Annotated in this window: 41 protein-coding genes (2 of these 41 running past the window's edge); 20 read left to right on the top strand and 21 right to left on the bottom strand. The window is 47.9% G+C overall.

The window, feature by feature from the left end:
• The 5 genes from WC647_00660 to WC647_00640 form a co-directional block, all read left to right on the top strand.
• A protein-coding gene (locus WC647_00660; GenBank protein ID MFA6220802.1) for an acetamidase/formamidase family protein crosses the window boundary here: on the top strand, window positions 1-747 show its 3' portion. The gene continues 453 nt to the left of window position 1, outside the view; the window shows 747 of its 1,200 coding nt (coding positions 454-1,200); its start codon lies off the left edge, out of view; the stop codon is at window positions 745-747.
• 415 nt (window positions 748-1,162) lie between these two features.
• Window positions 1,163-1,762 (top strand): GNAT family N-acetyltransferase, encoded by a 600-nt coding sequence (locus WC647_00655; protein MFA6220801.1) that lies wholly within the window; start codon window positions 1,163-1,165, stop codon window positions 1,760-1,762.
• Between the two features lie 72 nt (window positions 1,763-1,834).
• Window positions 1,835-2,743 (top strand): nitroreductase family protein, encoded by a 909-nt coding sequence (locus tag WC647_00650; protein MFA6220800.1) that lies wholly within the window; start codon window positions 1,835-1,837, stop codon window positions 2,741-2,743.
• Window positions 2,744-3,005: 262 nt separating this feature from the next.
• Window positions 3,006-4,403: an MFS transporter gene (locus WC647_00645; GenBank protein ID MFA6220799.1), complete on the top strand. Its 1,398-nt coding sequence runs from the start codon at window positions 3,006-3,008 to the stop codon at window positions 4,401-4,403.
• 71 nt (window positions 4,404-4,474) lie between these two features.
• Window positions 4,475-5,074 carry a pyridoxamine 5'-phosphate oxidase family protein gene (locus WC647_00640; protein MFA6220798.1) on the top strand — a complete coding sequence of 200 codons (600 nt, stop codon included), beginning with the start codon at window positions 4,475-4,477 and terminating at the stop codon, window positions 5,072-5,074.
• Window positions 5,075-5,121: 47 nt separating this feature from the next.
• On the opposite strand, the gene WC647_00635 is transcribed toward WC647_00640, so the two are convergent.
• Window positions 5,122-5,700, bottom strand: coding sequence for a molybdopterin-dependent oxidoreductase (locus tag WC647_00635; protein MFA6220797.1), 579 nt, complete (start codon window positions 5,698-5,700; stop codon window positions 5,122-5,124).
• 436 nt (window positions 5,701-6,136) lie between these two features.
• On the opposite strand from WC647_00635, the gene WC647_00630 reads away from it, so the two are divergent.
• From WC647_00630 to WC647_00595, 8 genes are all read left to right on the top strand, one after another.
• Complete coding sequence (locus WC647_00630) at window positions 6,137-7,675, top strand: AMP-binding protein (protein MFA6220796.1); 1,539 nt, start codon at window positions 6,137-6,139, stop codon at window positions 7,673-7,675.
• Window positions 7,676-7,709: 34 nt separating this feature from the next.
• Complete coding sequence (locus WC647_00625) at window positions 7,710-8,855, top strand: CoA transferase (protein ID MFA6220795.1); 1,146 nt, start codon at window positions 7,710-7,712, stop codon at window positions 8,853-8,855.
• Window positions 8,856-8,900: 45 nt separating this feature from the next.
• Complete coding sequence (scpB, locus tag WC647_00620; protein MFA6220794.1) at window positions 8,901-9,710, top strand: methylmalonyl-CoA decarboxylase; 810 nt, start codon at window positions 8,901-8,903, stop codon at window positions 9,708-9,710.
• A gap of 47 nt (window positions 9,711-9,757) precedes the next feature.
• Window positions 9,758-10,255, top strand: a complete 498-nt coding sequence (locus tag WC647_00615) for a hypothetical protein (protein MFA6220793.1) — start codon at window positions 9,758-9,760, stop codon at window positions 10,253-10,255.
• 271 nt (window positions 10,256-10,526) lie between these two features.
• Window positions 10,527-11,927, top strand: coding sequence for a sugar transferase (locus WC647_00610; GenBank protein ID MFA6220792.1), 1,401 nt, complete (start codon window positions 10,527-10,529; stop codon window positions 11,925-11,927).
• Window positions 11,928-12,359: 432 nt separating this feature from the next.
• Window positions 12,360-13,952, top strand: a complete 1,593-nt coding sequence (locus WC647_00605; protein MFA6220791.1) for a sigma 54-interacting transcriptional regulator — start codon at window positions 12,360-12,362, stop codon at window positions 13,950-13,952.
• Between the two features lie 263 nt (window positions 13,953-14,215).
• Window positions 14,216-15,766, top strand: coding sequence for a carboxyl transferase domain-containing protein (locus tag WC647_00600; protein MFA6220790.1), 1,551 nt, complete (start codon window positions 14,216-14,218; stop codon window positions 15,764-15,766).
• 113 nt (window positions 15,767-15,879) lie between these two features.
• Window positions 15,880-17,346, top strand: coding sequence for a 4-hydroxyphenylacetate 3-hydroxylase N-terminal domain-containing protein (locus tag WC647_00595; protein ID MFA6220789.1), 1,467 nt, complete (start codon window positions 15,880-15,882; stop codon window positions 17,344-17,346).
• Between the two features lie 156 nt (window positions 17,347-17,502).
• Here the strand turns inward: WC647_00595 and WC647_00590 are convergent, their stop codons facing one another.
• A complete protein-coding gene (locus WC647_00590) occupies window positions 17,503-19,119 on the bottom strand; it encodes an arylsulfatase (protein MFA6220788.1) in 1,617 nt (538 codons plus the stop codon).
• Between the two features lie 92 nt (window positions 19,120-19,211).
• Window positions 19,212-21,617, bottom strand: a complete 2,406-nt coding sequence (locus WC647_00585) for a tetratricopeptide repeat protein (protein ID MFA6220787.1) — start codon at window positions 21,615-21,617, stop codon at window positions 19,212-19,214.
• A gap of 488 nt (window positions 21,618-22,105) precedes the next feature.
• On the opposite strand from WC647_00585, the gene WC647_00580 reads away from it, so the two are divergent.
• From WC647_00580 to WC647_00565, 4 genes are all read left to right on the top strand, one after another.
• The gene (locus WC647_00580) at window positions 22,106-27,127 is read left to right on the top strand and encodes an AAA family ATPase (GenBank protein MFA6220786.1); all 5,022 of its coding nucleotides are present in this window, start codon (window positions 22,106-22,108) and stop codon (window positions 27,125-27,127) included.
• Between the two features lie 339 nt (window positions 27,128-27,466).
• Window positions 27,467-27,676 carry a TOBE domain-containing protein gene (locus tag WC647_00575; protein MFA6220785.1) on the top strand — a complete coding sequence of 70 codons (210 nt, stop codon included), beginning with the start codon at window positions 27,467-27,469 and terminating at the stop codon, window positions 27,674-27,676.
• A 135-nt stretch (window positions 27,677-27,811) separates the two neighbouring features.
• Window positions 27,812-28,318, top strand: coding sequence for a tRNA (N6-threonylcarbamoyladenosine(37)-N6)-methyltransferase TrmO (gene tsaA, locus WC647_00570; protein ID MFA6220784.1), 507 nt, complete (start codon window positions 27,812-27,814; stop codon window positions 28,316-28,318).
• A gap of 157 nt (window positions 28,319-28,475) precedes the next feature.
• Window positions 28,476-29,318 carry an ATP-binding cassette domain-containing protein gene (locus tag WC647_00565; protein ID MFA6220783.1) on the top strand — a complete coding sequence of 281 codons (843 nt, stop codon included), beginning with the start codon at window positions 28,476-28,478 and terminating at the stop codon, window positions 29,316-29,318.
• A 71-nt stretch (window positions 29,319-29,389) separates the two neighbouring features.
• Here WC647_00565 and modB read toward each other — a convergent pair whose 3' ends face one another.
• From modB to WC647_00545, 4 genes are all read right to left on the bottom strand, one after another.
• Entirely contained in the window at window positions 29,390-30,079 is a 690-nt protein-coding gene (gene modB / locus WC647_00560; protein ID MFA6220782.1) for a molybdate ABC transporter permease subunit, read from the bottom strand.
• Between the two features lie 57 nt (window positions 30,080-30,136).
• Entirely contained in the window at window positions 30,137-30,859 is a 723-nt protein-coding gene (gene modA / locus WC647_00555; GenBank protein MFA6220781.1) for a molybdate ABC transporter substrate-binding protein, read from the bottom strand.
• 90 nt (window positions 30,860-30,949) lie between these two features.
• Complete coding sequence (locus tag WC647_00550) at window positions 30,950-31,672, bottom strand: DUF364 domain-containing protein (GenBank protein ID MFA6220780.1); 723 nt, start codon at window positions 31,670-31,672, stop codon at window positions 30,950-30,952.
• A 113-nt stretch (window positions 31,673-31,785) separates the two neighbouring features.
• The gene (locus WC647_00545) at window positions 31,786-33,687 is read right to left on the bottom strand and encodes a hypothetical protein (protein MFA6220779.1); all 1,902 of its coding nucleotides are present in this window, start codon (window positions 33,685-33,687) and stop codon (window positions 31,786-31,788) included.
• An 824-nt stretch (window positions 33,688-34,511) separates the two neighbouring features.
• Here WC647_00545 and WC647_00540 point away from each other — a divergent pair.
• From WC647_00540 to WC647_00530, 3 genes are all read left to right on the top strand, one after another.
• Window positions 34,512-38,246: a PAS domain S-box protein gene (locus WC647_00540; GenBank protein MFA6220778.1), complete on the top strand. Its 3,735-nt coding sequence runs from the start codon at window positions 34,512-34,514 to the stop codon at window positions 38,244-38,246.
• Window positions 38,247-38,757: 511 nt separating this feature from the next.
• Window positions 38,758-40,269 (top strand): catalase, encoded by a 1,512-nt coding sequence (locus tag WC647_00535; protein MFA6220777.1) that lies wholly within the window; start codon window positions 38,758-38,760, stop codon window positions 40,267-40,269.
• A 179-nt stretch (window positions 40,270-40,448) separates the two neighbouring features.
• A complete protein-coding gene (locus WC647_00530) occupies window positions 40,449-40,913 on the top strand; it encodes a transcriptional repressor (GenBank protein MFA6220776.1) in 465 nt (154 codons plus the stop codon).
• A gap of 52 nt (window positions 40,914-40,965) precedes the next feature.
• On the opposite strand, the gene WC647_00525 is transcribed toward WC647_00530, so the two are convergent.
• The 14 genes from WC647_00525 to WC647_00460 form a co-directional block, all read right to left on the bottom strand.
• Window positions 40,966-41,769: an enoyl-CoA hydratase/isomerase family protein gene (locus tag WC647_00525; protein MFA6220775.1), complete on the bottom strand. Its 804-nt coding sequence runs from the start codon at window positions 41,767-41,769 to the stop codon at window positions 40,966-40,968.
• A 76-nt stretch (window positions 41,770-41,845) separates the two neighbouring features.
• The gene (locus tag WC647_00520) at window positions 41,846-42,781 is read right to left on the bottom strand and encodes a 2-dehydropantoate 2-reductase (GenBank protein ID MFA6220774.1); all 936 of its coding nucleotides are present in this window, start codon (window positions 42,779-42,781) and stop codon (window positions 41,846-41,848) included.
• A gap of 109 nt (window positions 42,782-42,890) precedes the next feature.
• The gene (locus tag WC647_00515; GenBank protein MFA6220773.1) at window positions 42,891-43,370 is read right to left on the bottom strand and encodes a MaoC family dehydratase; all 480 of its coding nucleotides are present in this window, start codon (window positions 43,368-43,370) and stop codon (window positions 42,891-42,893) included.
• A gap of 21 nt (window positions 43,371-43,391) precedes the next feature.
• Window positions 43,392-43,997 (bottom strand): alpha-ribazole phosphatase, encoded by a 606-nt coding sequence (cobC, locus tag WC647_00510; GenBank protein ID MFA6220772.1) that lies wholly within the window; start codon window positions 43,995-43,997, stop codon window positions 43,392-43,394.
• The gene (locus tag WC647_00505) at window positions 43,954-45,138 is read right to left on the bottom strand and encodes a DVU_1551 family NTP transferase (GenBank protein ID MFA6220771.1); all 1,185 of its coding nucleotides are present in this window, start codon (window positions 45,136-45,138) and stop codon (window positions 43,954-43,956) included. Before WC647_00505 ends, cobC begins: the two co-directional genes overlap by 44 nt.
• Window positions 45,139-45,146: 8 nt before the next feature.
• Complete coding sequence (locus tag WC647_00500; GenBank protein ID MFA6220770.1) at window positions 45,147-46,493, bottom strand: DVU_1553 family AMP-dependent CoA ligase; 1,347 nt, start codon at window positions 46,491-46,493, stop codon at window positions 45,147-45,149.
• A gap of 15 nt (window positions 46,494-46,508) precedes the next feature.
• The gene (trsS, locus tag WC647_00495; protein ID MFA6220769.1) at window positions 46,509-47,843 is read right to left on the bottom strand and encodes a radical SAM (seleno)protein TrsS; all 1,335 of its coding nucleotides are present in this window, start codon (window positions 47,841-47,843) and stop codon (window positions 46,509-46,511) included.
• A gap of 23 nt (window positions 47,844-47,866) precedes the next feature.
• Window positions 47,867-48,307 carry a DVU_1555 family C-GCAxxG-C-C protein gene (locus WC647_00490; protein MFA6220768.1) on the bottom strand — a complete coding sequence of 147 codons (441 nt, stop codon included), beginning with the start codon at window positions 48,305-48,307 and terminating at the stop codon, window positions 47,867-47,869.
• 11 nt (window positions 48,308-48,318) lie between these two features.
• Window positions 48,319-49,080: a DVU_1556 family methyltransferase gene (gene trsM / locus WC647_00485; GenBank protein MFA6220767.1), complete on the bottom strand. Its 762-nt coding sequence runs from the start codon at window positions 49,078-49,080 to the stop codon at window positions 48,319-48,321.
• On the bottom strand, window positions 49,077-49,289 hold the full coding sequence (locus WC647_00480) for a DVU_1557 family redox protein (protein ID MFA6220766.1): 213 nt from the start codon (window positions 49,287-49,289) through the stop codon (window positions 49,077-49,079). Before WC647_00480 ends, trsM begins: the two co-directional genes overlap by 4 nt.
• On the bottom strand, window positions 49,286-51,616 hold the full coding sequence (locus WC647_00475; protein MFA6220765.1) for a pyridine nucleotide-disulfide oxidoreductase/dicluster-binding protein: 2,331 nt from the start codon (window positions 51,614-51,616) through the stop codon (window positions 49,286-49,288). The genes WC647_00480 and WC647_00475 overlap by 4 nt, the downstream gene beginning before the upstream one ends.
• Window positions 51,617-51,700: 84 nt before the next feature.
• Window positions 51,701-54,424, bottom strand: a complete 2,724-nt coding sequence (locus WC647_00470) for a molybdopterin-dependent aldehyde oxidoreductase (protein ID MFA6220764.1) — start codon at window positions 54,422-54,424, stop codon at window positions 51,701-51,703.
• 30 nt (window positions 54,425-54,454) lie between these two features.
• Window positions 54,455-56,494 carry a formate dehydrogenase subunit alpha gene (gene fdhF / locus WC647_00465; protein ID MFA6220763.1) on the bottom strand — a complete coding sequence of 680 codons (2,040 nt, stop codon included), beginning with the start codon at window positions 56,492-56,494 and terminating at the stop codon, window positions 54,455-54,457.
• Between the two features lie 307 nt (window positions 56,495-56,801).
• A protein-coding gene (locus WC647_00460) for a CusA/CzcA family heavy metal efflux RND transporter (protein ID MFA6220762.1) crosses the window boundary here: on the bottom strand, window positions 56,802-57,671 show its final stretch. It continues 2,331 nt past the right edge of the window; only the last 870 of its 3,201 coding nucleotides appear in the window; the start codon falls outside the window, past its right edge — the gene reads right to left on this strand; it ends in the stop codon at window positions 56,802-56,804.

The following is a 57,671-nucleotide window of genomic DNA, read 5'->3' as shown; positions in this document are numbered from 1 at the left end:
GGCGCTGAACCGGGCGACATGCTTCAGATTGAGATTCTCGAAATTATCCCCGGAAATTACGGCTTCAATCTGAATCCGGAAACCTCGTTTGTAAAACTGGGGCTTCTTCCTGATGATTTCCCAAAAGGACGGCTCACATGGTACGAGGTGGACCAAAAGAATATGAAATTTGAGTTCCTGCCAGGCATTGAGATACCTGTTCGACCTTTTCCCGGCACAATCGGTGTGGAACTTCCGGAGAAAGGTATGTGGAGCAATGTTCCTCCGGGGAAACATGGTGGAAACATGGACAACAAGGAACTTGTAGCAGGTAGCGTGCTTTATTTGCCTGTCCATGTCCATGGAGCAGGCTTGAAAACCGGTGACGCTCATTATGCTCAAGGAGATGGAGAGGTGAATCTCAACGCCCTCGAAGGCGCATTCAAGAGTATGAAGCTTCGTATGACCGTTCGTAAGGATCTAAAAGGATTGGTCCAAGAGCCTTTTGCGTCTACCCCTACTCACTGGATTGCAATGGGATTCCACACCGACATGCTTGAGTCCACCAAAATGGCCGTGCGTAATGCTATAAAGTTCCTCAACAAACGTTACGGAATGAATGAGCTTGATGGCTACGCCTTCTGTAGTATGGCGGTTGACCTCCGTGTCACGCAGGTCGTTGACCTGGCGAAAGGCATCCATGCAATGATTCCGAAAAATTACTTTGTCGGTGATCAGTACGCAAAAAAGACAACCTTGCTGCTATAGGCTGGGGGGCTTACAGATAGGGAGACCTGTGAAACCGAAGCTTTCCCGATGGCTAAGGCTTAATGGCTCCTTTTCACACATCCATTAGTGGCCATTGAAGTCTCGCTTTGCGCCACGTCCCTCAAGGGCGTGGCGACTCCTTACCTAACTCCATAAAAATTAACCCCAAACCGCTTGATTGAGCAGGATTGAAAGAGTAACCGTCTCCCGGAAAACTGAGGTCAAAATAGGACTTTAGTTCCATGGGAGCTTCCCCACAGAGTTTCACGCTTTGGGTGTGTCGCGAATTTTGTGCAAGCTCCGGGAAACAAAGTTCAGGGATTACCTGACATAATGTAATTGACGTCGAACACATATTGTGTGTTGACTGTAACCAGGGACGAAGTGAATTCCGTTGGCGCCGAGTGACAGACAGATGGCTGATCCACGTATCGAGACTTTAATTGAGTCATTTTATCACGACCCCCTTGTTGAATTCTTTTGGCCTAATGAGGAATCCCGAGCTAGGCAGCTTTCCGCAGGATTGGAATTTCTGCTGGGTTTATCATCGAAAATAATGAGCATAGAGATAGCCAATAACAGGTACGCCGCGGTGATCGGCGTTACTTCACCAGAAGATTATCCACCCTCCTTTTTTAATGCCATGGTTGCGCTGAGCAAACTGATACTGAAATCAATACGTCTTAGTCCGCTCCGTGAAATGAAACGATGGATACGTGTATATCATCAGTTAGAGAAGATACATCCACAGCAGCCTCATTGGTACATCCTGGTTTTGGGGGCGCATCCAGATCACCAGGGCAAAGGACTGGGCGGCGAGCTGCTAAAACCGATTCTTCAGAAAGCGGACGAAGAAAACGTCGCTGTTTACCTGGAGTGTTCCAATCCGAAAAGTCTTGATTTTTATGACAAACATGGATTCCGGGTGATGGAGGAAATCATTCCCATTTACGCTTGTCCACCCATTTGGAGACTAATACGGAAACCAATATCTCAGTCTAGCGAAAGGAACTAAGCTGATCAGAAGCATTTAAGGGAGAGTGCCGAATTAAGCGGCTGAGTAAAGTCATTATCCGCGAGAAAGGAAATGATGGAAAAAGTCACGACAACAATTGATCATGATTTGTGTATTGGCTGTGGACTGTGTGTCCAAGTGTGCCCTGCCAGAACCCTTTCAATGCGCAACGGCAAGGCTCAAGTAACCGGCGATCGATCGTTAAACTGTGGGCACTGTCAGGCTGTTTGCCCGGTGGGGGCCGTTACCGTCAGCGCTATTGACGATACCATGTCGCAATTCGTCAATTTCCAGCCAGATAAGAACTGGCTCCCTCATGGAGATTTCGACACTGCGCAACTTGTTCGACTAATGGCCTCCAGACGCTCTTGTCGCAATTTCCTGTCCAGACCTGTCGACCGGTCTATCCTGGAAGATCTTGTAAAAATAGGATGTACAGCGCCTTCAGGCACGAATTGCCAACTGTGGACTTTTACGATATTGCCGACTCGGGAAGAAATCATGGCGCTCGGAAATGGAGTTCGAAGCTTCTACTTGAAATTAAACTCTATGGCAAAGAACCGTGTGTTACGAAAATTCCTGAAGTTGATTGGGAAGCCAGAGCTAGACTCTTACTACAGGGAATATTACGACAGTGTAAGAGAAGGGCTGGACGAATTTGACCGATCTGGCGTCGACCGCCTGTTTCACGGGGCTTCCGCTGCTATTGTTGTCGGAAGTAGGCCGCAGGCTACTTTGCCGAAAGAAGACGCATTGCTGGCGTCTCAGAACATACTTTTGGCCGCTCACAGCATGGGCCTGGGAAGCTGCCTGATCGGTATGGCCGTCGAGCCCATGAAGAGGGATCCCAGGCTCCAGAAGGTAATTGGCATGCCAACTGACGAGAAGGTGTACACGGTGATAGCCTTGGGCTACCCGGCTGAAACCTACCAACTTATGGCTGGTAGGAAAAAGGCTGTTGTCAGGTATTTGGAACCATAGTCACTGGATCCTGAGTGTTTGCTATTCTTGTTGGGGCGAGGATAGCGGGCAATGTGGTATCGCCGAATACTATTCAGCGTTCAGGGCCAATATATTCCAGGGGGCTGTTATGAATCTACAGACCAATGGCTGGTAAAACGCTGTTCAATCGCATAATGAATCTGGTAACAAAAATATGTTAGACTTACATAGAATTTGTCCCGCAATGGATTTTATGGCTTGAACCCGTTTACCGACCTGGCGGGGTTAGTGAATAGAATACGTGAAAATTCCCACGACTGACCAAACTTCAAAACGAGCCGTTCTTTTTGTCGCTATTTCAAGCTCTCTGCTGACGCCTCTGATGGTGTCATCAGTGAATGTGGCATTTCCAGCCATTCAAAAAGAATTCCATATCGACGCCGTCCTGCTTGCCTGGCTTGCAACGTCATATATCTTGTCGGCAGCGGTTTTTCTGGTTCCCTTTGGGAAGGCAAGCGACATTTTAGGGCGCAGGAAGATTTACATCATTGGTATCCTGGTGTTCACAGTCTCCTCACTTCTCTCCGCCCTGGCCGTAAACGCTCCTATGCTTATTCTGTGCAGAATTTTGCAGGGGATGGGCAGCGCCATGATGTTCGCCACAGGTATTGCCATTGCGACGTCAGTGTTTCCGGCTGCCGAAAGGGGCAAAGCCATTGGGATCATAGTGGCGGCTGTTTATATCGGTTTATCCGTAGGTCCATTTCTCGGGGGAGTCTTAACCCACATGTATGGGTGGAGAAGTGTATTTGCATTAATGGTCCCAATGGGCGTACTAACGACTTATTTGGCTGTGACCAGATTGAAATCAGAATGGGCCGATGCTAAAGGTGAAAAGCTGGACCTGTTAGGTTCTCTTTTGTATGGGGTATCGATCACAGCAATCATGATCGGGCTTTCAGAGACGCCTTCTGTTACGAGCGTGAGCATCTTGTGCTTGGGGTGCATCGTTCTGGCCCTGTTCATTTTGTGGGAACTGAGGACCAAATTCCCTGTTCTCGACATTACGATGTTCACAATGAACAGAGCGTTTGCATTCTCAAGCCTCGCCGCTCTAATAAATTACAGCGCTACATTTGCCATAACGTTTATTTTGAGTCTCTATTTGCAATACATTAAGGGATTTGACCCGAGCATGGCCGGACTCGTGCTCATTGCGCAACCTCTGACAATGGCCGCATGTTCACCAATTGCGGGAAAGCTCTCGGATAGAATCGAGCCTCAAAAAATTGCGTCAGTGGGTATGGGGGTAACTGCTTTTGGTCTGTTGGGGTTAACGTTGTTAGACTTTGAAACCAGTCTTTTTTATATCGTTTCAGATCTATTGATAGTCGGATTTGGCTTTGGCCTTTTCTCATCGCCCAACATGAACGCAATTTTGAGTTCTGTGGAGAGAAAGTCATATGGTATTGCGTCGGGCGTGGTAGGCTCCATGCGTATGCTGGGACAGATGTTTAGCATGGGGATTGCTACCCTGGCTTTTTCGCTGACCATGGGCCGGGTTCCAATAACCCCTAAATTGTATCCGGCCTTCTTGAAGAGCGTTGACGCAGTCTTTACGGTATGCGCAGCGCTGTGTGTTTTAGGGATATTTGCTTCTCTGGCAAGAGGAAAATTAAGGGATGGCGCTGGAGGATGAGGGACAGGCGCTCCAATGAGATGTTATTGATATAGCTCATCATTAAGAAGAAAAATGTGGAGCCAACTCAGATGAGACGTAAACAATGTGAAATAACTGATTGTAAAGAAATAGAACGTATCCTAGGCGCAACCACGATCGGACGTATCGCCACTGAGGGGGCAGACGGATATCCGTACATTACGCCGGTAAATTTTGTATATCACAAGGGAAACATTTATTTTCATTCGGCTCCGAAAGGAGAAAAGCTCGACAACCTCTCTCGAAACCCAAATGTCTGTTTTGAGGTGGACATTCCACTAGCGTACATCGACTCGGGTTTTGATCCTGACCGTAGGATTTGCCAGGTTCACCAATTCTACCATTCAGTGATCATACGGGGGAAAGCAAGCGTTGTCGAGGATGGTCCCCTCAAGGTCGAATCCCTAAACGCTCTTATCGGCAAACACGAACGTCATTCCGGTCATGAGTTTGAAAGCGAAGAAATGAACGGATACGCCGCTTGCATAGTTGTGGAGATCAAACCTACATCCATCTCAGCCAAGAGTGATTTATGGCAATACAAGAGTTCCGAAATTCGAATCAGACTGGCTCAATATCTCAAGAGTAGGAACCAAGCGCATGATTTGGAAACCATAGTCTCAATGGGATTCAATCCGGCAGAACTGTGAGGGCGCCACAAACACTGTGGAGAGTGGCCCCGTAAGTAGAGATCCTGCTAAGTTTCGATAGAATCGACCGTCATCTTGTATACATATTTTACCCAGTCGTAACCGTAATAGCCTTCTGCGACCAGCCGGAGAGGGAACCCGTGTTTTTGAGGGAGTTTCTCGCCGTTTACCTGATAAGCTACAAAGACTTTATCCGTCAGCGCATCATTAATCGGCGCACGAGTTACTTTCTCATAAGGTCCTTCAGGTCCTCGAAAGGTTACATGAGTTACCCCATGTTTAGGTGAGGCCAATTTAAACAGAGTTTTCACAGAGACACCTTTCCAGAGCCCATAGTTGGCGAAAAAGCCCGGACAAATCAATAGAGCAGGCCTCTCTATCGAATCGAGAGACAACAACTCCTCGTAGGTAAGCCTAAGGGCTTTTTCCACATGTCCGTCCACGAGGAATCTCCAATCTTTTATCTCTGGGCGGTAGTCATCCATACCCATCGTTCCGAAATTATTGAGAGGGGTTATTTTCAGATTGTCCGTAGCTACATCTTTGGGGTTCCGGTTTTTCAGGTCAGAAGAATCAACGCTTTCGGGAATCATTTCCTGGTTACTTTGAGCATTGGTTTCTTGCATGAAAACACCTGGTAGATTAGATGCAAGGCTCAACCCACAAAACCATTCACTGACTAATTTTAAAAAATCTCTTCTGTTTCTCAAAATTGCGCTCCTTGAATAGGGACTACCTAACCAAAACTTGTCCAACTTGAACCGAAACATCATACAATCCCCAAAATTATTGAACCTACCCGGATCTAACGTATGGGTGTGTGTGGTCCCCTCTCATAGTCTGGGCATGTCCTACGCTCATCTCTATTTACTTTCCAAGAGCAGTTTATATACTTATATAACCGTTAAGTTTTTCAAGACAATATCTGTAAATAATCCCGGAGCAAGTTATATGGAATCCAGGGTAACAATACCCGGTATCTAATTTGTTCAAAACGCTAAAAAATAAGGTCAATGGCTATCAGCCGATGACTATTTTCGTTAGAGACAGAGGCCCTAGACCATGAATCTCGCTCGGACAATTTCCCAGACCGCCCGCCGGTATGGCGATAAGCCCGCCATAATCTTTGAGGACAAGAGCTATACATACAACGAGCTGGACAGTCAGGTCCGGCGATACTCAGGTTTGCTTGTGCGACTTGGGGTTAGAAGCGGAGATCGTGTCGCAATTCAACTACCCAAACGGATGGAATTTATTTTCCTGGAACTGGCGGTTATGTCCATAGGTGGCGTAGTCCTACCGCTCAATTCCGATTACAAGTCTGAAGAGATCAATTACTTTCTATCAGACTCCGGTAGTCATCTATTTTTCACCGATACAGAACGCTTTACGAGGTCTAGGGAAGTTCTTGATGAGTTGAACCAGGTAGTCACGGTTCTGGTGGAACCTGCCGATGAATCTCTAAGTATGAGGCTCACAACGGAGTTAGACAAGACGGACCCAAACTTCGAGAGAGTCTACCCGACCACCGGAGATGACTTAGCGATGATCCTATACACTTCCGGTACCACCGGCAAGTCAAAGGGAGCCGTGCTGAGCCACAGAAATCTTGTTTCGAATATGAAGGCTCTTCACCAGGTCTGGAACTGGTCCGACAGCGACGTCCTCTTGCATGTCCTGCCGCTATTTCATGTACACGGCCTGTTTGTGGCGCTTCATGGCGGCCTGTACGCCGGCGCAACCATCATTATGCACGAAAGATTTGATCCCATCAAAACGTGGAAAACCATCGAAAAGGAAAAATGCACTATCCTCATGGGTGTGCCCACAATTTATAGCCGTCTCCTTGACCAGTGGCAAATGATGGAGCCAAAGGCTGATTTGAGTTCGATAAGAGTTTTCATTTCAGGCTCGGCCCCATTGATGGAAACTCTCTTCAACCGTTTTGAACAAGCCACGGGCTTCCGCATCCTGGAGCGTTACGGTATGACAGAGGCCCAAATGATTGCGTCCAACCCTATCGAACCCGCAGCTAGAAAAGCAAAGAGCGTGGGCTATCCACTCCCTGGAGTGGAGGTCCGGGTGGTTACCGAGTGTCATGACGACGTTGTCCCAGGGGATGTAGGGGAAGTCTGGATACGGGGAGACAACGTTTTCAGAGGTTACTGGCAGATGCCTGAAAAAACAGCGGAATCTTTTGAGGACATGTGGTTCAGGACTGGAGACCTTGGTATTCAGGATCCAATGGATAGCGGGCGGCTCTATATTGTTGGGAGATCAAAGGAACTCATCATTTCCGGCGGATATAATATCTATCCAAAAGAAATCGAGAACGTTCTGGAAAGCCATAACTCAGTCAAGGAAGCAGCGGTGGTGGGGTTGCCAGATGAGGATTTTGGAGAAAAGGTAGCTGCATTCGTGGTTATGAAAGATGAGACTCAGAACTCCACCGAAGATCTCATCCCGTTCTGCAAAGAGCGGATTGCAGGATATAAGTGCCCCAAAATAGTGTTTCGGATAGACGCCTTACCCAGGAACGCCATGGGTAAGATTCAAAAGAATGCGCTTATAGAGAAATACTCTCAAGATAACCATAAATGAGAGAATTATATTAGATGAATTGAAGGAGGATTTAATGAGCCAGCATCTTAACAGCAAACCCTTGAGTGGCATCCTGGTCATCGATTTTACCCATGTCCTGAGTGGGCCTTTTTGTACGATGATGCTAGCGGACCAAGGCGCACGGGTGATTAAAATTGAAAAAACAGGGACCGGAGATGACAGCAGGGCTTTTGGCCCATTTTACGAGGATAAATCTTCTGTCTATTTTGAATTCGTGAATCGAGGCAAGGAGAGTATAACTCTAAACCTTAAAGACGCTGACGATTTGGATTTCGCAAAAAAGATGATTTCCAAAGCCGACGTAGTTGTGGAAAATTTTAGGCCTGGAACAATGGAACGGCTTGGCATGGCCCCAGATGAACTCGTTAAACAATATCCACACCTAATTGTCTGCTCTATATCTGGATTTGGACAAACAGGGCCCATGAAACTTGAACCTGCATACGACACGGTGGTCCAGGCATTGAGCGGTTTAATGAGCGTTACAGGGTTTCCTGATGGTAAGCCGACGAGGGTAGGAACATCGATTTCCGATCTCACGGCCGGACTCTTTGCGTATTCAGCCATTACCACGGCGCTGGTGGGACGCCAGAAAACGGGAAAAGGCACAACCGTAGATGTGGCTATGCTGGACGGGACTTTTACTCTTCTCGAACATGGACTGATGGATGCATTGGCGGAACATATAGATCCAAAAAGAATCGGGAATGCTCACCCATCTATTTGTCCTTTCGACGCTTATCAATGCGCTGACCGCATGCTGGCGATTTGTTGCGGGAATGACCATCTGTTCGGAAAACTGTGCGACACTTTGAGCCTGAAAGAAGCCAAGACAGACCCAATGTACGCCACCAACGAGAACCGAATGGAAAACCAGGTGTCCTTAAAAGAAGCTATGGAAAAGGTTCTAAAGACTCGACCCGCAGCCGTTTGGTCGGAAAAGTTGCAGGCATCCGGCATTCCAGCAGGACTAGTACAGTCTGTGACGGAAGCGGAACAAATGCGGCAAATCATAGAGCGCGACATGATCGTTACTGTTGGCGCCCGACAGTTTCCAGGTAATCCAATCAAGTTCGGGAGTTTTGATTCTTCTTGCGCTAGCGCTCCTCCGCCCGTATTGGGCGCTAACAATGATGAGATTAGAGATTATTTCAAGTAATAATTTACATTTAATGGGTCAAAAATCAGAAAAGGAGACCTAAATATGGATGACGTCGCAGCGCAAGACTCTGCCTGCATAGTGCAAAGCCAACTCAGGGATAGCAATATTGGAATCGTAACCATGAACAATCCCCATCAGGCGAACTGCCTGAGTTCCGAACTGGTTTCGGGAGTACTCAACGCATTGGATGAGTTCGAGAATAAAGCTGTTCGTGTAGTGATCCTGAGAGCTTACCCGAAAGCCAAAGTATGGTCTGCCGGACACAATATGAAAGAAATCCCTCTTGACGGCCAGGATCCGCTCACCTGGAATATCCCGTTTGAACGACTCCTGCATCGGGTCAGAAGATTCCCAGTTCCAGTAATAAGCATGATCGAGGGTAGCGTATGGGGTGGAGCATGCGATCTTGCAATGACTTGCGACCTGGTAGTTGGAGCGACTTCGACTTCTTTTGCAATCACCCCCGCTAAGATTGGGCTGGCGTATGACGCGGCCGGTCTTACTCACTTTCTCGGCGTGTTGCCTCTCCATGTTGTCAAAGCGATGCTCTTCACTGCCGAACCACTTTCAGCGGAAGACGCTTCTCGTTTCGGGTTGCTCAATCGGTTGGTAGAGCCGGAAGACCTTGAAAACACAACTTTTAAGATTGCTGAAACAATCGCCTCACGAGCGCCGAAGGTTATTCGACTCCTTAAAGTTCAGTTGAGGAAGTTGACTGACGGACCGTCGCTCAGTCCCGACGACTTCGAGGAGATACAGCAATTACGGCGAGAGGCCTATCGGAGCAACGATTTCTCTGAAGGTGTCCATGCATTTTTTGAAAAGCGTATTCCCCAATTTCAGGATCAGTGAAAATAGCCTTTCAGTGGAGGCAGAAAACTTAAGGAAAGGAAGGAACCATGAAAAAGCATTTAATCGTTTTGACAGTCATTTTATGGGTGGCAATCGTTCCTTTGGCGTTAGCGGCGGAACACCAGGAAACCAAGCCCAAGCCTGAAACTTCTGCGGAAGAAACGGTTCATTCCGCAAAACCGGAGATGAGTCACAATATGATGTGTCCCATGATGGCTAATGCGCAAAAAGGTCAAGCCATGATGCTGGGAGATAGTTATTCTCCTCTGGCGCTTTTGGCCAGAGCCAACGAATTAGGACTTACCTACGACCAGGTTCAAAAACTGAAAGAATTGGACAAGGAAATTTCCAAGAAAGCCAGAGGAGTTTTGAAACCGGATCAGATCTCCAAAATAAACGCCGCTCCTTTCGGTCCTGAAGGGAAGATGTCGAGCCCAATGATGAAAATGATGGAAATGAAGATGAAGGGAAAAATGGATGAAAAGGACAAAAACTCTGAAGACATGAAAAGTGGGGGAAAGCCGTCCAGTATGGACAAGATGTGAATTAATAATCGACTTGTTCGCGGTTCCATCACAGGCGCCTCTAGCGCCGGCGCCGCGAACTGAAGATAACATGATTAGCGGCCAGCCTAATTTAATACTACAATCAGATTGACAGAACAAGAATGCGACGCTATCCAAGGTCGTACGCTGAGATTCTGTAGCCAGATGAATTTGGAGAACGGACACTGGATGGAACGTCTTATTCGTGCTATCAATTTGCGAGGTGGTGTGTTTCAGAAATTCTGCAAGAGATTTCGGATATATCAAACATATGTACAAGCTTTATTATAGGTATCAGCTAGCCCTGATCGTTTCGGACTTTTTGGTTACCCTGTTGACTCTTCTAGCTGTGGCAAATTTAAGGCCCTTTTTGCCGGGCCAGGAAATTGCAGCGCCGTCGGTTATTCCTCATCATTTAATCTACTTTGTAACGCCCTTGTCTCTTTTAATAGTGTTTGGCTTTTCTGGCGTATATAATTTCAGGCAACGTCCAAGACCGTCTGTTCAGATGATGTCGTTTGTGCTTTCTTACGCCTTGTGGGGCTGGTTTTTTGTTGGGATACTGTATTTTTCTTTTAGAGAGATATCTCGGCTGTTTGTAATATACTTTAGTGTTTCCAATTTTGTGGCCCTTGCGGTTTGTCGATATATCCTGTGGTCAATCATGGCCGGAACGGAAAACGGGAACAGCGTCGGAAGGGTTCTTATTTTTGGGGATTTGAAAGCTTCATCAGGGTTGAGCCCAGCGATTCTCAGAGAATTCACGACTGGTTATACGATAGTGGGATTTTCGGATTTCGAAACTCCGAAAGACGTCGAGTTGCAGGCTCCATTTCTTGGAACAGCGGAACATTTACCGAAGATAGTGAGAGAAAACCAGATCGACATAGTTATTATGTCACTCGATACGTCCAGCTTATCGGCGCTGCGGCCATTGGTCATGGAATTGATCAGGATCCCTGTCAGACTTTTTCTGGCTCAAAATTATTCTCAACTACCATTCATTGAATTGGACATTGAAAGAATTGGCAATGTTGTAATGGTGGGAATTCTTGAGCCGATCATCAATGGCTGGAACAGGATGTTCAAACGGATTTTTGATCTTGTAATCGCTACCGTTTCGCTGATCCTGATATGGCCTGTGTTTATAATGATAGCTTTAGCCATAAAAATTGAATCATCTGGCCCGGTGGTTTTTCTCGCCAAAAGAGTTGGGAATGGCGGGAAACTCTTTACCATGTACAAATTCAGGACCATGATCGATAATGCTCAAGATCCTGATCTCTCGGGTGTTAAAATTGACGGACAAGGACGAAAAATCTACAAGTTTAAAAATGATCCTCGAATTACCAAAGTAGGAAAATTCTTGCGCCGGTGGTCTTTGGACGAATTACCCCAACTTTTCAATGTGATTAAGGGAGAAATGTCTATGGTTGGTCCTCGTCCTGAGCAGCCCTTTATCACACAGGAATACGAAGCATGGCAATGGCAAAGGATCCTTGTACCTCCTGGAATCACAGGCTGGTGGCAGATTTCAGGAAGAAATGAAGCGCCGATGCACCTTAACACCCACCTTGATCTTTATTATGTCACAAACTACTCCATGTTCATGGATCTAAAGATACTTTTCCTTACTGTTTTTGAAGTTTTTAGAGGGCGGGGCGCCGATTGATATTGATTCGTTTGTAAGGACGACAGAAAATTACCAGCCATTCAGTTGGCCCAAGGATTATTATTTGGTCGGCGCAACTTGAAACCCACAAGTTACGCCTTATTCAAAATGAGAAATGAAGTCATATACTTTTCAGTTCTGAAAAATCTCCACAAATAAGTCATAACATGCTATAATAGCTTATCAAAATGGAAAACATGTTTCATGTGAAGCTCTTTTTCCAGGTTCTCGTCAGGAATTAGGGAAAAATAATTGTGAGTTATGGAAAACTGTGAAAGGACGTGGACAAATGAGAATCCTTCTTGCTCTGTTTTTTGTGTTGCTGTCTTTAGCGAGCGCTCTTGCTTGAGGTTGCCGTTGATTGGCCTATAGTTTATAGGCTGGGACGCTATTTTTAGAGACTACCGTGTAAAAAGAGCGAGTGCCTTAGAATTGCCCAACTGGAACAAAAAGGACGCCGAAGCCGTAACTCTTTTGCGCTTCGAAAGGTTACTCTCCGATCTTTCTGCGACTTTTGTGAATCTTCCTTCCGAAAAGGTAGATGAGGAAATTGAGAGGTGGATGGGGAGAATAGGCGCCTTTCTGGACATGAAGGTAGGGACTTTGGCTCAATTCTCTGAAGACCAGACAAAAGCCCGTTTCACGCATACCTGGGCGGTTGATGGTGTAGAAAAACTCCCTAGCCGGCCTTCAGTCAGAAGCTGGCCTTGGACTTTCGATCAAATCAGGCGTGGAAACATTGTCCAGTTTACCAATGTTGAAGAGCTGCCTGTGGAAGCTGCAGTAGACAAACACCGTTTCAGGGAAGTAGGCTCGGTTTCCAACATTTCTATACCATTGTCCGTAGGTGGAACAATAGTTGGGGCTCTGAGTTTCAGTTCCCGTTTCCCAAGCGCGGCCTGGCCGGAATCATATGTCGAACGTTACAGGCTACTAGGGGACGTTTTCGCCAACGCCCTGATGAGAAAACGGTCAGACAAGGCGCTTAAAAAAGCCTTTAACGAGATAAAGCTCCTGAAAGAACAACTGGAGGCTGAAAACGTCTATTTGAGACGACAAGTCAGGCTCTTTAGAAATTATGAAGACATCATCGGAGAGAGTCAAACTATTCAACAGGTGTTAAGCCTGGTCGAGCAGGTCGCTGAAACTGACTCCACCGTGCTCATTCAAGGAGAAACCGGGACAGGCAAGGAATTGATAGCGGACGCGATACACAGACTGAGCAACCGGAGAGAACGAATAATGGTAAAAGTGAACTGCGCCGCTATTCCCCAAGGCCTCATAGAGAGTGAGATATTCGGGCGGGAGAAAGGCGCCTTTACGGGAGCCTCTTCCAGAGAAATCGGGCGCTTCGAAACGGCTCACAAAGGAACGATACTGCTGGATGAAGTCGGCGAACTGCCTGTCCAGCTTCAGAGCAAACTACTCCGGGTTCTTCAGGATGGAACTTTCGAAAGGCTGGGAAGTTCCAAAACGGTCACGGTTGACGTCCGGGTTATTGCCAGTACCAACAAGGATCTTGAAAAGGCTGTTCACGAAGGAATTTTCCGTCCAGACCTTTACTATCGGTTGAATGTTTTCAAGATTACGGTTCCTCCACTCAGGGAGAGGAAGCAAGACATTCCGGCTCTGATCTGGTGGTTTGTAAACAAATACTCAAAGAAAATGGACAAGAAGATTGAGAGCATACCAAGGCGAGCTATGGAGGCGTATCAGCAGTACGACTGGCCTGGGAATGTTAGAGAGTTGATGAATGCTGTGGAGCGATCGGTGATTCTGACGAGAGGGGACATGCTGAACGCCTATGTCCCCGCTTCTACGAAACCAACGGATAGTGAAGCGCTTTCGATGGAAGGAATGGAAAGAAAACACATTTCCGAGACACTTGGAAGAACCAACTGGCGAGTCCGGGGAAGGGATGGAGCAGCCGAACTTCTTCGGATGAAACCGACTACGCTGGAATCCCGGATGCGCAAGCTCGGGATACGGCGACCAAACCCACCCATTAAATATCGTAGCCAATAAATACTAAATATCGTGTTGTTTTATTGCGCCACCGCCGGAAGCAATTCTTTTACGATCAAATAATATCGTTTTATCAAACTGTTAAGTGATATTAGTATATCCACTTGACACTGGCACGTCATTTGCTGTCCATGTCTTCAGATTACTCGTCAGAATGCAATCCAAGCAAACAGATGGAGGTACTGAGGAATGGAAAAGATCTGGCCTGCCGGCGTTTGAAGGGAACAACTAGTGATCCCTATCAGTCCAGGAGGTTATAGCTAATGGGAGTTAGAGAGGCTTCTGAGGAGTTAATGCGCCGAAAGGCCAAGGCCATGGAGATGGGAGGCGTTGAGAAGGTCGCTCGAAAAAAAGCCGAAGGACATGGGAGCGCCCGGGAGCGAATAGCCAAGTTGCTGGATCCGGAGAGTTTTTTCGAAATCGGATTGCTCAACCATTCAGATATCCCCGGCATGGAAGACAAAACCCCTGCTGATGGAAAAGTATGCGGATTTGGGACAATCAATGGTCGGCCTGTAGCCGTGACAGCGGATGATGCGACAGTGCTGGCCGGAAGTGGAGGGCGAGTAGGTGTTGAGAAGGAACACCGTCTCAATCGTTGGGCGTCCGAGAAGGGTTATCCGGTGATCAATTTGGGTGAGGGAGGCGGAGCCCGTATTCCTGACATCATGGGTTCCGAGGGTTTGGGTTCCATGACCATGAGAAAAGAAACTGCCGGTCGTTGTCGTCAGACTCCCATGGTCGCAACAATTATGGGCGAATGTTTTGGCGCTCCCTCTTGGTTGGCCGCTCTGGCGGATTTTGTGGTTCAGGTAAAAGGTTCTTGTATGGCTGTTTCCGGTCCCCGTGTGCTGGAATTGGCTACAAGCGAGAAGGTCGAAAACGAAGATCTGGGGGGATGGAAACTCCATGCTGAAGTTACCGGCCAGGTGGATCGAGTGGCTGAAGATGAAGACGAGTGTTTCCGGATTGTACGGGAGTTTCTTTCATTTATGCCGTCAAATGCTCGTGAATTGCCTCCTCTAACCCCTGCTGAGAACGATGATCAGGACTCAAGACAGGAAATGCTGATGTCAATCGTTCCTGATGAGTCACGTCGCGGGTACGATATGAATTGGGTTATCAGGACTATAGTGGACGACGAAAGTATCTTTTCACTTAAACCCGACTTTGATCAGAGCGTCATTACTTGTCTTGCCAGAATCGACGGCCACAGCGTAGGAATTATAGCAAACCAGCCGATGTACAACGCAGGCGCTATGGGACCAGACGGTTGCGATAAATGCTGCAGTTTTATATGCTTATGTGATTCATACCATATTCCACTGATTTTTTTGCATGACACCCCCGGTTTTCTGGTAGGCAAAGCTGCTGAACTCAAGCGCATGCCAGGCAAGATCATAAATTTTATCGAGGCGGTCGCTCTTTCGACTGTGCCAAAGATCTCCGTCGTAATTAGGAAATCCTATGGGATGGCTTATTCCAACATGTGTGGAACAGGCATGGGAGCTGATTTTGTACTCGCCTGGCCAAACGCGGAAATCAGTTTTATGGCCCCGGAGATTGCGGCCAATGTTGTTTATCACAGAAAATTTGAGGAATCAGATGACGCCAAGGCCGTTAGAGAGAAAGCTGAACAACGGATCAGGGCGGCGAGCGCTCCATGGAAAGCTGCCGGACTATATTTGTTGGATGATGTGATCAACCCCGCGGATACACGCAAGGTCCTAATCCAGACCCTCAAGTTGTCAAGAGGCGTGGAGGGAGACTACAGAAGCAAGAGATTGCTGGCGAATTGGCCTACTACTTTCTGAAATTAAGATTTTAATAGCTCAGGCTCTCTAGCTACCATTTTTCGTCAGGCCTCAGTCTGCAACATGCCGTTAGGGCGCCAAGCTGAAAATATTCAAAAGATCGGAGAAGAATTGTGCGAACAAAAGAGCAATACATTGATGGACTGAAAAAATTAAATCGAAACATATACTTTAAAGGTGAGAAGATTGACAGGGATCACGAAGACCTGATTCCGTCGATAAATGTGATTGGATCTACATTCGAAGCGGCCCAAGACCCCGAAATCGAAAACCTTTGCACTGCCGTGTCTCACATCACCGGTCAAAAAATCAACCGATTCTGCCATGTGCACCAGAGCAACGAAGACCTCCACAAGAAGCAGGACATGACAAGGGCATTGTGTCGGAGGGTGGGCTACTGTGTGGGACGATGCATGGGCGTGGATGCCCTGAACTCGATCAATGCCGTTTCCTATGAAGCTGACAGGGGTAACAAGGGACAAACTGAGTATTACAAAAATTTTCTAAAGTGGCTGGAGTATTTCCAGACGAACGATTTAGTCGGTTCCTGCGCTCAGACAGATGTCAAAGGTGAACGACTGAAAAGACCTTCGAAGCAAACCGATCCGGACGCTTACCTCCGAGTAGTGGAAAGGCGGAGTGATGGTATAGTGGTTAGGGGCTGCAAGGTCCATATTACCTTTGCGGCTGTCGCGGACGAAATCGTCGTTGTACCCACCCGTTCACTAACCCCTGACGAAGGAGATTATGCTGTGTCATTCGCGATTCCTGCGGACCACGAAGGTGTAAAGCAGGTAATTCACCCTCACAATTTCCGAAAACGTAGCCACATAGAGCGTGGATTCAATTGGGGAGCCGCCGATTCTTATGTGATCTTTGACGATGTATTCGTACCCTGGGACCGAGTCTTCCTCTGTGGGGAATATCAACATGGCGGTATCTGCGCGTTACTATTCGCTCTTTTCCACAGGCACAGTTACTCCGGCTGCAAGCCGGCTGTCGGAGACATTTTGCTGGGGCTGGCGTCTCTAGCGTCCGAGGTGAATGGAATTGAAAAGGCCGACCACGTCCGGGAACACCTCGCCGAACTCATAACGATTTCTGAGTTGGGATACGCTGCTGGTTACACTGCGTCATCCCTCGGGAAACCGGAACTCTTCATCCCAGGGATAGGGGTACGCCCGTATGGACCTGGCGCTTATATCCCCAATTCCATATACGCTAATGTGGGCCGCTGTCTTACCGGCGATTCCGTCTATCATGAGCAGGAGATACTTTGTAAACTGGCCGGCGGAATGCCTGCCACATTTCCTTTTGAACAGGATCTGTTTAACGATGAGCTTAAGGGGTTTTTCGATAAGTATCTGAAACGCAATCCGGAAATTCCCGTCGAAGAGCAAATAAAATTCTGGCTATTTTTCACTGATTTTGCCTGTTCTTCTGCAGGCGCAGCAATTAACTACGCCGGTGTGCATGGAGGGGGATCGCCAATAATGGAACAAATTGCGATCACTTCACAATTTGACATGAAATTGAGAAAAAACATTGTGAAACGGCTGGCTGGAATGAAAATGGACTGAAAGTCTCAGATATTGCCATGCTTACCTGAGACTTCCTTTGTTAGAAGATGATGCCGTATGGCATCGGGCTCGAGTTGTAGCCAGTACTGATAATGTGACCGATATGATGAAGCGGGCGCCACCCCTGAGGAAGCGCCCGTCTTTTCGACAATTAGACTATTGTCCCGTCTGATTTTTGAGCGCCTCGTCGATTTTGGCTTTTATCGCCTCAAGGCTAAAGCTCGCAGGCGCTTGCATCGGAGGATACTCGAGGGCCGTTTTCGCAAGCTTTCCCACGTAATCCTGAACCATTACGAACCGCCAAAACTCACGAGCATAGAAGTCGTTCATGTAACCGCCGCCTAGATCATTCAGACTCTGGCTGCCAGTCGACGGGGTTCGCTCAAACGGATCTTGTCGGATGTTTACTATGGTAGGCATGTCCGTCGTGACTTTGGGCCCAGGCCAGCCCCCTGGCTGCTGGAAAAACTGGAACTTAAAGTCGTCGATGCGGACGGCGCCCAAGTGCGGACCGCCGAAGTAGAAGATCTCGTGACGAGCGGATGGCCCCTTCCCAGTGAGAAGGTCCATCTGGTTGTAACCATCGAGGTGGTTTTTATACGAGCGGTCACCGAGCTTTACTCCCTTCAGGAGTTGGTCCTTTATGTCGGGATTGCCGGCTGCTGCCACCAGTGTCGGAAACCAGTCGAGTCCTGAAAAAATTCCGTTCTCTACCGTGTTTGGTTTGATCTTGCCTGGCCAGCGAATGATTGCAGGCACACGGAATCCGCCTTCGAAGACTGTCCCCTTGGTGGCCTTGAACGGTGTCATGCCGCCATCCGGCCAGGTGAATACCTCAGCGCCGTTGTCGGTTGTGAACACAACGATGGTGTTGTCGGCTTCACCTATGTCCTGAAGGTGCTTCAGGAGGACTCCGATATCGTCATCCATCTGGGCCATGCCCGCCTCTTCCAGGCCGTAGTTGCTTTTTGGATTCATGAGAGCCTGATATTTTGGAGAGAGGTACGTAAAGACGTGCATCCGTGTAGTGTTGTGCCAGATAAAGAAGGGCTTTCCTTCCTTCTTGGCCTTGTCCATGAAGCCCTTGGAACTTTCGACCAGGACCCCATCAAAGGTCTCCATGTCGTACTTGGCCTTGCGACCCTCCTGCCAGTTCTGTCGGCCAGCCATGTTTGGGAATGGAGCCAGTGGTCCCTCATCCACTATTTTTTGCTTTCCTATTTTACCCCAGCGCGGCATCTCGGTGGGGTCATCTACGTCAGTAGCCCAGCAGTGGACCAGATTGCGAGGCCCGAACTTGTTCACCCAATCCTGGGGGTAGTCGAACCAGTACGGGTCCGACATCGCGTCGAGATGGTACAGATAGCCGAAGAACTCGTCGAAGCCGTGCACTGTTGGCAGGTATTTGTTCAAATCGCCTAAATGGTTCTTTCCGAACTGTCCTGTAAGGTAGCCTTGCGTTTTAAGGGCGGTGGCAAGGGTGCAGGCTTGAGCGGGGAGGCCCACATCAGCTCCGGCCTGGCCCACCGTGGTCAAGCCCGTCCGGATCGGCAGTTCCCCTGTAATGAAGTTAGATCGGCCAGCGGTGCAGCTTGCCTCAGCATAGTAGTCGGTAAACATCATGCCCTCGGTCGCAAGCCGGTCCAGGTTGGGTGTCTTGCCGGACATCATGCCGCGGTGGTACGCTCCGATGTTGAACCAACCGACGTCATCACCCATGATAAACAGAATGTTAGGTTTTTTGTCAGCAGCGAACGTAGGGCCGCATAGCATTGCCATCGCCACAAATAGCACGGCAAAGGCACTTACCGCATGTCGTGGTTTAAGCTTCATTCTCCTATCCTTTCATGATGTTGTTAAAAGACTCATTTCTGTAGCGCTCCTGGAGGGTTACCCTTCAGGGCGTTTAGGCGAGCTTTCATACGAACCTTGTACTGGTCCGGCATACCTGTGACAGCCAGTCCCTTATTGTACACTCCCTCTGCTTGCTCCTTCTTGCCCTGTTTTTCATAGATGGCTCCCAAAAGCACGTACGCATCGGCATAGGCCGCATATTTTGTTATAAGGCCATCCAGTACGCTTGCAGCGCCAGCGAGGTCTCCCGTTTGCTGCTGATAAAAAGCCAGGGTAAAGGCATACTTGGGCATGTCCGGTCGGATCTCCGCAGCCTTTCTGCAGAAATCCACGGCCTCATTGACGCGGTCCTTCGAGAGAATTATGCACAGGTTGTACGCCGCTTGAGCCATCTGAGGGTCTGTTTTGAGGGCCACTCGTAGGTGTTTCTCCGCCGTGACGAGATCGTTTTCCTCGGCCTTGATCAGGCCCATATTGAAATTAGCGGCGGCGTTGTCAGGGGCTACTTTGAGCGCCTTAGTCAACGCCTCCTCGGCTTTTTTATTTTCTCCCATGCGGGCGTACGCCATTGCTTCGTTGACCATTGCCAGCACTCCGCGTGGCTCCATCTGGAGCGCCTTCTCATACGAATCAATCGCCTGCTTGAAATCACGGCGATCCAGGTAGTAGTTGCCCATATTGTAATGGGATTCCCACTGATCGGGACGTGACAGGATTGATTCCATGTATTCCTTATTTGCGGCTTCGACTTTTTTCTTGTCCACTTCCGTCAGCGGGAGATTCTGATAAGCGGCCAGAGCGGCGGCGGCTCGAATGCGAACAAGGCGGTAGTAATCTCCCGTAGCCTCCACGAGCGCCAGAACAGCCTCCTGGGTTGGGGCGTTTTGCAGAGCGGTGGCGGCTGAAGAGCGCACGAGAGGCGAAGGGTCTCTGATCGCCTTGAGCAATGCCGGAACCACCTGCGGGTCCCCGGAAGTCTGGACCAGTCGGATAAGCGCCGTGGCAAAGATTTCATCCCGATCTTTGCTAACCACGTAGTCGAGCATCTCGGGCAACCTGGTCCAATCTCGTGTCCTGGCGGAAGCTATCAGCGAGGCTCGGAAAAGCGTTGAAGCCTGATAATCTCTTTGGCGCCACTTGCGGACCCATTCGTCAGCCCACTGAGGGGTCTTGTCCTTGTGGCAAACGTTGCAGGCGTTGGGTGAGTTGAATGCTATCGTGGCTGCGGGCGTTGGCGGCAGCATCGAGTGGTCGCTCCTGCGCATCCGGGCGAATTCCGTAGTGGGCATGTGGCAGGAAATGCATTTATTTCCAGGACTGTCGGCCTTGTGGCGCGTGTGCTCTGGCGCATTGTCGACCTTGTCTTTATGGCAGGGCATGCAAGCCTGATTGGCCTTGTCCTCGGCCTTGAACTTGTACCGACCACTCGATGTGTGGCAATGGAGGCAATCGATTTTGCCAGACTTCACACAGGGGCTCATCAGCCAGGATGTGTAAGTGTAATTCTCTCCTAGGTCACGGCCATCGGGGTAATAGTCAGGATTTTCGAGAGTGACCAAACCATAATGGTCGAAGAACCTGTCACCGGGCTGGAAGGTATCCGTTAGCACAACAGCCTTTGCATGACAACTGGAGCACGTTGCGTTGTTCTGTTCATGGGTAAAATCCCTGCCACCCCGTTTGATTTTCAGATCCTTGGGTACTGTTCCCTTTGGAGCGTTCTCGCAGACTCTTACATGCTCCCCAGCAGGGCCGTGGCAGGTTTCGCAGTTTATGCCCGGCTCTTTCCAGACCGAATGGTACGTGTCAGTTTTGAGATCATAGTTTGTAGAGACCTGGCTCACATGACACCCGTAACAAGCTGTATTGAAGGTGTACTGCCAATCCTTCCAGTGTATCGGTTCATCCGTCTGTCCCGGAAAGTGTCGTACTCCACTGGCTGCCATGTCAAACCATTCTTTTGTGTTAACGTCGTAGGCTACGGGCAGTGTCTGGAGCCGCCCGCGATCCATGGCTGTCAGAAAGTAGTACACATTCTTGCCACCCATCGCGTAATCGATCCGATATTTCTTTTCTCCTTCAGGCGCCTGTTCGATGACCCACCCGTTCTCGCCGGCGATATCCGCACGGTACTTCGAGTCCCCGATAACGATTTCCGTGGTTTGGGGGGAGAGCTTTTTACGGGCCAATTCAGAGGTATACGGCTGCATTGCCAACCCGTGATGAGATGGAGCCCACAGTTGGTAGAATTTCTCGTGACATTTGCGACAACTTACCGAGCCAGTGTAGGAACCAACAGGTGTCGCTTGTGGCGATTTTGTGGGCGGTTCAGCGCAAAGCCCCAGGTCTGGATGCAGAACAGCTATGGCGACCGTTGCCCCTAGCGCAACGAATGCCCGTGCGAATCGTGCTATCATCCTAGCTCCCTCTCGTTTCAGTCCCAGGACAGTAGCGATTCCTGTCTGGGGTCTCGGCATGTGAAATTATGCCATTATAATTATGTCGCCGCGTCAAAAGTGAAGTCACTCAAAAATTGCTCGGGAGCATAAGGATATCCTTCATCGAAAATTTGGTAAAGTTGTTTAGCTTGAGTTTCCCTGCATATGCTTTGAGGCCATTTCGGAAAATCTGCCCTGGCGCTCGTTTTAAAAACTAATAATTAACATGAATAAAATGATCTTTAAGGTAGTAAATATTGCATATTATTGCTTGACCTAATGGGATGCGTTGAACTAGTTTACAAACTGCAAAAAAATGGGCTACGGGGTCGGGGCAGTCAATCCACGGAAGCTGAACCGACCAATTTTATCATGTGATAAGGTCATGAATTCATCAGTTTACAGCCTTGGCGTATTAAATAATTTTGGGGTTTTGGTCATTTTAAGTCTGGGAGATCGATTCTGAGATGCAGAAAGCCGAGATATACCGAATCAGAAGAATGGCGGAGTCGAAAAACGACGCTCTAGCCCAGTTCAATCTAGGTTTTATGTATGAAAATGGATTTGGCGCGCCACAAGACCTTCGAGAAGCTGCGAAGTGGTATCGCTTGGCCGCTGAACAGGGATATTCAGTAGCTCAATTTAGTTTGGGCAAAATGTATGAAAATGGTTTTGGAGCCCCCCAAGACCATGATGAAGCTGTAAAATGGTATCGCCTGGCTGCAGAACAGGGGCTTGCCGACGCTCAAAACAATCTTGGACTGATGTATAAGCGGGGGATCGGAGTACATAAGGATTACAGGGAAGCTGTGAAGTGGTACCGCAAGGCTGCGGAGCAGGGTTATTCAGTAGCTCAGAGCAACCTTGGGTTCATGTACGACAATGGTTTTGGAGCGCCGCACGACCCTAAAGAGGCTGTGAAATGGTATCGCCTGGCTGCTGAACAGGGATACTCGGTAGCGCAGTTCAATCTTGGTGGTATGTATGAGAATGGATTAGGAGCCCCCCAAAATTATAATGAAGCCGTGAAATGGTACCGCAAGGCTGCCGATCAAGGGTTGGCCGACGCTCAAAACAATCTGGGATTAATGTACAAAAACGGGCTGGGCGTTCCCCAGGACTACAAAGAGGCTGTGAAATGGTACCGGCTAGCTGCGGAGCAAGGTTACTCAGTAGCGGAAAGCAACCTCGGATTTATGTACGAAAATGGCCTGGGTGTGTCTCAAGACTATTACGAGGCTTTGAAATGGTATCGCAAGGCAGCGGAACAAGGTTATTGGGTAGCTCAGTTTAATTTGGGCATTATGTATGAAAACGGCTTGGGAACCCCCCAGGACTATGATGAGGCTGTGAGATGGTACCGTAAAGCGGCTGAACAAGGGTTGGCGGAAGCCCAAAGCAATTTGGGATTAATGTACAAGAACGGATTAGGAGCCTCACAGGATTTTGATGAAGCCGTAAAATGGTATCGTTTAGCCGCTGCTCAGGGGTATGCTGTAGCGCAAAACAATCTTGGTTTCATGTGTGAAAACGGTCTGGGGACTCAGGAAGACTTCGATGAAGCCGTAAAATGGTATCGTTTAGCCGCTGATCAAGGATACGCCGTAGCGCAAAACAACCTCGGAGTTATGTATGAAAACGGCTTGGGCACGCCTCAGGACTTTAGAAAGGCTGTCGAGTGGTATCGTCTGGCGTCTGAACAGGGGCTGGCGGAGGCGCAGAATAACCTTGGGTTAATGTACAAAAATGGATTAGGCGTCACTCTGGATCATGATGAAGCCATACAATGGTACCGGAAAGCCGCCAACCAGGGCCTGGCCGAGGCCCAAAACAACCTTGGGCTAATGTACAAGAGCGGTCTAGGGGTTCCTCAGGATTTCAATGAAGCTGTAAAGTGGTATCGTTTTGCTGCTGAAGACGGTTACGCAATAGCTCAAAACAACCTTGGTTTCATGTATGAAAATGGGCTGGGCGTGTCCGAAGATTTTGATGAAGCTATAAAGTGGTATCGTCTGGCCGCAGATCAGGGATATGTGATAGCCCAGAGCAACCTCGGTTTCATGTACGACAACGGTTTAGGGGTCGTACAGGATCATCATGAGGCTGTGAAGTGGTACAGGCTGGCCGCCAATCAGGGGTACTCCGTGGCCCAATTTAATATCGGTGTAATGTGCGAAAATGGCCATGGCGTTCCTCAGGATTACACTGAAGCTATAAAGTGGTATCGACGGGCGGCGGATCAAGGATTGTCAGAGGCCCAGAATAATCTGGGACTTTTATACAAAAACGGCCTTGGGGTAGCCCAGGACTTTGACGAGGCTGTGAAGTGGTATCGCTTGGCAGCGGAACAGGGATACTCCGTAGCCCAGAGCAACGTGGGGGTAATGTGCGAGAAAGGTCTGGGGACGTCTCAAGATCATGCTGAAGCCGTGAAATGGTATAGATTGGCCGCGGCTCAAGGTTATCCGGCGGCGCAGTTCAATCTGGGGGTAATGTATGAGAACGGTCAGGGAGTTACCCAGGACTACACTGAAGCCTTGAAGTGGTATCGTCTGGCGTCTGACCAGGGATTGGCGGAAGCCCAAAACAGCCTCGGGTTGATGTACAAGAATGGCTTTGGAGTCCCGCGAGATTACGATGAAGCTGTGAAATGGTTCCTGCTTGCTGTCGAAGAAGATCTGGCGGAAGCGCAGCTCAATCTCGGAGCAATGTATGAAAATGGTCAGGGTGTTACTCAGGACTACGGCGAGGCGTTGAAGTGGTATCGTTTGGCCGCCAAACACGGATTGGCGGAGGCTCAGGGCGGTCTTGGAATAATGTACAAGAGTGGATTCGGCGTGGCCAGGGACTTTGATGAAGCGGTAAAGTGGTTCCGCTTGGCCGCCGATCAGGGATATCCGGTCGCCCAAAGGAATCTGGGTTATATGTATGAAAACGGTTTGGGAGTAACCCAGGATCACGATGAAGCTATGAAATGGTATCGCTTGGCGTCTGATCAGGGATTGGCCGAAGCTCAGAATAGTTTGGGGCAGATGTACAAGAATGGCTTGGGCGCTGCAAAGGATTTTGAGGAAGCCGTAAAGTGGTATCGACTATCCGCCGAGCAGGGTTACGCCATGGCTCAAAGAAACCTTGGTTATATGTACGAAAACGGATTTGGCGTGACCAAGGACTTTGAGGAAGCCGTGAAGTGGTATCGACTATCTGCCGAGCAGGGTTACGCGATAGCTCAGAGCAACCTAGGTTTCATGTACGATAACGGCTTTGGGACTCCACGCGATCGTAAAGAAGCGGTCAAATGGTACAGATCGGCCGCAGAGCAAGGTTATTCATTAGCCCAGTTCAACCTTGGAGTAATGTGCCAATATGGCCAGGGGACGCCCCAGGATTACAATGAAGCCATGAGGTGGTATCGAAAAGCCGCCGACCAAGGGCTGGCTGACGCCCAAAACAATCTCGGGTTGATGTATAAGCACGGTTATGGAGTCCCGCAGGACTACAATGAGGCCCTAAAATGGTATCGGCTGGCAGCGGAGCAGGGCTATTCGGTAGCTCAAAACAATCTTGGGCTCATGTACGAAAATGGTTTCGGTGTTCCCCAGAACTACAAAGAGGCTCTCAGATGGTACCGTAAGGCAGCGGAGCAAGGTTATTCAGTAGCTCAGTTCAACCTTGGAGTAATGTACGAAAATGGACTTGGATTGCCTCAAGACTATATCGAGGCTCTCAGATGGTATAGAAAAGCCGCTGACCAGGGAATAGCGGACGCTCAGAACAACCTTGGACTCATGTACAAAAATGGCTTTGGAGTCTCCAAAAACTACAATGAGGCTCTGAAATGGTATCGTAAAGCCGCTGAACAAGGATACTCGGTTGCTCAATTCAATTTAGGCGTTATGTATGAGAACGGCTTCGGGGTATCTCAGGACTTCAGGGAGGCCCTTAGATATTATCGAAAGGCTGCTGACCAAGGATTGGCGGATGCCCAGAACAGTCTCGGACTTATGTACAAAAATGGGTTCGGAGTCCCCAGAGACTATGATGAGGCCGTAAAATGGTATCGCTTAGCTGCAAATCAGGGATATCCAGCGGCTCAATGTAATTTGGGGGTCATGTACGAAAATGGATATGGGGGTCCCAAGGACTATAGAGAAGCTGTCAAGTGGTATCGGCTAGCTGCGGACCAGGGTTATTCACCAGCTCAGTATAACCTCGGATTGATGTACGAAAACGGATTTGGGGTAGCTCAGGACTATGTTGAAGCGCTGAAGTGCTATCGGCGGGCGGCAGACAGAGGCCATCCTGAGGCTCAGACCAGGCTTGGTTCCATGTACGCCCATGGGCAGGGAGTAAGCCAGGACTACGGAGAAGCAAAGAGATGGTTTGATAAAGCGGCTGATCACGGGATACCGGAGGGACAGCGCAGTCTCGGGCTTGTGCATTATTACGGTTGGGGGGTTCGCCAGGATTACAAAGAAGCGGGCAAGTGGTTCAAGCTCGCCGCTCAACAGGGCGACACTCAATCTGAAACTTATCTTAGAGAGATTGAAAATCAGCTCAAGCAGAGAAAACGGAAGCCAACTAGCTCTGCGCCAAAAACAGCAAAAACCAAAAAACCGCCTAAAGGCTCAAGTGAATCCTTAGACGATCTGTTCGCTGAATTGAATAAACTCATAGGCCTGCAACGGGTCAAAGATGAAATCGATCAGCTTATCAAATTAGTTCGCGTCCAAAAAATGCGACATTCACAAGGGTTGAAATCCGATTCCTTTTCTTTGCACTGCGTATTTTTCGGTAATCCCGGAACTGGTAAAACAATAGTCGCTCGAATCTACGGCAAGATGCTCAAGGCCTTAGGCTTGTTGAGTAAAGGCCATCTGGTGGAAACCGACAGGTCAGGACTGGTAGCCGGGTATGTTGGGCAGACTGAGCTGAAAACAGACCAAAAAATCGTTGAAGCATTAGGTGGAATCCTGTTCATAGATGAAGCCTACTCTTTGTACAAGGGCAAAGACACTCAGCAGGATTACGGTAACGATGCGATCAGTATCCTGCTCAAACGTATGGAGGACCACCGTGATGATTTCGTGGTCATTGTGGCGGGATATGACAAACCTATGGCGGAATTCCTCCAATCAAACGAGGGCTTAAAAAGCCGTTTTGCCGCCAACATCTATTTCCCGGATTATTCTCCCAAAGAACTTCTAGAAATATTCGGGTTGTTTTGCACTGAAGGCAATTATGACATTCAACCAACTGCTCTGGAACTGGTTGAATATATTCTCAACAATGAATATCGAGATCGTGATGAAAGTTTTGGAAATGGACGCCTGGTTCGTAACCTGTTCGAAAGCATAGTGAAGAATCAGTCGGTCCGTATTGCGGAAACAATTTCAAGCCCCAAACATTCCGACCTGGTTACGATTCTTGCCGATGATGTTCGTCCCCTCCTCGAAAAAAAACAGGAACCCGCTTCTCCAAACTATTAGAGAAATGAAGGTGCGCTCCCCTCTGTAGAGCAAGCTGTATTGGGCGACGATTAGACTTGAGTTCAGTCGTCTGAAAAACCATGCTCATTTGGAACAAATTTTTCTCTTTGCAATGGTTGGGGGGCTTATGTTATAGCTATTCAACAGATGAATAATCATAATTTGAGCAAATCGTGGCCGATGACTGAAAGCGCATGTGAGCTGATAATGTTCTTGATATTTGTGACGAGCGTCACCGCTGTTATTCTCTTGGCGAGATAACCTTGGGTGTTTGCGCTTTGTCGTCTGCTGTCATAATAGATGTAAGTAAGCTTATTAATAAATCTTGGAGGAGACGCTATGAAACTCAGCATTAGAAATGTGTTAAAAGGAAAAGTCACGGCCGTAACGGAAGGCAAGGCTGTGGCGACTGTGAAGGTAGATGTCGGCGGTGGAAACACAATCACTTCCGTGGTTACGATGGATGCCATCAAGAACCTGGGAATCAAGGTCGGGGACGAAATCAGCGTCCTGATCAAAGCCACCAGTGTCATGTTGGCCAAAGAATAGGCGGGTCATCCAGTGGCTCGTAGCTTCACAAATTACCTGAACGTCTCTTGCTCCCACCATGTTATGAGGCCCCCCTTGCGCCAGTGGGAGCCTATTACCGGGTAACCGGTTAGATCGGGACTTCAAACGCCAACTATGGAAGAAATAGCTTTTAAGCCAATAGGAATGATTCGTTCTCCGTTTTCCGATGTGGAAGGAATGCCGGTTCAATCAGTAGCGGCCGTTGGTGTCAAGGGAACGGTCGAGCTTGATCCCGAGTTGGCGCCGGGACTCAAAGATCTTGAGGGTTTTTCACACATCATTCTCATATATTACTTTCATCTCAACAAAGGCTATTCATTACATGTGATCCCCTTTTTGGACCCTACTCTTAAAGGAGTATTCGCCACGAGAGTCCCAAGACGTCCAAACGGAATAGGCTTTTCTGTGGTAAGGCTCACGGGAATTCAAGGGAACAACCTCGAAATTCAAGATGTTGATATTTTAGATCAAACCCCGCTATTGGATATAAAACCATTTGTTCCCGAATTTGATCATCGAGACGTTCAAAGCACGGGCTGGTTCGCCAAAGGGGCTCCAAAAGCTTCAGAGATTCGGGCTGACAGAAGATTTGTTGATCAAACAGGTAATGGCCCTAATTGAATCGAATGGTTCAAAAAGCTACGTTTCTTCGTGATTGTACGGACCCAACTTTCTCAAATCCCCCAACCGAAAATGCGGACGAAAATTTAGTTTGAAGAAGCAACGTCATAAGAAGGCGTTTCCTTGTGAATCCGTTACTAGGGAAGGCGCAACTTAGTTGATCAGCATAGACCTAAAAAAGCTTCTTATCGGATCTGAGGGTCCCTTTGAATTAAATGTAGAATTCGCCATTTCCCGCGGTGAACTCGTCGTTTTATCCGGAGTGTCCGGAGCCGGTAAAACGACATTGTTACGAATGTTGGCGGGGCTCGACCATCCCGAATCTGGACGCATCGAAGTAGATCACGAGATTTGGTTTGATCTGGCAAAAAAGGTTCGCCTGCCACCTCAAAAACGAAGCGTGGGTTTTGTCTTCCAGAACTACGCGTTGTTCCCCTCAATGACCGTGAGAGGCAACTTGGAATATGCGTCAGGTCGCCGAAAAGATCCGTCCGTGGATATGCTTCTTGAAATGGTTGAGTTAGAGGAATTGCAGGACAGATATCCAGAGAACCTATCAGGTGGCCAACAGCAGAGGGTAGCTCTGGCAAGGGCGCTGGTTAGACGACCGAAGATCCTCCTGCTTGACGAGCCTTTGTCTGCTTTGGATCCTGCGATGAGGGAAAAGCTTCAGCACGAAATACTGCGTCTTCACAAGGAGCTAAACCTTACTACGATTCTTGTTTCTCATGACAAATCGGAAATTTCTCGTCTTGCTGATCGAGTCATATTGATTCAGAATGGACTGATCACATCTGACGGTCTTCCCTGTGAGGTGTTGAACGATAAGGCTCAATCTGTCGGATTGTCGAAGGGACAAATTCTCAGTTTATCACTCGAAAACGGATCAGTTCTTATTGTCGCGTCTATTGCCCAAGATTCTACTCAAATCGAAATCCGTCTCGACAAGAGGCAGTTACAAGAATTGGTTAGAAAGGGAATGCTTTCTCATGTCAGTTGAAGACCCTTTTACGGATTTCTTTCAAATTACAAATTTGTCTTTTAGAATAATTGTCCCTTACAAAACCCTGCTCAAGTCGCCGAAAATCTCTTCAACATAAAGAGAATCACTAAAGAAACGCACGCCAAGATTGCGGCGAGAATGCCTGCCCGTGCAAACTCTCCAGTAAAAACGGAATTGTAGATTTCCAGAGAAAGCGTGTTTGTCCTTCCGACGATGTTTCCACCCAGCATCAAGGTTAATCCCACTTCGCCTAGCGATCTTCCGAAGGCAAGGGACAGCCCACTCATAATACTCCTTTTGATACTTGGGATAACCACGTAGATGAACGTTTTCGATTCCGATTTCCCCAACGTGTAGGAAGCTTCAATGAGATCGGTAGCCGCGTTTTGGACCGCGGCCTGAACAGGCTTCACTATGAGGGGAAGACCAGCTACAAACGCGGCGATCACTACCCCCCAAAGATTGAAGATTATCTCCACTCCGAAGACATCCCTGGCAAAATGTCCTATCCAGCCCGTTTTTCCCATTAAGAGAAGCAGGAGAAACCCCAGGGCTATAGGAGGAAAAACCAAGGGTAGTGTCACTACTGTGTCTACCACGCTTCGCACAGGACTGGTTTTTTTGCCTAAGTAATAACCGAGTAAGACACCGAAAACCGCCTGCAAGGCCAAAGATATCGCCGCAACCTTAGCGGTAAACATCAGAGGAAAACTGATGTTTTGGGTAACATCCGATCCAAGCCAGTGTAGTAAGTTCATGAGCGCGGCAGCGACAGAAAATTGACTAAAGAGACAAGCATTACATTGTTGCAGGATCTACATCCCAGCTTTTTTAATTATTTCTTTGACTTTGGGGTCAACGTCAAGAAAGTTTAAAAATCTCTTAACGCTTGATTCATCTCCATATCCCTTGATCACTCCGAGCGTCAGTTTGATCGGACTGTAAGTGGATCGATCAAGAGTGAGATAACCACCTATTTTGTCTTTGATGTATAACGCGTCCGTAAGATTAATGAAACCAGCCTCAACGTCACCGCTTATCAGATACGCTGAAACTTGAGGCACGGTAGACACAACGAGCAGTTTCTTTTCGATCCCTTTCATTAAATCAGTCTTATGAAGGAACTCTTTCGCAGCCTTTCCGTATATCGCGTTTTTTTCATCAGGCACGGCCACCTTAACAATTTCGGCTTTGAGAAGGTCTTTTGGCTCATCAAGTTTCACTTTTTTGCCAAACGCTATTACCAGCGTCCCTTCTCCAAGCTGGTGAAATGACTCAAAATCAATCCCTGAGGTTTTAAGAAAGGCCTCATCGCCAACGATGAAGGCTGTCTTCCCGCCCGCTTTAGCCTGCATCATGATTTGGCCCATATTTCCGTAAATCTGATCTATCTTATCACCACCTGATGACTGATAGGCCTGTATTATTTCACTCATAGGGCGTTTGTACCCAGCGCCGGCAGCCAGTATCAGAGGTTCGGCGAACGCGGATATCTGGCAGACAAATACCAGGATAGGAACCAAGAAGAAACGAAACATTTTTACCTCCATGACAAAACGAATCAGACCTGGTCATCCTAACTTTTAATCAGGAATCGGATCGGTTTGAGTGAAATATAGGCGTAAGTTTCAGGTCCCGTATGGGCAGAACCTTGTCAATTTAAGGAAATGAGCGGGGGCGGCAATCGTGACCCCGTAGACGATCGCCGGTTTCTTCCCGATCACTTCGCACAAAGTATCGTTTGTGAGCATGGACCCTGTCGCAATGACCAGATCGCTCCATTCAATGTTGGCTACCGTGTGCTCCGGACCGCAAATATTGATCCCGAACTTCGTGGTCCCTATATTATCGGGGTCCAGGTCCGTGACCCTCACATCGAACTCACGCGCAAGGGATTCGACCATTCTGGGTTGAAGACCTACCAGGGCAATTTTAGGGTGGCTGAAATTCTTTGCTACATAAAGCGCCAACGCTTTAGCGCATTTCGGGGGGGCGTCATCCTTGCAGTGAATTGTTTTGTCGACGATCCCCAGATGTCGACTGACAGCGTTGAGTGTAGCCAGAAAAACCGCTCTTCGATAATTATTGTCCAGGCTCATGGAACTCACATCCCCGAGTGTGCCGACAAAATTTCCATACATATCGGTGAAAGCTTGGCCTCTGCCCCCAAAAAACTCAGCTTCCATCATCCGTTCTCTTCCTTTGATTATCGGATAGTCGCTATGTTCGGGGTTACCTATCGCTTCTTCGGGCTTGAGCGTTTTGACTCTTACGTCTACAGTGCGGCCTTGCCACTCATGCGTCTCAACCAGGCTCTGAAATTCCCTTCGAAGCGGATCGAAAAAATCCATCCTTTTTCTCCCTTGCGGTGATAAACTTTGGTCCGCAATGTCATTAGATTTTGTCAGCGTAGAAAAGAAACCCGAAAATTGCCCATTGAGCCTGAACATCCAATCATATATCTCTAAAAATTGCCTTCGAGTTTGAATTCCATCCCGAACACCGGATCGATGGTCTTATCTGGTTTGGTCCGGAAAGCGTCACCATTCAATGAGCCACCCCAGATGCCCCAGTTAGGAGACCCTTTGTCTGCGCACGCATAGCTAAACCATTTACCAGGGACCCAGTAACCCATGGTACATCTTGCGGTCAGACCTTCCAGAAGTTTCCAGTCGAACCCGCCGTCAATTTCGTATCCCAGGGCGCCGTCGGGAATTGTAGGAATACGGTTTGCGCCAGTGGGAGAAAAATTGTTTAGCACCACCTGTCCTGAATAAGGTGAAGTGGGACGAGGAATACTAATTGCCCCCCCTAGACCGGGCGCTGTAGTAGTAGCGACGGTAAGAAGCCCAGCATTTTCGTTGTTCGTAGCAGGCCGTAAACAACCCCACATAAATCCGCTCTTGGAAAACCTCTCGGCCCAGGCAAAGCTCCCAAAAATGTTGAGATTCGCGGCTACCGCATAGTCAAGTCGGGTACCATAAAAAGTCGCGTCCTGGACAAAGCCGGCGCCTGTGTCTCGGGCAAAACTCGTACCCAAGCCATACCCATAAACCATCAAGTAGCTATATGGTCTAAAAAGACCAGTATTTGACCACATATCCGCCTGAAGACCACACGAAATTTTGAGCATTCTTAGGGTCCCACTGTTGACACTACCGCCCCTGTAATCGTCCCCGGTAAACCAGGCGCCGATAGCTGTAATCTTCGCAGGCCCGCACAGAGCGCCAAGCTCAACAGCTCCAGAATCATGCGCAACATAAGTAGGAGGAGCTGTGATGTTTGCGGGTGTTGTAGTAGCGCTGTAATTTTTGTTGTCGTCCTGTCTGTCATAAAGGTACTCGGCGTTCAGGAAGAATTTACCGTTGTTGTACTTGAAATATGCGCCACCATAATACTGGCTAAAGTCACTGGAAAATTGATCATTTGCACGGTTAGCTGGAGTTCCAATGAATCCTTCTCGACCTTTATGCCTAAACACCCAGTTCAGAATAAATCCGGCGGCTACCGGACCGGAACGATATGTTACATTTGGGATGGCCATATCGTATACTCTGGTGTTATTCTTGTCAGGTCGTTCATTGAACCACCCTGATGCTGTCCCGTAGTCATCCGATTGATAACCCCTCTTGGACGGGAAGAATGACAACTGAATGTTAAGAGGTCCATAAGGCACACTTAAAGCCAAAGAGTCAGACGCCCTGTTATCTTCGCCATTGTAGGCCAGCCCCATGCCCCAACTCGAAGGGCGTTTGCCGATGGCCAATACGCCCCATGGTGTCTGGGCCGTCAACCACAGAGTTCTCCAGTAACCGGGTGAAAATGATCGCTGCACTCCTGGGGCATCCTGAACCAATGCGCCGGATGATACCATTACCCCTTGAGAAGTACTATAGTTTGGGGAATTCCAGGATCCGACGAAGTAGTTACCCCTGACACGGATGGCCTTGTTCATCCTGATCTGCATATTGGTTGACATCGAAAAAATCTGCCAGGAAGCGTCCGATCCGGACACAATAGACTCTCCGCCGGCAAGAGCGGTTCCCTGGCCACCATAAGCAGCAGCATACGGCAAAGCGACACCAGGGTTCTGGCCAACCGTTGCTCCAGTGCCAGCAACCTTATGGTATCCACCCAGGTAAAAATTGTAGGGAGCAAACCCACCAATGCCGAATCCTGAGTTGCCGTCGTCCTGTGCTTGGTCGAATTGCCCAAAGAATCCAGCTTTTCCCATCTGGGTCCTATACTCATAGAGCCAACTGAAAGTTCCGTCCATCTCGAACTCCCACGCGCATGCAGGACCAGTCAACAGCACAAGAGAGAGCCCTAAAATCAGACCTGGAATTAATGATTTCCGATAATTCACGATCTTCCTCCTTATCAAATCCAGAATGGGACGGAGACGTATCCGTCCAAAGTTGAAACTAAACAAGTCTTGGATGCCTCCAAATCGCAGCCATCGGCCAATGGCAGCACGTTGAGGCATCCACAGACACCTTTTCCTGGTAATCATGCTGTGACTGTTCATGACATGACTATGAAGACATCGAAACACTCCAAGCCTACCGCCGAGCGAAAGCATGGTTGACATTCAGGGCAAGGTACGCGATACATCATAACGTGAATATTCACATAGTGACTAGCTGGCGCTAAGAAAACAACATGTCTTAAAGTCATATTGAGTTTAAGCTAGGTCACGTATTTGACGCTGCCCAAATAAAGGGGCGGAGCCCTTAAACAAGCGTCGTTAGACATCATCCTTTGAGAAGGACGCTTCCTGAATGTCTAGCTTGCCTACATAATGGTATTATGTTATGTCTAATTAGACATAACATAACGGGTTCGGTCGAACCCTGTCAAGGGAATTTTTTCATCATGTTAAAATTATTCTAATGAGCTGCAATTTTTGATTTCGCGCCCGAATAAAATTTGGCAGATGTTTTTACGCATCTGTTGAGTTGTTTTCAAAACGCCAGCGCAATTACCGCTCCTGCCAACAATTTTCTCCAACCGGAACTCAAATAAGCGCTTGTATCGCACGCATAAAGGATGTGACACTATAGATCGCTTGTCAGTTGTCCAAAAGCGTGTCAATGAGCGACAAATTTACTTTTGAACTCTGTTGCGACCTATGGACACCGTACACCATTTCTCTCATTCATAACTTTTCGTCAGGAGGAATCTTGAGTTATGCAAGACCATGAAAAGCCCCAGGACCAGCTTATTGATGAGTTGAACAAGTTACGCAGGAGAGTGGCGGAATTAGAAACTGCTGAACCTAGAGCCCTGGGAATCGAAAAGAACTCTAAGCAGAGTGAGGAAAACACCCATTTGAATGTCTCTCACGTTATTTCTTCGGATCATCCGATAGAAACTGTAGAATTGGCCAATGTTCTCAACATCCCTCAAATCCAGTCTCTCATGGATGATTTTCATAAACTGACCAATATTGGGATTGCCATTCTCGACTTGACGTTTAACATCCTCGTCGCCACTGGATGGCAAGATATCTGCGCCAAATTCCATCATTTCCATCCCGACACGCTAAGAAATTGTATCGAAAGCGCTCTCTACCTAACTGAGAATGTAAAAGAAGGGGAATACCTCATCTACAAATGCAAGAACAACATGTGGGATATGATAACTCCTATTGTTATAGGAGGGAGGCGTGTGGGCAATCTCTACCTGGGTCAGTTCTTTTTCGAGGATGAGGTTCTCGATCTTGAGCTATTTGCAGCGCAGGCGCAGCGGTACGGCTTTGACAAGAACGAATACCTCGCTGCATTAAATATGGCGCCGCGGTGGAGTAAGGAAAAAGTTCACACAGCAATGACCTTTTATTCGAAGTTCGCATCGATATTAGGCGAACAGGGCTACAACAACCTGAAACTGACGAATACGATGATCGAGTCCAAGATGCTAGCGGAAACCCTGCATGAGAGCGATGAAAGATTTCACATTCTCTTCGAGACCGCCAATGACACCATATTTCTGATGGATAGCGAAAAATTCATTGAATGCAATGCAAAGGCGCTTCAAATGTTTGGCTGTCTGGAAGAACAGGATATAGTCGGCCATACTTTTGTGGAATTCTCACCTGACAAACAGCCGGATGGTCGTGATTCGGTGGACAAGGCGCTCGAATATATTAACGCCGCCTTAAGTTTCGGCCCGCAAACATTCTTTTGGAAGCATTGTCGCAAAGACGGCTCGCCATTCGATGCAGAGGTCTCCCTTAATGCCCTTACCCTGAATGGCAAGGTACATGTTCAAGCGATCGTAAGAGACATCACCAAACGCAAACAGGCCGAAGAAGCGCTAAGAGAGAGCGAACAGAAATTCAGGGCTGTTTTTCAAAACGGTCACGTGGTGATGCTCATTATCGACCCTAATACAGGGGCGATTGTGGATGCGAGCCCAGCGGCCAGTTCCTTCTATGGGTATTCTCTCGAGGATCTCAAAAAGAAGCGGATTTTTGATCTCAATGTGGCTGAGCGCGACGTTATTGTTAAAAAGATGCAGGAAACGAAATCCGGGCCGTTAGTATATCACGATTTCCGGCATCGCCTAGCCAGTGGAGAACTAAGAGACGTTCAAGTATGTAGTGGGCCTATAGTTGTTAATGGAAAACCGCTTCTCTTCTCCGTAATTCACGACGTCTCGGAACGCAAGCGGGCAGAGAGGGCGCTGGCGGAAAGCGAGAAACGCTTTCGCATGGTTTTTGAACAAGGTCCGATTGGGATCGCCATGCTCGGTCTCGATTATCGGTGGATTGCCATCAATGCGACTTTTTCCGAAATCGTAGGATATTCCAAAGATGAACTTACTAAACACACAGACATTGACATCACCCACCCGGGCGACATTGATGGGGATGTCGGATATGCCGAGAAATTAAAGATAGGCGCCATCCCGTCTTGCAAGCTCAAGAAACGTTACGTAAAAAGGAATGGCGAAGTAGTCTGGGTTAATCTGACAGCAACCTTAATTCGTGATGACCACGATAAGGAACTCTACTATTTGTATATGATCGAGGACATAACCGAATCTAAGCGGCTGGAGGAAGAACTTCGCGACAACGAGTCTCGTTTGAGACGAGCGGAACTTGTAGCTGGAGTTGGTAATTGGGAGCTCGATCTCTCAACGAAAAAAATCACCGCATCTATTGGAGCAAGGAAAATTTATGGCTTGGGTCAGCAGGTGGAATGGGCCGGTGACTATATCGAGAAAATTCCGTTACCAGAATACAGATCCTCGCTCCATGAAGCGTTATTCGCGCTTATCAAAGATGGAGCGCCTTATGACATTGAGTTTCAAATTAAAAGAGCAAATGACGACCAAGTCATTGATATTCATTCAATAGCCCATTATGACCCCGAAAAGAACTTAGTGTTCGGGATAATTCATGACGTCACAAATCTTAAGCGCGCCGAGGAAAGCCACAGACTGCTTTTCGCAGCTATTGAACAAGCTGCGGATGGTTTCATTATTACTGACGCCCATGCGGCAATTCAATACGTAAACCCGGCACTAGAAATCCTGAGCGGATACAGCCGTAACGAACTTCTTGGCCGGACTCCCAGTATATTCAGGAGTGACTTTCATTATGCCAACATTGCAATTGAATCTGGAAAGGTCTGGTCGGGGAGGTTAATCAGCAAGAGGAAAGATGGGACGGAATACCATGAAGACGTTTCCGTTTCCCCGGTTTATAACAAAACAGGGAAGCTGAAGAACTTTGTAGCGGTAACGCATGATGTAACCAAACAGCTTGAGCTTCAAAAAGAACTGCTTCAGGCCCAGAAAATGGAAGCTATGGGAACTCTGGCGGGTGGATTCGCTCATGACTTCAACAACAAGCTACAGGTTATTGGCGGTTACGTAGACCTGGTCCTTTTGAACAAGGATGTGCCTCAGAATATAAAATCGGATATGGAGAAAATAAAACAGTCGGTTCAAAGTGGCGCTGAACTGATCAAGGGGATGATGATGTTCAGCAGGAAGACACTATCAAACACTGAAGCGATTGATCTCAATAGACTTGTTAAGCAGGTTCATTCGATCTTGGCCCGGTCAATAGCCAAAATGATACAAATAGATCTTTCCTTAGCCGATGATTTGTGGGCGATAAATGGGGTCCCGAATCAGATCGATCAATTATTGATGAACCTTGCGATAAACGCTAGGGACGCCATGCCGGATGGGGGCACACTTACTGTCAAGACACAAAACGTTGTGTTGGATGATCAATACTGTAGAGCCTACCCTAACACAAAACCCGGAAGATATGCGCAAATATCGGTTTCAGACACAGGAACCGGAATGGACAAAAAGATGATAAATCGAATTTTTGAACCATTCTTCACCACCAAGCCGCCGGGTAAAGGAACAGGGCTTGGGCTCTCAGTGGTTCGTGGGATCGTGGAACAGCATGGAGGAAGGATTGTTTGCGATAGCCAGCCGACAGTCGGAACGACATTCAGGATCTATTTCCCAATGAGTGGGGAACTTCCTCAAGAACAACATTCTGAGAAGAGAGAACCACGGAGAGGACGAGGTGAAACCATACTCTTGATTGACGATGAGTCCAATCTTCTGGAATTAACTTCACGTTTTTTAAAACGAGCCAATTACAAGCTTATCACAGCGTCAAATGCTAGAAACGCTTTAGAACTCTATGAAAAACATCGGGAAGAAATCAGACTGATCGTCCTGGATCTGATCATGCCGGGGATGAGCGGGAAACAATGCCTTGAAGCTTTGAGGAACATGAACCCGAATGTTAAGGTGATTATTGCAAGCGGACAGCCCGAGGAAGCGATAGCTGAGGATTTGAAGCAAGCCGGGACTTCGAATTTCATCAAGAAGCCATTTGATATGGCCCGATTGCTTGATCAGATCCGCAAGATTCTTGATGAATGCTAAATGTTGTTGAAAGATCAGAAATTCTTTTCCCAATACCGAGTTACGGTCCATTCAGGCGAGAATGAGTATTAATCTCAACTTTCTCTGTTGCGTAGCGTTTGTAAATGAGAACTTTCTCTACCTAAACATCATTCTACAGAACGATAATTGGTCCGGGTTGTCCCAATTTTTGAGAAGAGCTTTTTGGGACGACTTGACATGTAGCCCATATTGGATTAATTACTAGGTAATAATATTTCCTAACTAATGCATGACTCACAATACTTTGGAGACCATGTATAGGCCAAATCTTCGAATGATTCTTGCTCCGATTTCACATCAGATCTGCTGTGTGAAAACGATCAACTCCAGATTTTTAAGTGAATGGCTTTCTTGATACAAGTGTTTACCGGAATGTCCTATGTCCAACAAGGACAGTGAAAAAACTAACTTCGGTGAAATTATTACTTTTTCTCACTCGTTATGAACAGGGAGCGATTCTGCGCCACACGAAAAAAGGAGGTATCCATAAATGTCGGACAAAAAGAAAATATTGACGACTGCTTTTGGAATCCCGGTAGGCGATGATCAAAATAGTATGACCGCTGGGAAGAGAGGGCCAGTTCTAATTCAGGACATGCATCTGATAGAGAAATTGGCTCATTTTGACAGGGAACGTATTCCGGAGCGAGTCGTCCACGCCAAAGGGGCGGGCGCTCATGGCTACTTTGAAGTTACGGGTGATGTAACCAAATTCACTAAAGCCCGTTTTCTATCTCAAATTGGAAAGAAAACAGAGGTACTTGCCCGTTTTTCTACGGTGGGAGGCGAAAAAGGATCCGCTGACGCTGAACGTGATCCGAGGGGATTTGCCCTTAAGTTTTATACGGAAGATGGCAATTTTGATATGGTGGGAAACAACACCCCGGTTTTCTTTATCCGGGATCCTCTAAAATTCTCAGATTTCATTCACACTCAAAAACGTAATCCTGCCACCAATCTCAAAGATCCAAATATGTTTTGGGACTTTCTCTCCCTAACCCCGGAATCCATTCATCAAGTCACAATACTTTTTTCAGACAGAGGCGTGCCCGCGACATTCCGTAACATGAACGGATATAGCAGCCATACTTTCAAATGGTACAATGAAAAAGGGAAATATTTTTGGGTCAAGCTTCATTTCAAGACCGATCAGGGGATCAAGAATTTAACTCGGCTGGAAGCGGAAAAAGTTCGGGCCTCTGATCCGGATCACGCGACCCGGGACCTTTTCGAGGCCATTAAAGCGGGTAACTATCCATCATGGACCCTCGAAGTTCAAATCATGACTCCCGAACAAGGCAAAGATTATCGTTTTGATATTTTCGACGTCACCAAGGTTTGGCCACACTCAGATGTACCCCCGATAACCGTTGGGAAACTCGTGCTAAACCAAAATCCGTTAAATTATTTCGCCGAGGTTGAGCAGTCAGCGTTCGGTCCGGGAAACCTTGTTCCAGGAGTAGCGGCCTCACCTGACAAGATGCTGCAGGCCCGTCTTTTTTCCTATCATGATACTCATGTACATAGATTGGGACCTAACTATCATCTAATACCAGTGAACGCCTCAAAATACGCCCCGGAAAAGAACTATCAAAGGGATGGATTCATGAGAACCGACACTAACGGCGGCGACGGACCCAATTATTGGCCAAACAGTTTTGGTGGCCCGGCTCCTGATTCATCATTCCTGGAACCCAACTATGAAGTCGAGGGCCTAGCCGGCCATCACCCATACCAACACCCTAATGATGATTTTGTTCAAGCGGGGAATCTTTACCGGAATGTGATGAAAGATCAGGACAGGGAAAATATTGTTGGCAACATAGTGGCCCATTTGGGTGGGGCTTTAAAGCGTTTGCAGTTGAGGCAGACAGCGCTGTTTTTCAAGGCTGATCCTGATTATGGACGTCGAGTGGCTAAGGGGTTGGGACTAGATGAAAAAGAAGTTGAGCGATTGGCCCTTATGACCCATGAGGAGCGAGCTGCAGCGACAGCAAATTAACCAGATATCATTCAAACAAGTAGACTCAAACTGGAATTTTTTTTACACTCCAGGAAGAGGGCTTTCTTGAGAACTTTCCTTTATAAAGAAAGCCCTTTATCTTTTCATGATCCCAGAGAGTTATACCGCATGAATTTTCTGGAAAAAACTCTCGGATTGAAACTAATCTCCTGGTAGTCATGCCTTCACAAGCCACAAGAGATGACAAGGTTGTAGACTTTAAAAAAGTCTGTAGAAATCTTGGGATCAAGGTCACTCCCCAGAGGCTGGAGATTTTTCTGGAACTGATAGACGCTGGCGATCATCCCTCCGCCGAGGAATTATTTCAGCGTGTCAGGTTGAGACTCCCAACAATTTCTCTGGACACGGTATATAGGACTCTAACTTTTTTTGAACTGCATGGTTTAATTTCAAAAGTCTATTTCTGTGGAGACAGAACTCGTTTTGACCCAAATACAAAGATACACCATCATCTAGTATGCGTGAAGTGTAAAAGGCTTACCGATTTCTATTGGCCCGAGATTGACTCCTTGACGCTACCTGTTTCAACCAAAGATTGGGGCTTGATTGATACGAGACAAGTTCAGATTCATGGTGTCTGCGCAAGGTGCATGAGCGAATTGCAACAGGAGAAAAAGATGTAAGTTCCCGGGAGTGACGGATATACCAAACGGCTCAATGGCTACAACAAGGACTTCAATCAGCACGGATAAGGCACATTTGGTTGAAAACCGGTATTCTTTTCTCTACAAATGCGCTGACTCCTTCTCTCCCATCGCGATGGTCTCCGGCCAGGCTCAGGAAATCTCTCTCGTATTCCAAGTGCTCTTCTAGGGAATGGTTGAATGAGTCAGTAAGAAGTCGTTTGGACAGTCCAAAGGAATGAAGAGACTTCTGAGCCAATTCGTGCGCCATATTCGTGGACTCCTCCAGCGCCAGACCATCCTCGACCACTTTTGTCACTAGTCCCCATTCGAGAGCCTTTTCCGATGAAATAGGCCGGTCAAACGCCGCTATTTCCAATGCCTTGGCCAAACCGACTAGCCTCGGCAAATTAAATGTCCCAGCCCCGTCAATAGATAGACCTGAAGAAGTATACGCCTGTCTCAAAATAGCCGAACGTTCCATGACTCTGAAATCACAAGCAAGCGCAAGGGAGAATCCGCCACCTGCCGCCGGTCCGTTTATAGCGGCAATTACAGGCTTCTTCATTCTTCTGATTTCCAGGATCGCCTGATGATAACGGGCCGCAAGATTGTGGAGAGCGGCGGCCGGCCCGTCAGGCCAACTTCTAACCCATTTTAGGTCACCGCCTGCGCAAAAGACTTTGCCACCTCCTGTAATGACAACTCCTTTTACTGATTCGTTCGCCGCAAGGTTGATAAGATCAGATGCCAGAATGGAAATGGTATCCAGGTCAAATGCGTTGAAAACTTTGGGGCGATCAATAATGACGGTGGCAATTTCGCCCAGCACTGTAGTTTTAATGGGTTCATTCATGGTCACTCCTTGGGTGGAAAGCCACAATTAGGATGGATGTCTCAAACAAAGTCATCGCTAGAACAGGCACCGCATTTTAGAATTCCATCTTGCCTCTGGCTCGGAGTTCCTGCGGTAGCAGGCTGGAATACATACACGAAATTATCGGCGTTTCAACTCCCACTTCTTGTCCAAGGCGCACAACCGCTCCAAGTTGCTCTGAGAGTTCCGATGGCAGTCCATTCATGATGTCCCTCTGCATTGAAGCCGTTGACTCAAATCCGAGGTTGTCAATGAATGCCATAGTGGATTGAATCAGATCATCCCTTAAAGGTATCTTCCTTGCCTGTGCGACTTTAATAATCTCACTGGCGGCTTCTTCGAGTATTTTTCGAGTTTCCGGAACGCTTCTTATCACTCCCGCAGGGGCCCTCGTAACAGCCGCTGCCCCGCTGAAAGACGCTATGAACAGAAATTTTTCCCACATCGCTACATGAATGTTTGCTGGGATCTCGCAAGTGACGCCGGCTTTCGTGAAAGCGTCCTGAAGAAGTCGGCCTCGCTCGCTAGGTTGATTATTGAGTTCACCAAAAGCTATGTAAGGTTCCAGCGCGACATGCCTGATGTGCCCGGGGCCGGCTTTAAGGGCTACAATTCGGCACAAGCCCCCAAAAACATGCTCGGAACCAATCGCTTTTGACAAGTGGGTCGGGGCTTCCAATCCATTTTGCAGTGGAACGGCGAATGTTTCAGGCCCTACCATAGGCTTTATAGCCTCCGCAGCTTCTGGGACCTGCCACGCCTTCACGCCAACGATAATGACGTCTACCGGTCCCACCTCCTTGGGATCTCCACTTACGTTTACAGGCTGAGTCAAAGAGGCGCCGTCCGGAGTATCCATTTTCAACCCGTTGGTGACCAGAGCCTTTAAACTCTCGCCCCGCGCGAGAAATATCACATCCTCACCTGATTTTGCCAAACGCCAACCAAAATATCCGCCAACGCCCCCAACTCCGAAAATCGCTATACGCATTGAAACCTCCGACAGAATTGGTCTTGAATTTTATACGCCAGATAGAGTCTAAAATACAAACCTGGGGTTTTGATAGCGCTGAGCAAACCGTTTCCTGAGAATCCGCAATCTAGCTCAAGTCTCTACAAGCGATAAAATTAAGAGCCTTCATCGTCATTACAATTTCTTCTTTTTGGTTCAACGCCTCGACATAAGAATATACAATTCCACGATCCGGTTTTGAACGAGATCGTTTGGTCTCTGAGACAGTAATACGCAGCGCTAAAGTATCTCCCGGACGGACAGGTTTCAGCCATTTCAGTTCATCGACGCCAGGTGATCCTAGACTTGCGACATGTGATAGATAGTGATCAACGAATAGTCTCATCATTAGGCTGGCCGAATGCCATCCGCTCGCTATCAATCCCCCGTAGATGGACCGTTTGCCCGCTTCAGGATCCGTGTGGAACGGTTGAGGATCGAAGCGGCTCGCAAAAGAAATCATTTCAGCTTCTTCAACCGCGATGGAGCCGAATTCATGGACAGAACCCTGCGCATAATCTTCGAAATAACGCTGATCGATTGGGGTAGCAAATTCGGTGACTCTCATAAGCCTCCTCTCTAACATTTCTTATATTGGCCCGAAGTTCATGAGTTTCAATTTCATGAACCCACGATCAAGTTCAATTATGTTCAAATTCCCATAATCCTGAGAAATTCGAGTTATATTTGACAGAGACATTCCCAGGACATGGCAAAGAATAACCCTGTTTACTCCCGCATGTCCAATAATTAGCGCCGGGCCTTGTTCGACCTGATCTAGTATGGTTCTAAAAGTGGGGATTACTCTGGTTGCAAGATCAGCAAAACTCTCGCCACCGGGAGGGCGATAACCTTCCATGTTATTCCCTCTTTCTTGCCATTGAATTGGGAACTTGGCTCTGATTTCATCTATCAGGACCCCATCCCACTCTCCCAAACTTATTTCTCTCAAACTCGGGATAATTTTAACTGATTGGAGGCTGTTTCCTGCAATTATCTCTGCTGTCTTGCGGCTTCTTGTCAGGTCGCTGCTGTAAATTAGGCTGAAAGAAGATACATCTAACTGATGTCGCCAATACCTGGCTTGCTCGACGCCCTTGTCATTTAGTGGCGCATCGACCTGGCCGACATATCGTCCTGCATAGTGTCGGTCAACTTCTCCATGTCTGAGCAAGTATATTTGAGATTTGTTCATACTGGTTTTTCTTCATCATTTCTGGAAGCAAAATAGCGATCTGCTGACCCAATTCCTGCTCTAACCGATCCCTGAGTTTCTTGGCGTCGGAAAGCCTCTGTTGAACCAATTCAAGGAGTACCTGGTTGAACTGGGAACACTCTAATTGTTTCTCGAAGCGTGTTTCCAATGACACCAGCCGACTCCCCAAGACCAGTTTGTCGGACAGGCTAACAACATCTCTCTCAGTAATGTGAGAGCCATTCATATTAGAACAGTTCATGTGATTTTCGACGATTTCCGCAACATCCGGGTAATCCAGGTCTCGAAGCATCTGGGCCGCGACCTTCGCATGGTTTGGGTGGACTCTAGCGACATCGTGTAGAAGCGCCGCTGCTAAAATCAAACCCAAGTTCAACTCATGCCCGATCTGGTTTAGAGCCTGTCCCAGGCATCGGGCTATTTCAGCCACCATACACGAGTGAGCCACCAGTCCTTCATCTTTTGTGGATAAGTTTCTGTTTAGAATGGCCATGCATTCTTTGCGGGAAGGAAAGTCACGTTCGTCATATCTCTTGAGCAGATGTCGATAATCCTCCGGTGTGTCCATGTCGAGGAGAATGCGCTCGTCCGTAACATTAACATCTATTGCGTCGGTGTTCTTTTGTTTGAGAAAACTCCCGAGCCCACCAGGGGCTTCCCATTGCAATATTTCCCCACGATATCGGGCCGAGATCAGCGGTGGGTGACCTCTCTTGCCGAGAAAACTAGGATAGCAAATCAATTTTCCGGATTCCCGGAAAGCGCGAATCATCTCCAGAATGGTGGGCCTTCTAATTAAAGGAATGTCTACAGGTATGACGAAAAATGCGTCCCGGGAGGAGTCAATAGTCTCAACACCTGCTTTAACGGACGACATCATACCATCCTGGTATTTTTCATTCGTGATCCACTTGATGTTCCGCCGTTCGAGTAGTGGCGTAATATCATGAGCGCGATACCCTACGACAACGCGAATATCCGAAATCCCAGTCCCCGAAAAAAGAGAAATTATCAGCTCGAGAACAGTTTCCGCTCCAAATTTCAAGAGAGGCTTGAAATCCACCATACGTGATGAATAGCCTGCAGCAAGCACTAAGGCCGTGAATCTTTCTTGTTTCAATTTAGAAATCACCGAAGTCGAGCAGTCTTTCTCTTGTCTTGAATGGCTCTTTTGACTGCGCTGGGATTAACCAGGTTTTCTTTGTCAAAGGTCACCGATTTAAGCGAAAGGGACCCATCCGTAATCGCTTCCGAGATTACATGGGCATGGGTCAAAACAGAAAAAACCGTTTCAAGTATACTTCGTCCTTCTGTATTTCCCACTTTGATCTTTATCTCCAGGAGGTCCTTTTCACGATCATTGGTTAAGACAGCGCTAAAGTTCAATACTCCCGGAACTGAAAAAAGGATGTCATCCAAATCTGAAATACACAACCAGTGAGATTGTCCTAAACGCACAAAATCAGTCAGTCGTCCCATGATAGTGTCCAGCCTGCGCAGAACCGTTCCGCAAGGACAGGGATCGGTCAAAAATCTGGAAATGTCACCCGTGCGATAACGTAGTAACGGCATGCCCCGTCGCGTCAATGTAGAAAAAACAACTTCACCGTATATGCCATCTGGTTGAGGGAGACCTGAAACTGGATCGACAATCTCAATGAACAAATCAGCCTCTCTTAAATGATACCCGTGCAAAGCCGAACACTCTACACCTCCGCCAAATCCCATTTCAGTCGTCCCGTAATGATTGAATACCCCGCATTTCAATACACGACCCAATTCCTCAACAATGGCAGGTGAAACGTAATCCGAACTTAGCAAGACATTCTTTATCAGACCTTTGGGTATCAACGACGAATCTTCGTGACGGACAATGGAAAGCGCCTGGACAGGGATAGCCACCAGAGCGTCGGGTCTTATTCGCAGAATCTCCTGAATGGTAAAACCGGGGTCCTGGACCAGCCCATGAACAGTTCCCTGAACATCTATCCTGCTCAATGCCCTGACCAGAAGGTCACCCACAGTGTCGGGTCTCTCTCCCGGCATTAGAACTAAAACCTTCTGTCCAGGTCTCACAATGGACATCATGCCGTGATAAAAGAAATCAAGTGTCAGGTCGATTTCGTCTGCGGTAAAATATACCCGTCTCGGCTTAACCATAGGATCTGAATCCGGTAATGTAACAACCCGTTTGATTTCGTTTTGGGAGACACACAGGAATTCCGGCCCTTTTGTGCGCAAATCTTCGACTGTTGTAAATGGAAGTGTCTGGAAATATTCCAGATGTTGTAGCCGGGCCAGCGAAAATCGAGCTAGATGTTTCCGATAAAACGGGCTTCTGTCCTGGACATACCGAATAATGTTTCGCAGTCTGTTTAACTGGTAATGTTCGAGATCTTTTCTAGAGAGGTTTTGAGCGTCCGAACATCTCGAGACTTTGGAGGCGATCCATTGTTCGAGTGGTGTTTTATCCATATATCGTTATGACCTTCATCTGTAAATCGAATGGCCTCGAGATCCTGTCAAGTTGTATGCGCAAAACGGAACCATTTTACCATCGGAGGTTACCACGTGAATGCAACAATCTTTAAGTCTTTCGAGATCCAGATTCCATGCGTCCTGAAATGCCATGCCGGAGATACAGAGGCTGTGCGTCCGAGTGCGTTCAAGTAAAATATCCCACTCGCCAAACGAAAAAGAATTTTGTTGTTCGCTGAAATCATCCTGAATAGGATAACGCCATCGCCCAGCGACAAAATCTCTGGCTTTTGTCGCTCCTTCCTCAGCTCTTTCGAATTCGCAACAAGAATTCGTAACTTTGTACCTTGTTAACGCCTTCACTCTACCTTCAGGCAATACAACAAAGTTTCCATGAAAAGAGCATAGGGCGTTCTCGCATCCCGGAGGGCGGAAACTCTCCGACTTGATGAGACCATCAGTTTGGATTTCGATGTTTTTGATAACTTCCGGCAATGTCAGTCGATCCTTGTCCGTAGGAGTATTGGGATACCTTCCAAAATGACTGACAGGCTGAAAATGGACACCGCGAATCACTTTGATATTCTCAATAGCAAATCGAATTATACTACCGATCTGGCCCACATTTACTCCTGGGACCAGCGTAGGAACAAGAATGACTCCCAACTCGAGAACGTCGCAGATCCGAATAGCTTCCAACTTAATTTGTAGAAGCGATTTTCCCCTCAGGTTTCTGTATACATCATCGCTTATCCCATCAAACTGCAAGAACACCGATGATAACCCAGCATCTTTGAGAGATTTGGCGAAAGAGGGGTCTTGCGCCAGGCGTAATCCATTTGTGTTCAATTGAATGAACTCAACTCCAAGTTCCCTGCCGAGGGCAATAATGGCAGGCAGGTCATCACGAAGTGTCGGTTCACCACCCGAAAGCTGAACATTGCATGGATGCCCTGTGGCAAGCAAAGTTTCGTACCAGCTTCTAACGACACTGAGGTCGGGATCAGGCTTGTTTTGACACTGAGAATCAGCAAAACAATAGTAGCAGCTCAAGTTGCACCTTTGAGTCACCTCGAGCAAGGCGACGCACGTTTGTTGTCGATGCTCCGGGCAAAGGCCGCAATCAAATGGACAGCCCAGATTTGTTTCAGCGTTTGGGTTGGATGGAGAACAGGGGATCTTGGGGCGAGTCCAAGATATATAGGACGGGTCTCCTCTCCAGAGTATAGCGCTGAACGGACCATGTTCGGGACAGGATTTTGTCATGTACACGTCCCGCCCGACAGCGACCCTTGAAGCTGGAATTCTCGCAAGACATTCCGGGCAAACACTCCCCGTTTCAGACAATTTGATCTCGGCCTGAGAACACATCATCTTTTCCCGGAAAGATCAAAACCGTTTTCAAGCAGAAGCGATTTTACCTTGTCGTAAGTTCCGGAAACAATTTTGGGACATCTGGAAAATTGATTTGCCGGATTATCACCAATGATCTCCGTACAGTGAATACCACCGAAGCACTGCGAATATTCCTCAGAAAACCACTCTACCAAGCTATTTATCATTGGGTTTAATCTTTGATCCTGCTCTTCTTCAGGTTCTCCTCTACCGGAGTAAAGAGCTAAAAGACAGGCCCCACCCGTCAGAGCGCCACAAATGTCTCCAGAAAATCCTACTCCACCTGCTAATCCTTCCATAGCTCGCACGAGATCCGGGTTCTGTTTTCCCTGAGCTTCCAGTCCCATTATGATAAGGATCTGACTGCAGTGAAAACCTTGACCTGCCAACTCCAGCATGCGCAACAGTTCATCCATTCCATTAAACCTCACGTCTCTAAATGCGCTGTTAACGCCGTCTTTTGTCCTATTAACAGAAAATAGCCGGGTTTCAGATACCGCACGGCTTCCTGGATTTGTGCAGGGTTTACTGGACCAGGAGTGGTTTGGAGCCAGAAATGATTCAGGGAACCATAAGACAAAATCAAGCGCACCGCGAAATCCTTCAAAAGATCAGAGTGATCTTCCCAAAGGCAGACTCTGAAACCATTATTCTCAATTTTCCGGATGATCAGTTCTTTGGAAATAGCTCCTCTCAAGCAGCATTTTGTGGAAACGTCATTTGGACAATCTAGGACGTCAGGATTCCTGGAGTACACATCCGTCAAAATGATCTTGCCGCCTACCTTCAGTACACGTCCGAATTCACTCAACGATTCATCCGAATAGCTCATGAGGGAAAGGCTGCACTCGGCGAGCAATCCATCAAAAAATTGATTGGGCAAAGGAAGGTATTCTCCGGAGGCGCGAACCACTGTCAACTCTCTGTTTCTGTTTTTAGCGAATCGTAAGAGATTGGAAGATGTATCGACACCTATCGCCAGATGATCTTGAGAAAGGCGTATGTGTTCAAGAGTTACCCCCGTTCCGCAGCCAACGTCGATAACCTTGGATCGTGGTGGCAGGCATGATAGAGTCAAAGCTCTTTGTGTTAATTGCAGGCCACCGGGTCTTATGCCCTGGACGGCAATGTCTGTCACGCCTAAATGTTCATATATCCCATCAGGTTGAATGTTTCCAAGTTTTGTCACTTGTCTTCCAGGAGCTTCTCGATCTCGGCCATTTTACCCATGGCCAGCGTCTCGGGAATAAATACCAGCCCACATTTTGGGCAGCGTGGAAGGTCTACGGGATATTGGCTCCCCATGTAACCAATTTCGACTTTGCCAATTTCAAGATCGACTCCACACACAGCGCACGTCCATTGTTGAGCTTCTTCGGAATTTACGTAACCGCTCACGGCTTTGATTCCTCTATGATGACCATACGGTGACTATAAGCGTTATGCAGGGTAAAACTATCTTTATTAGGCGAATATTCAACCCAGTAAGTAACCGTTGTTGGAGTGTAGTGAGCGAGGAAGTTCCCTGTCGACCGGTTTACTAACCTGGTTCCCGTCTTTTCCGCATGATCTATTACTTGCCTGATATCGTCAGTCAGGATCATTCTCTGTCGCATCAAATTTAGAACCTTTTCGGGAATGTCGAGCTTTATGTCTTGATACCCCTGATTCCTGGTCACGGGTTCCCTCCAGATTTTCTCAAGCAAAGAATTTTTCAGTAAGACGCGGTTGTCTCTTATTTGTGAGTAATCTACATCTTTCTTGATATCAGCCTCAATGGCTTCATTACCAAAAACCAGATCCAACAAATGCCACGTGGTCTTGCCCTGTGATCGAAAATGGTCCTGGCACACAGCGCAGTAAGTAAGGTAATCATGAGAACTTTCCGTGACACGTCGCAGCATGACCTCCTGGGCCAGCTCCCGATTTGCGAAACACATTAAGCCCCCATATCCGCAACACTCCGTCAAACTGCGATTTAGCGGGAGTTCATTTATTTTAAGCCCCAGTTTTTTGATAATATTGCGCACAGCCGTGTGTACTTGAGGCTCATGTCTTGAAGAGCAAGGATCATGGACCGCAACATCTAATTGTTTGGGGCTCGGAAACTCATTCGGGACGCCCAGGTAATCCATAATTTCCCAAAGAGACCGGAGTTTGACCTGTGGCAGATGTGTTTTGAATACAGAGTAGCAAGATGAACACGCTGCGATAACCTCTGGCTGCGACATCTCCTTCCACTGGATTGTAAATTGGGTCAGGACCTGCGAAAACTCATCTTTTCTACCGGCCCAATCGGCAGGAGCGCCACAACATCGCAGCATAATCCCGACACCGCCATTGAGCCGTTCCGTCAAATAGGTGTAAGTGGCCTTAACATTGTCAGGAGTAGAGCCACTGAGCCGACAGCCGGGGAAAAACAGGAAGGCGCTGGAATCTGTTCCTGGTTGATGCCGTGTCAGGGCGCATTTTTCACTGTTGCTGAACGCCATGTCTCGAAGCGCAAACTCATGAGCCGACGGCGGCATTTTGCCTTGCATGACCATGGTCTCTCTGGCGGCCTTGCAGACATTACCCATGTGAAGGTCTTCAGGACAAACCTCTTTACAGAGGCCGCACAAACTGCATGAGTTGATAAGTTTATTACCGTGCCGTTGCCCCATTACTATTGAGAGGTTGTTATAAATCTGCCTGACATATTTCTTGGGATAGCCTTTGAAACTGGAAAGGAACTCACAGACCTTTACACACTCCATGCACTCACAATTAAGACATCGTCCGGCTTCCCGAGCTGCCTCATCTTCGGAATAACCCGCGATCGTATTTTTCATGGCTGTCTGATCCAGGTCGTCAATGCCTTTCGTGTTCGTAAACAGCCGGGTGTCGTAAGGTCCTTCATTTTCCCTGGAAGCGGTTAGGGATACGCCCTGTAAGAACCTGTCAATAGAAATCGCCGCTCTACGCCCGTCAGAAATTGAAGTTATTGGTGAAGGCTTCTGGTTGCCCCTGATCAATCCGCCACCCACAAAAACCTCATCCAGTTCAGTCCCAAATGTCACCTGGTCTATTTCTGATGCGCAACCCAACTCTTTGACCAACTCGGCGCCATGGATACTATCTCGACCTATGCCCAGATAAATGGCGTCGAAATCCTTCCTAAGCTCTGAAATAAAAAGGTTATCGCCCAATGAGTGACTCAATCTAATATCTGTGTGAAGTGTTTCGAAAGCTTTAAAGTCTTGAGCTATATCCTGTCGAGACAATTGATGCTCCGGATAGTCCCAGACAGACCCTCCAATTTTATCTGAAGCCTCGAAAACTATGACTTGATAACCTTTTTTTGAGAGGTCCAAGGATGCTGTAAGTCCGCTCAAGCCCGCTCCGATAACTGCGACTCGTTTGTTTCTGGAAGGTAAAAGTTTAATTTTGTCGTCTTCAGTAGGAGCCCAAGTCAGAGCCGCCTTTTCCAAAGATCGAATAGCGATAGTCTCTTCCACTTCACGACGCTTGCAGACTCCCTCGCATGGATGATCACAGATTTGGCTTATTATTCTAGGAAATGGAATGGTTTTTCTAAGGATCTTTGAGGCCAGAACGAAGTCTCTTTTGGTCAAAGCCGAACACATCGCACGCACATCCAGGTGAACCGGGCACGTGGCGACGCACCAAGGGGCGCATTCCTGGATGCAGAGGTTTTCCAGTTCCCGCAATTCCTTTTGGTCCATGGAAGCCTGCCAATCGCAAGATTAGTCTCTGGGAATGCTATGGTCCAGGTAAATATTTACCTGGACCTTTTATCAAGATGTTAATTATGCAATGCCTTTGAGGCCAGCCAGGACCTTCTCAGGGAGCGCGGGCGCCTGTCTGATCCTAACCCCGGTAGCATTACAGATGGCGTTAATAACAGCGGCGTGTGGAGATGTCAAAGGTAATTCACCAACTCCGGCTGCGCCGAATGGACCATTTTCTCTGGGGTTCTCAACGTAGATGATCTTGATGTCGTCCGGGATGTCCTTGGGATAGGGAAGGCCGCAATCCGCAAGAGTAGTATGTTTGTTCAGGTCTTCGAAATCTTCCGATAAAGCCAGACCGATCCCCTGCGCCACTCCTCCATAAATCTGTCCATCTACAGCCAGCTTGTTATTGATTTTACCGATATCGGCCACCACAGTGAACTTATCAACTTTCGTCTTGCCTGTTTTCGTGTCCACTGCTACCTGAGCCATAAACACCCCATACATGTAAACGGGGAATGGATTTCCCTGACCGTTCTCATCACAAGGAGTACACATTGAGGCGGTCCACTTCCCGGAGTATTTCAGTGGGATATTTTCTGCTTTCATCTCGTCGTATGTACGGTACGTGCCATCCGATTTCTTCATTGCGTTAAGGAGCATATCGCATCCATTCTTAATGGCGTTACCGGTCATAACCTGTTGGCGACTTCCTCCTGATGGCCCACTATTAGGAACCATGGCCGTGTCATTCATGACGAGCTTTATCTTATCCGGGGATATCCCTAAGGGCCGGAGCCCCTCATGACATGTGCCAAGCGCCCCAATGTCCGCTCCCTGGCCATGGTCTTCCCACGAAGAAGACAATGTAACCCCGTCAGGAGTGAGTTCTACCCACACTTCAGAAGAATCAGGGCCATCAAGACCACATCCGTAGATTCCTATAGATACCCCGACACCCCTTTTCAGTTCTGGAGTGGATTCCTTCTTTGCTTGTTCCACAGCCTCCTTATAAAGTGGACGCAATTTATCAATCATATCCGGGAAGCTGAAAACCTCCGGGGTTTGTCCCGTAGGAGTAGTGTCTCCAGGTCTGTAGACATTTAAATATCTCAACTCGAGAGGGTCTTTTCCCATTTTGACAGCAAGCTCATCCATGAGGCTCTCTGACGCGAAAAAGCTTTGAGGTGACCCATAAGCTCTAAAAGCGGAGCCCCAAGCATGATTTGTGCAAACGGTTTTTCCAAGGCCCCTGATGCTGGGAATACCGTACCCTGCGCCAATGAATTGAGCGCCACGTACAGTGAGAAGATCGCCGAACTCCGAATATGGACCGTGATCCACAATCCAGTCGCCTTCCATCGCGACAATCTTACCATCTTTGTCAGCGCCATATTTCAGATTTACGAAGAACGGGGACCTCTTGCCTGTGTAAGTTATATGCTGATAGTAATCATATTTGAGGGCTACCGGCTTGCCTGTGGCCATTGCCGCTACGCCCACCAGGGCTTCCATTGTGGGACTAAACTTATAACCGAACGTTCCACCGGCAGGATTCTGCACAAGCCTGAGTTTGTCGGGTTCTATACCCAGACCAGGACAGATCATGGCGTGATGAAGATGGATTCCGATACTCTTTGAATGGATAGTGAGACGTCCCTCTTCGTCAAAATAGGCGAATCCAACATCCGGCTCCATCGTCAGGTGTGGTTGCCTTTGTAGATAATATTCTCCCTCCACCACATAAGCCGCCGATTCCATGAGTGGTTTTGTGTCCGACCCCTTTGCCCGCTTTTGTTCATAATAGACGTTTGGGGTTCCCGGGTGAATTTCAATAGCGTCGTCGGCCATTGCCGCCGGAGCGCTCATGTAGGCTGGTAGCGGCTCCAGGTTGACTTTCACCTTGTCTGCCGCCGCTCTGGCGTTTGCCTCAGTATCAGCAGCCACCATTGCTATGGCGTCCCCAAACTGAAATACCTTTTCATCACAAAGAATCGGCCGGTCCCATCCATCGCCTTTGTTTGTAGGGAAAGTAATTAATCCGGTGATACGGTTCTTACCTTTGACATCCTTGGAAGTTATCACTTTTGCCACGCCAGGCATTTTCTCAGCCTCTGAAGTATCTATGGACAGTATCTTGGCGTGAGATACCTTTGCCTGAACCAGGGCCAGATGTAGTGTTCCAGCAGGCATCTTGGAGATTATGTCCGCCCCATAGTCAATTGTTCCTGTCACCTTTGCGATTGCTGATGGTCTCGGATAACTGGTCCCCCAGATCCTGCCGTCCTCCGGCAGCTTGAATGCTAACTCCGTCTTCGTCATTTCCCCGCGAATGACTTTCGCTGCGTCAATCACTGCGTCGATAAGTGGTTTGTAGCCGGTGCAACGGCAGGTGTTCCGATTTTTCTGAAACCAGTCCCTAACTTGAACTCTGGTGGGGTTCTGGTTTTCATCAAGCAGCGCTTTTGCGGAAACAATGAACCCTGGAGAACAAAACCCACACTGCGCTCCACCATGAACAATCCATGATAACTGAAGCGCGTGAAGATCTTTCGGAGTCCCAATTCCTTCGATCGAGGTTATTTCCGCTCCGTCTTGAACTCGCTTGATTTTAGTGACACATGACTTGACAAGTTTCCCGTTCATGATGACTGAGCATGATCCACACTGACCTTTTTCGCATCCGACCTTCAAACCAGTGAGACCGAACTGCTCTCTGATTACCTCAGCCAGTGAAGCTTCAGGATCTGCTACGACCGTTTTGTTTACGCCGTTGAGATTGATGGTTCTCTTAATCATTACGAGCCCTCCTTGGTGGACATGCGTTTCCTAACGTGAAGCCTTTTCAAGTTTGACTGCGCAGACCTTGTAGTCTGGAGTTTTGGAAACAGGATCCAGAGATGTGCCCAACAAGACGTTTGGGTTCGCTTCCCTGAAATGAAAATCCATGAAGATTGCGCCTTCAGGCACTATGTCTCCGGGTTGAACAGGGGTGGTAAGATCACCACGTCTAGATGTGATCTTAACTACGTCCCCTTCTTTAAGCCCAAATCTTTCCGCATCCAGATAATTAATCTGAGCCCGGGGTGTTGGAAATTCCTTATGAAGAGACGGGCACCTGCCTGTCATTGTCCGAGTGTGATAGTGAGCGAAGCGTCGACCTGTGGTCAACAGAAAAGGGAAATCAGCGTCAGGCAACTCCTCGTTTGGCCGATAGTCAATTACATGGAATAGTCCTTTACCCCGTGTGAACCTGCCCTGATGGAGAAAAGGTGTCCCCTTATGATCGGGTGATGGACAGGGCCACTGGATTCCGCCGGCTTCGAGTCTCTGATAATTGATTCCAGCGAATGCGGGAGACAGGCTGGTCATTTCATCGTAAATCTCTTCAGGGGAATAGTATGACATTGAAACCCCGAGGCGAGTTCCTAACTCGCAAATAACTTTCCAGTCGGGGATAGCGCCCTCAGGTGGATCAACAGCCTTTCTTACCCGTTGCATTTTTCTTTCCGTGTTCGAAAATGTGCCATCCTTCTCTGCCCAACAAGCCCCAGGGAGTACCACATGAGCAAGCTCAGCCGTCTCAGTTCTAAAGATATCCTGAACCACAAGAAATTCGGCGGAACTTAGAGCATGACGAACATGATGCGTGTCCGGGTCGCTCATTACAGAGTTTTCGCCCAGGATGAACATGGCCTTTACTGAGCCATCCAGCAAACGGTCCATCATCTCGGGGATTGTATAACCAACCTTATTCGATAATTTGGCGTTCCATGCGCTCTCGAATTTTGATCGGACAGTGTCGTCAGTTACCACCTGATATCCGGGATAGACATTTGGCAGTCCACCCATGTCGCATGCTCCCTGGACGTTATTTTGTCCTCTGAGCGGATTGACGCCTGTGGATGGTCGACCAATCTGGCCGGTCAGCATAGCTAGGTTGCCTAAAGATTTGACGTTGTCTACGCCATGTGAATGCTCTGTAATACCAAGGGTATAAAGTATCGTAGAACGTTCAGATGTCGCGTAAATTTTAGCGACTCTTACCATGTCTTCTACCGGTACTCCACAAATCTCGGAAGCTTTTTCCAATGGATATTTCTTGAGATGTTCCCTCAGTCCTTCAAACCCTTCCGTTCGTTCATCCACAAAGCTCTGATTATGCCAGTTGTTAGCGATGATGGCGCTCATCAGACCGTTAATAAAAGCGACATCAGTTCCAAATCTTATCCTTATATGGATATCGGCTTGCAAAGTCAGTTGGATTTTTCTCGGGTCGACCACAATCAATGTAGCGCCATTCAATTTGGCGCGGAAAACCCTGTGAGAAACGAGTGGATGGGCTTCTGTGGTGTTTGAGCCAATCAGAAATACGCAGTTAGCGTCCTCGATTTCTGGTATTGAGTTGGTCATCGCTCCACTCCCGAAAGCAGCGGCAAGACCTGCCACTGTGGGAGCGTGTCAAAGACGGGCGCAGTGATCTACATGGTTAGTCCCAAAACCGGCCCTACAGAGTTTCTGCATCAGGTAATTCTCTTCGTTTGTGCAGCGGGCCGAGGTCAAAAAAGCCAGGCTATCGCCTCCATGAGTATCCCGGATTTCGGCAAGCCTGGTGGCGGTGTAATCGAGCGCCTCATCCCACGAGACCTCTGTTAAAAGGCCATCTTTACGTATCAGTGGTGTTGTCAGCCTTTCAGGGCTGTGAACAAATTCATGAGCAGTCCAACCCTTGATGCAAAGCTTCCCCTGATTCATAGGGCTGTTTTTCGACGGAATTGTCCCGATGAGTTTACCATTCGCGACTTCGAGCATCATCTCGCAGCCGCACCCACAGTATGGACAGGTTGTCCTGACGAGTTTGTAATCCATTGCTCCACCTACTAGGGAAAATGTCGAGTTCTTAAGACCTTAGTAGTTTCAAGCTGCTTATATAACAGAGAATTGTCGCTAAGTTAGTGTCTTATGTCAAGATTGACATAAACTATCTCAGGAGTCAAGCAGAGTAAAAGAAAAATTCCACCCGGAAATTGTTAACTTTGAGAATCAGATGTGTCAGCTTGCGGAATTGGCTCTAAACCAGGGGATGTTCCGACAACAATTCCGCAAGCCATGCGTTTGGACGAATATTGAGGCGCCCCAAAGAATGGACAAACAATTTAGGATCATTTCCCTCGGATTAAGTTTTTGATGATATAAGAGAATTTTTTGAAGCGGACCAATTTTCCACAAGTCCGTATAGGGCCGGCAAGACCAGCAGGGTCAATACCGTACTCGAAACCAACCCGCCAATCACTACAGTCGCAAGTGGTCTTTGTACCTCCGCTCCAGTTCCTGAAGCAATTGCCATGGGCACGAAGCCAAGTGATGCGACTAACGCCGTCATTAACACAGGTCTGAGTCTTGTGACTGCGCCCTTAATAATGGCTTCTTCAACCCCAACCCCCTCATCTCGGAGCTTGTTTATAAATGTGATCATCACGAGTCCATTCAGGACGGCTACCCCTGAGAGCGCAATGAAACCGACAGCCGCAGAAATTGAAAAAGGGATATCCCTTATCCATAGGCCGGCCAATCCTCCTGTCAAGGCTAGAGGAACCCCTGTGAAAACCATTAATGCATATTTAACGGAACCAAGTGCGCTAAGTAGAAGGGCAAAAACAAAAAACAACGACACAGGAACCACTATCTCCAAACGTTTGGCGGCTGAAATAAGCTGTTCAAACTCGCCTCCCCAAGTGATCCAATAACCGGGCGGCAGCTTTACAGTTTTGGCGATTTCCTTTTGGGACTCCTCAACGAATGATCCAAGATCCCGGTCTCTAACGTTAGCCGTGACCACAACTCTTCGTTTCCCGTCTTCCCTGCTAATCTGATTGGGGCCTTTCACGATAGCAATTTCGGCGACCGAATCTAAAGTGACAAAGTATCGTGACTTGGTTTCTTCCGGAATCACAACTGATCCTGTCAAGGATCCAGCATTCATTTCCTGGCGGGGCAATGGTATAGGTAACCGCTTGAGTTCATCCACATTAGTTCTCAAATCTTC

Source organism: Desulfomonilaceae bacterium (assembly GCA_041662605.1).
Taxonomy (GTDB): Bacteria; Desulfobacterota; Desulfomonilia; order Desulfomonilales; family Desulfomonilaceae; genus CAJBEZ01.
This window is presented reverse-complemented; position numbering and strand designations above follow the sequence as displayed.

What these genes read in the sequence shown, in the direction of transcription:
- WC647_00655 (MFA6220801.1), top strand. Translation starts at nt 1,163, where the DNA reads ATGGCTGATCCACGTATCGAGACTTTAATTGAGTCATTTTATCACGAC.
- WC647_00650 (MFA6220800.1), top strand. Translation starts at nt 1,835, where the DNA reads ATGATGGAAAAAGTCACGACAACAATTGATCATGATTTGTGTATTGGC.
- WC647_00640 (MFA6220798.1), top strand. Translation starts at nt 4,475, where the DNA reads ATGAGACGTAAACAATGTGAAATAACTGATTGTAAAGAAATAGAACGT.
- WC647_00635 (MFA6220797.1), bottom strand. Translation starts at nt 5,700, where the DNA reads ATGCAAGAAACCAATGCTCAAAGTAACCAGGAAATGATTCCCGAAAGC.
- WC647_00630 (MFA6220796.1), top strand. Translation starts at nt 6,137, where the DNA reads ATGAATCTCGCTCGGACAATTTCCCAGACCGCCCGCCGGTATGGCGAT.
- WC647_00625 (MFA6220795.1), top strand. Translation starts at nt 7,710, where the DNA reads ATGAGCCAGCATCTTAACAGCAAACCCTTGAGTGGCATCCTGGTCATC.
- scpB (MFA6220794.1), top strand. Translation starts at nt 8,901, where the DNA reads ATGGATGACGTCGCAGCGCAAGACTCTGCCTGCATAGTGCAAAGCCAA.
- WC647_00615 (MFA6220793.1), top strand. Translation starts at nt 9,758, where the DNA reads ATGAAAAAGCATTTAATCGTTTTGACAGTCATTTTATGGGTGGCAATC.
- WC647_00610 (MFA6220792.1), top strand. Translation starts at nt 10,527, where the DNA reads ATGTACAAGCTTTATTATAGGTATCAGCTAGCCCTGATCGTTTCGGAC.
- WC647_00600 (MFA6220790.1), top strand. Translation starts at nt 14,216, where the DNA reads ATGGGAGTTAGAGAGGCTTCTGAGGAGTTAATGCGCCGAAAGGCCAAG.
- WC647_00590 (MFA6220788.1), bottom strand. Translation starts at nt 19,119, where the DNA reads ATGCTATGCGGCCCTACGTTCGCTGCTGACAAAAAACCTAACATTCTG.
- WC647_00585 (MFA6220787.1), bottom strand. Translation starts at nt 21,617, where the DNA reads ATGATAGCACGATTCGCACGGGCATTCGTTGCGCTAGGGGCAACGGTC.
- WC647_00580 (MFA6220786.1), top strand. Translation starts at nt 22,106, where the DNA reads ATGCAGAAAGCCGAGATATACCGAATCAGAAGAATGGCGGAGTCGAAA.
- WC647_00575 (MFA6220785.1), top strand. Translation starts at nt 27,467, where the DNA reads ATGAAACTCAGCATTAGAAATGTGTTAAAAGGAAAAGTCACGGCCGTA.
- tsaA (MFA6220784.1), top strand. Translation starts at nt 27,812, where the DNA reads ATGGAAGAAATAGCTTTTAAGCCAATAGGAATGATTCGTTCTCCGTTT.
- modB (MFA6220782.1), bottom strand. Translation starts at nt 30,079, where the DNA reads ATGAACTTACTACACTGGCTTGGATCGGATGTTACCCAAAACATCAGT.
- modA (MFA6220781.1), bottom strand. Translation starts at nt 30,859, where the DNA reads ATGTTTCGTTTCTTCTTGGTTCCTATCCTGGTATTTGTCTGCCAGATA.
- WC647_00550 (MFA6220780.1), bottom strand. Translation starts at nt 31,672, where the DNA reads ATGGATTTTTTCGATCCGCTTCGAAGGGAATTTCAGAGCCTGGTTGAG.
- WC647_00540 (MFA6220778.1), top strand. Translation starts at nt 34,512, where the DNA reads ATGCAAGACCATGAAAAGCCCCAGGACCAGCTTATTGATGAGTTGAAC.
- WC647_00535 (MFA6220777.1), top strand. Translation starts at nt 38,758, where the DNA reads ATGTCGGACAAAAAGAAAATATTGACGACTGCTTTTGGAATCCCGGTA.
- WC647_00530 (MFA6220776.1), top strand. Translation starts at nt 40,449, where the DNA reads ATGCCTTCACAAGCCACAAGAGATGACAAGGTTGTAGACTTTAAAAAA.
- WC647_00525 (MFA6220775.1), bottom strand. Translation starts at nt 41,769, where the DNA reads ATGAATGAACCCATTAAAACTACAGTGCTGGGCGAAATTGCCACCGTC.
- WC647_00520 (MFA6220774.1), bottom strand. Translation starts at nt 42,781, where the DNA reads ATGCGTATAGCGATTTTCGGAGTTGGGGGCGTTGGCGGATATTTTGGT.
- WC647_00515 (MFA6220773.1), bottom strand. Translation starts at nt 43,370, where the DNA reads ATGAGAGTCACCGAATTTGCTACCCCAATCGATCAGCGTTATTTCGAA.
- cobC (MFA6220772.1), bottom strand. Translation starts at nt 43,997, where the DNA reads ATGAACAAATCTCAAATATACTTGCTCAGACATGGAGAAGTTGACCGA.
- WC647_00500 (MFA6220770.1), bottom strand. Translation starts at nt 46,493, where the DNA reads ATGGATAAAACACCACTCGAACAATGGATCGCCTCCAAAGTCTCGAGA.
- WC647_00490 (MFA6220768.1), bottom strand. Translation starts at nt 48,307, where the DNA reads ATGGATGAACTGTTGCGCATGCTGGAGTTGGCAGGTCAAGGTTTTCAC.
- WC647_00475 (MFA6220765.1), bottom strand. Translation starts at nt 51,616, where the DNA reads ATGGACCAAAAGGAATTGCGGGAACTGGAAAACCTCTGCATCCAGGAA.
- WC647_00470 (MFA6220764.1), bottom strand. Translation starts at nt 54,424, where the DNA reads ATGATTAAGAGAACCATCAATCTCAACGGCGTAAACAAAACGGTCGTA.